The following is a 43,745-nucleotide window of genomic DNA, read 5'->3' as shown; positions in this document are numbered from 1 at the left end:
GCTCCCTCAACCCCGCAAGATCATCACGTCCAACGGCCACGGTCCTCGCAACTCCCACAGATCGCGGGTGTTGCGAGGACCGTTAGAACCCAAGCCCGGCGGGGCCCGCAACGCCCGGCAGGCCGCCGCGTACAAGGCGCCAGGCGCCCGCACCGCCCGGCAGGCCGCCGCGCACCACGCGGCAGGCACCCGCACAACGCGGCACAAGGCGGCAGGCACCCGCACCGCCCGGCAGGCCCCCGCACAACGCGGCAGGCGGCGGCTCACCGAGTGAACCGCCGCCTGCCTGACAGGACTTGCGACTTGCGACTTGTGACCGTGAGGGCTATCTCGTCGGCTTCCTGCCGGTCACCCCCAGGTGCACCAGCAGCGCCAGGTTCGGCCTCAGTTCGGCCTGCTTCACGCCCCAGGAGGAGAAGGCCTTCTGATGCGAGGCGACCGCGGCGAGCATGGCGACCAGGGAACCGGCGATCGCGGCCGGGTTCACGTCCTTGTCCACCCTCCCCTTGGACTGGAGTTCGGCGACCGCGTCCGCGAGGGAGTTGTTCACCGAGTTCAGGATCTTCATACGGAGCTTGTAGAAGCGCTTGTCGCCCTCGGCCGCCCCGAGGTCCACCACGCGCAGGATCGCGTCGTGCTTGCGCCAGAACTCCAGGAAGCCGTCCACGAGTTCCTGCGCGGTCTGCCAGCCCGCCTTGCCGGCCCACGACCGCCCCTCGAGCAGCTCGGCCAACCCCGCGCCCTCGGCGGCCATTTGCTCGGCGATCTCCAGGACGGCGCCCTCGACGTCCGGAAAGTACTGGTAGAAGGTGGCCGGCGAAGTTCCGGCCTTGCGGGCGACATCGATGACTTTGACGTCCCGGTAGGGTGACGAGCTGAGCATCTCGCTGAGGCAGTCGAGCAGCTTCTGCCGGGTCGCCTGCCCACGCCGGCCGGCCACGCGGCCGTCGACGGTACGCACTTGTCCTGTCATGCCGTCAGCTTACCGACGGGTGATCGGAGCGCGATTCGGCCGACTGCAAATGGGGTGCACGAGTGCGAAGAGGCTGGTGTGCCTGGTCTGCGGGCCGCACGGGGGACGGCTACTTTGACGTGCATGGCCGAAAACAGGGCATCCGCATACACAGAGGGCGTCCCGTGCTGGGTGGACGCGCAGCTCCCCGACGTGGAGGCGGGCAGGCGCTTCTACGGTGAGCTCTTCGGGTGGACCTTCGAGGAGAAGGAGGCGTACGGCGGCTTCGTACTGGCACGGCTGGACAGGAGCCCCGTGGCCGCGCTCGCGCCCAAGGCGGACGGCCGGATGCCCACCGTGTGGACCGTGTACTTCGCCACCCCGGACGTGCGCGCGCTGGCCGCCCGGATCACCGCGGCCGGCGGCCGCATGATCGGCGAACGCCGCCGGATCGCCGACTTCGGCACCGCCGCCCTCGCCGCCGACCCGCAGGGCGCCGTCTTCGGCCTGTGGCAGCCGGGCAGCCACCCCGGCTTCGGCCGGCGGCACGAGGTGGGCACCTTCGCCTGGGCCCAGCTCTACACCCGGGACACCGACGCCGCCAACGTCTTCTACGGCGGGCTCTTCCACGACGCCCTCTTCGGTCCGGACGCCGAACCCGACTTCGGCCGCGCGCCCGTCCGCGACGTCTTCCCGCCCGAGATGCCCCCGCACTTCCTCGTCCACTTCCGGGTGGCGGACGTCGGGGCCGCCATGGCCGAGGTGGTCCGGCTCGGCGGGCGGGTCCAGGTGCCACCTTTCGAGACGTCGTACGGAACGGTGGCCGTCGTCGTCGACAATCAGGGGGCGTCCTTCGCCGTACTGCACAGGTGAGAGCCGTCCGCCGCGCCGGGAGCGGTGGATTTGCGGCAGGACATCCCGATTCGTCGCCGGGTTCGCAACCAGTGGTCCGGACAGGAAGAATCGGGGTGCGTGCCGCCGCGGCGGTGCGGTGGTGAGACGCTGCACGGGGGCCGCGTACATAAGTGGGTGACGCGGCTCGTACGGGGAGGTGGCAGGCAAGTGGTGGATCAGCTGACGCAGCACGATCCGCGGCGGATCGGGCCGTTCGAGGTGCTGGGACGGCTGGGTGCCGGCGGCATGGGGCTGGTCTATCTGGCGCGCTCGGCGTCCGGCCGGCGGGTGGCGATCAAGACGGTCCGCACCGAGCTGGCCGAGGACCAGCTCTTCCGGGTCCGCTTCACGCGCGAGGTCGAGGCCGCGCGGGCGGTCTCCGGCTTCTACACGGCCGCGGTCGTCGACGCCGATCCGCGCGCCGCCGTGCCCTGGCTGGCCACCGCCTACGTCCCCGCCCCCTCCCTCGAGGAGATAGTGACCGAGTGCGGGCCGCTGCCGGTGCAGGCGGTGCGCTGGCTGGCGGCGGGCGTCGCGGAGGCGCTGCAGTCCATCCACGGCGCCGGGCTGGTCCACCGCGACCTGAAGCCGTCCAACGTCCTCGTCGTCGAGGACGGGCCCCGGGTGATCGACTTCGGTATCGCCTCCGGCGTTTCGAACACACGTCTGACGATGACGAACGTGGCGGTCGGCACGCCCGCCTACATGTCGCCCGAGCAGGCCAAGGACTCCCGCAGCGTCACCGGCGCCAGCGACGTCTTCTCGCTCGGCTCGATGCTGGTCTTCGCCGCCACCGGACACCCGCCCTTCCACGGCGCCAATCCCGTCGAGACCGTCTTCATGCTGCTGCGCGAGGGCCCCGACCTCGAGGGGCTGCCGGACGAGCTGCGCCCGCTGATCGAGTCCTGCATGCAGATGGAGGTCTCCGCCCGGCCCACCCCCGCCGACCTCCAGGCCCAGCTCGCCCCGCACCTGTTCGGCTCCGGCACCGACGACAGCGGCACCGCCTCGGCCTGGCTGCCCGAGCGGGCGGTGAGCCTGATCGAGTCCCGCCGCGGCGGGCGCCCGGCCGCGCAGCCCGCCGCGACCGGCCCCCGCAGCGGCGGCCGGCCCCAGCACGTGCCGCCCCCGCCCCCGCACGATCCGGTCGTACCGGCGCCCGGACCGGCGCCCGTCACCGCGCCGCCCGTGACCGTGCCGCCCGTGACCGCCCCGGCCGGCGCCCCCGACACCGGCCCGGTGCGGCTGGCCGGCGCCCAGGTCCCGATCGGGCCCGGGCCGCGCGTCGCCGACGTGCGCGCCGCCGCCGTCAAGGCGCCCCCGCCGGAGCACGGCCTCGCCGCCTCCTGGTCCAGCCCGCGCCCCGGCGTCAACGGCGCCGACCCCGCCGTACCGGCCGTGCCGGCCCCGCAGCCGGAGACCGCGGCCGGCTGGCGGCCCTGGCGCTTTCGCATGTCCAACGACGTCTGGGGCACCCCGGCCGTGGCCGGCGACCTCGTCTACGTCACCTCCTTCGAGGTGCACGCCCTGGACGTGGCCACCGGCCGCCGCCGCTTCAAGACCCGTGACGTGGCCTGGTCGATGGCGGTCGCCGACGGCAGGGTGCACGCCTCCGACGGGCCCACCCTGTTCGCCCTGGACGCCCGCGAGGGCGGCGACCTGTGGCGGGTGCAGACCGACGCGTGGGTGTACTCGCTCAAGGCCGACCGGGGCACGGTCGTCACCGGCACCCGCGGCGGCGGCGTGCAGGCCTGGGAGGCCGCCGGCGGCCAGAAGCTGTGGGAGATCACCGGCTGCCAGAGCGACTTCGAGTCCCCCGAGGCCGGTCCCGCCGTCCACGACGGCACGGTCTACGTGTGGCAGGACGCCCGGCTGCGCGCCCTGGACGCCCGCACGGGCGACGAGCGCTGGTCCTACCCCATCGGCGACGCGGCCTCCTGCGGCGGCGTGCCGGTGCGCCTCACCGCCGCCCCCGACGGCTGCGTCTACGTCGCGGCCGGCGCCCGCGTGCTCGCCCTGGACGTGGCGAGCGGGCAGGTGCGCTGGCACTTCGAGGCGCCCGCCGTCTTCCTGTGCCCGCCCGCCTTCGCGCCCGGTCCCGCGGTGACCGGCGGCGGCATCTACCTGGCCGACTACCTCGGCACCGTCTACGCGCTGGACGCCACCGACGGCCGCGACCGCTGGCGCATCGCCACCGAGTCGCGCGCCTCGATCGACCCGGTGCTGGTGGCGGCGGGCCATGTGCACGTCGGCAGCGGCAAGGGCCTGTACACGCTGGACGCGGTGACCGGCACGCCCAAGTGGCGTTTCCAGGCGGGCGGCGAGATCGTCGGCTCCCCGGCGGTCGCCGAGGGCCGTATCCACTTCGGCTCCACCGACCACCTGCTCTACACCCTCAAGGCCGACGACGGACGGCTGCGCTGGAAGCTGGCGACCGGCGGCGAGATCACCGGCTCCCCGGTGGTCCGGGACGGCGTGGTGTACGCGTGCAGCAAGGACCGCTGCGTGTACGCGCTCGACGCGGAGAAGGGGACGGGCACCGCCCGCACCGCCTGACCGGCCCCACGCACAGGTGGTGACGGCCGTCGCACGGTTGCACGGAAGGGCTCGGGCGACGGCCGTCGGTCCTGGTGAGCGGGGCTGTCGTCACCGCTCCCACTCGAGACGCTACTCCGCGTGAGGGCCCTCCGCCAGGCGAGCGAGCCCTCCGCTCCGTGCGCGAACCCTGCGCCGCGTGCGCGGCCCCTCCGCCGTGTGCGCAAGCCCTCCGTCACGGGAGCGGGCCCCACGCACGGGAACGGGCCCGCTCGCACGCGAGCGGGCCCGCACACACGCGAGCCGGCCGCGGCGGCTCCCCTCCTGCCGTCGCGGCCGGCTCGCGTGCCCGGGACGTCCCGTCAGGCGGTCTCGTCCGTGGCGTGGATGTTGTCCGTGCTCTCGCCGCCCGTCTCCCCGTCCGTCGCCGCGTCCGCCGTGAGCGGGTTGCCGGTGCCCAGCGGCTCGCTGGTGGCGTGGATGTTGTCGGTGTGGACGGTGCCGGGCTTGGTGCCGGTGGCGTGGATGTTGCCGTTGCCGTTGTCGTCGCTCATGTCCGTCGGTTCCCCGTTCGGTTGCTTGTCGGTGTCGAGCGCCCGCCCGGCGGCTCCCCCGCGGGTCTCCGGGCGGGCGCTCGGGGCCGTTCACCCTATGCCACGGCCCCCGCTCGTCCCGCCTGCCCCCCGACGCGACGGAACGACAGCTCAGAGACTGCCGGACGGCGATAAACGAACGATGAACGACCCCGTCCCGGGACGGGCGGGTACGAACGGTCGACGTTCCGTCAGACGGTCCTCGGCCGCCCCGAGTTGCTCCTACGCCACCGCCAGCGGGTCGAGGAGCGCCCGGACCGTGGCGGCCTCGGGGGCGTCCAGCGCCTCGTAGATCCCGAGCGCCTCGCGCCAGCACACATGCGCCCGGCCGGTCTGGCCCAGCGCGTCCAGGGCGCGGCCGAGGACCACCAGGACGTTGCCGCGGCGCCACTCGCCGCCGATGTCGCGCAGCACGCCCAGGGCCAGTTCGGCGTTGGCCGCGGCCTGCGCGGGCCGCTGGGCGGTGAGGTCCACCTCGGCCAGGCGGAACAGGGACATGCCCTCCCACAGCTGCTGGCGGCTGTCGCGGAACACCGCCAGCGCCTCCAGCAGCCGGGACGCGGCCTCGTCCGGCCGGCCGCTCTGGGTGAGCGCCAGGCCCAGCGCGTAGCGGCCGTTGGCGCCCTTGAGCGCGTGCCCCATGGCGTCGTACATGGCGGTGCCCTGCTCGGCCAGGGACACCGCGCTGTGGGTGCGCCCGGTCGCCAGGTGGATGCGTGAGAGGTTGCACAGCGCGCTCGCCTCGCCCGGACGGTCCAGGCAGGCCCGGAACCCCTCGATGGCCCGGGTGAGTTGGGCCTCGCCGTCCTCGTACCGGTTCTGGTAGAGCGCGATGACGCCGAGCGTGTTGTACGCCCAGCAGGCGGCCAGCGGATCGGTGCCGGCGCTCAGCTCCGCGGCCCGCTCCGCCGCGCGCACCGCCAGGTCGAAGCGCCCGGTGATGTGGTGGACGTAGGCCACCATGATCAGCGCGCGGGCCTCGGCGCGCGGGTCGCCCTGTGCGGCCGCCGCGTCCCGCAGCGCGGAGGCGACGCTCTCGTACGCCCGCGAGTTGGTGCCCGACTCGGCCAGGTCCACGCACGCCCACAGGGTGTCGACGGCCCGCCCGAGGAACGCCGGGCCGGTGGACTGGCGGGCGCAGGCGAGCAGCGACACCGCCTCGGAGTACAGCCAGTCCTGCGCCCGGTGCCGGTCCTGGAACGTCAGCCCCGGATGGCGGGCGGTGTGCAGGTGGTCCACCAGCCGGTCGCCCGGACGCTCGATCGCGTACACCCCGGCCGCCGTCGCCAGGTAGAAGTCCAGCAGCCGCGACAGGGCCGCCTGCCGCTCGCCGGCCGGGTGCTCGTCCCGTTCGGCGCAGGCACGCGCGTAGAGGCGGACCAGGTCGTGGAAGCGGTAGCGGCCGGGGGCCGCGGACTCCAGCAGGGAGGTGTCGACGAGGGACTCCAGCAGGTCCTCGGTGTCGTCGGCGGGCAGGTCCAGCGCGGCCGCCGCGGCCGCGAGGGAGATGTCGGGGCCGTCCGCCAGGCCGAGCAGCCGGAAGGCGCGGGCCTGCGCCGGCTCCAGCTGGCCGTACCCCAGCTCGAAGGTGGCCTTCACCGCCAGGTCGCCCGCCTGGAGCTCGTCCAGCCGCCGCCGTTCGTCGGCCAGCTTCGCCGCCAGCACCGCCACCGTCCAGGTGCGGCGCGCCGCCAGCCGGGAGGCGGCGATCCGGATGGCCAGCGGCAGGAAGCCGCAGGCCGCCACCACGTCGAGGGCGGCCTCGCGCTCGCTCGCCACCCGTTCCGCGCCGACGATCTTCGTGAACAGCGCCAGCGCCTCGTCGGGGGACATCACGTCCAGGTCCACCAGGTGCGCCCCGGCCAGGTCCACCATCCGCACCCGGGACGTCACCAGCGCCGCGCAGCCGTCCGTGCCCGGCAGCAGTGGTCTGACCTGGGCGGCGTCCCGGGCGTTGTCCAGCAGCACCAGCACCCGGCGGCCGTCGAGCACCGAGCGGTACAGCGCCGCCCGTTCCTGGAGGGAGTCCGGGATCGCCGAGTCCGCCGTGCCCAGGGCGCGCAGGAAGGAGCCGAGGACCGTCTCGGGGTCGGCCGCCCTCGGGCCCGCGCCCTGGAGGTCGACGTAGAGCTGCCCGTCGGGGAAGGCCGCCCGTGCCCGGTGGGCCACGTGCACGGCCAGCGTGGTCTTGCCCACGCCGCCGATCCCGGCCAGCGCCGACACCGCCATCACCCGGCCCTCCGCCGAGGCGAGCACCTCGCTCAGCTCCGCCACGAAGGCGGTACGGCCGGTGAAGTCCGGCACGGTGGCGGGCAGTTGGGCGGGCCGCACCGGGGCCGCCGGGGTCTCGGCGACCGGGGCCGACGGCTCGGCGAGCGCCGGGTCGGCGCGCAGGATCCGCTGCTGGAGCTCGCGCAGTTCCGCACGCGGGTCCACGCCCAGTTCGCCGGCCAGCAGCCGGCGGGTGTCGGCGTAGACGGCCAGCGCCTCCGCCTGCCGGCCGCTGCGGTACAGGGCCAGCATCAGCAGCTCGCGCAGCCGCTCGCGCAGCGGGTGCGCGGCCGTCAGCGCGGTGAGCTCGGAGACGGCCTCCGCGTGGCAGCCCTGCTCCAGGTCCAGCTCCAGCCGCAGCTCCAGCAGTTGCAGCCGCCACTCCTCCAGCCGCACCCGCTGTGCCTGCGCGTGCGGGCCGGGCACCCCGGCCAGCGGTTCGCCGTCCCACAGATCCAGCGCCCGCCCCAGCAGTTCGCGCGCCCGGCACAGGTCACCGGCCGCGCGGGCCTTGTCCGCGACGGCCGCCAGCTCCTGTGCCGCCGTCAGGTCCAGGGCGTCCTCGCCGAGCCCGCGCACCGCGTAGCCGCCGGACTCGCTGACCAGGACGCCCGCGCCGAGGACCTTGCGCAGCCGGGAGGCGTAGGTGCGCAGCGCCGCCAGCGCCTGGGACGGCGGCTCCTCGCCCCACAGGGCGTCGATCAGCTCGGCGGCGGTCGCCGTGCGGCCCTCGCGCAGCAGCAGCGCGGCCAGCAGCGCCCGCTGCTGGGGGGAGCCGGTGTTCAGCGGCTCCGCGCCGCGCCAGGCGCGCACCGGCCCGAGCACGCCGAAGCGCAGCCGGTCCGGCCCGGCCGGGGGGCCCGGGCGCCGTTGTTCCGGTACGCGCGGTCCACCGTGCGGGCCGCGCGGTGCGGCGCCGGGATCCCGCGGTGCACCGTCCATGCCGTCCCCCTAGACATTCCGACCAACACCCGCCAGTTTGCCTTGTTCACGGCGGATGCGTCAGCCGCCCGAGACGCCGATCACACGGCGGCGCACGGGAGTTCACAAGGCCCTCACATGTTCCGCGCGCCCGCCCGCCCGCACGGGCCCGGGTGCGGTCAACTCGACCCGAGAAATATCGGGTTGGTGAACGCCGCCATCACCCCGGGCAGCGGTCCCAGCGCCGTCTCGTGCCGGACCTCGGCCCGTACGTAGGCCGCGCGCGCCGGGGTCGTACGCCACTGAAGGGCGCCCGAGCCGGTGACCGGCAGCGGGCCGCCGGTCAGCACGACGCCCTGGTCGGTGACGAGGCGGATCGTGCAGCGGGGGACACCGGACGCCTCCAGGCGGACCGTGACCGGGGTGTCCTCGGCGGCCGGCAGCCGCTCGCCGATGCCCGCCTGCCGGTCCCGTCCCTCCGGGCCGCCGGCGCGGGCGGTGAAGGCCAGGGACACCGCGCTGGACTCGGCCACGTACGAGCGGCCCGCGCGCAGGCCGGCCAGGACCGCCTCGCGGGTCAGGTCGTCGGCCAGGACGACCGTCTGCGGGGCGCCGACCGCGTCCGGCGGGCGGTGGGCGTCGCTGTTGCCCATCGCCGGCAGCCGGCGGCCGCGGCCCTCGCGCGGCGAGGCCGCCAGCGTGCTGTCCCAGTGGGCCAGGGTCACCTCGTCGTCCGGGGTGAAGGGGCCGTTCCACACCTCCACCGCGTCCGCCTCGGCGAAGCCGAACCGCCAGCCGCAGCCCAGGCAGGTGGCGTGCGGATGGGCCGGGACGACCAGGCCGCCGGCCTCGTGGATCCGCCGGGCGGACCGCGCCCACTGGTCGTCCCCGGCCCGGTAGCGCCAGTCCACGAAGGTGCCGGGGTCGGTGCCCAGGGCCAGGACGTGACCGTTCCTGGTGGTGACCTCCTCGCCCAGCAGGATCAGCAGGTCGTCGCCCGCGTGGCCGGCCCAGTGCGCGTGGGAGGCGTGGGTGTTGTGGTCGGCGGTGGCGATGAAGTCCAGGCCCGCCGCCCGGGCGAGGGCCGCGATCCGGGCGGGGGTGCGGCGGCCGTCGGAGTGCCAGGAGTGGATGTGGCAGTCGCCCCGGTACCAGGCCCGGCCCCGGCCCGCGGCCCGCTCGGGCGGATACACCGGCTCCACGGCACGCCCCGGCGGGCCGTACGTCAGCGTGACCGTGAGCTCGTAGGGCAGCCCGTCCGGGGCCACCGTGTACGGGCCGAGCGCGACGTGCCAGGTTCCGGCGCCGACCGGGCCGGGCAGGTAGCCGGGCGTCGCCTCGTCCGCCCGTACGAAGAACTCCGAGCGGGCCCCGCCCGACCAGCCGCGGAACCCCCGGCCGCCGAGCCCGGTGCCGCGCTCGTCGAAGAGGCCGAGGTCGAGCGCGTTGCCGGGGGTGCCGGCCGGGACGGCGGGCCTGCCGTACGCGCAGGCGACCTCGATCTCCCGGACGCCGGGCGGGACGTCGACGGGTACGTAGACGTAGTCCGGCGAGCCGGGCGGCAGGGTGCCGCGGAGCACGCGGGTCTCCCGCCCCCCGTTCGCACCGGCGGCACCGCTCGGGGAGGTCACACCCCCCAACGTAGGCGCCACCCCGCCACCCGTCACGCCCGCATCGAGCCGCGGCGGCGCGGGGACCGTCCGGCCGCGCCCCGACCTTCGGCCATGACGGACCGGCGCGACATCACCCCGCGGGACCCGCGCACCGGATCCGAGGAGATCATGGACGCGGTCCAAGGCGGCCGGGCGTTCACCGTCACCCACGCCCGCGCCCGCACCCGCGTCGCGGTCGTCAGCGTCGGGCGTACGCCCCGGTGCCGGATCGCCGACCCGGTGATCCGGCGCTCGCCCTCGACGCCGACCCACTCCCCAGGTCCGAGGCGGTCACCGGGGCCCGCTCCACGACCGGTGAGCGGCCGGAGAGCCGCCCGTGAACCGTGCCGCGCGCCGCGCCACGCCCGGCTGCGCTGATCACTGGCGATCGTATGCTCGGAGGATGACGACTTCCGCGACCTCCGGAACCGGACCCACCGAGAACTCCCTGCGTCGCGCCCTCAGGCGGGCCCGGGACGGCGTCGCCCTCGACGTCTCCGAGGCGGCGGTGCTGCTCCAGGCCCGCGGCGAGCACCTCGACGACCTCGCCGCCTCCGCGGCCCGGGTGCGGGACGCCGGACTGGAGGCGGCCGGCCGGCCGGGCGTCATCACCTACTCGAAGAGCGTCTTCATCCCCCTCACCCGGCTGTGCCGGGACAAGTGCCACTACTGCACGTTCGTCACCGTGCCCGGCAAGCTGCGCCGGGCCGGCCACGGGATGTTCATGTCCCCCGACGAGGTGCTGGACATCGCCCGCCGCGGCGCCGAACTCGGCTGCAAGGAAGCCCTGATCACCCTCGGCGACAAGCCCGAGGACCGCTGGCCGGAGGCCCGCGAGTGGCTCGACGCGCACGGCTACGACGACACCATCGCCTACGTCCGCGCGATCTCCGTCCGCGTCCTGGAGGAGACCGGCCTGCTCCCGCACCTCAACCCGGGCGTGCTGAGCTGGACGGACTTCCAGCGCCTGAAGCCGGTCGCCCCGTCCATGGGCATGATGCTGGAGACCACGGCCGAGCGGCTGTGGTCCGAGCCGGGCGGCCCGCACTTCGGCTCCCCGGACAAGGAACCCGCCGTCCGGCTGCGGGTGCTGGAGGACGCCGGCCGCTCCTCCGTCCCCTTCACCTCCGGCATCCTCATCGGCATCGGGGAGACGTACGAGGAGCGCGCACAGTCCCTGTTCGCGCTGCGCCGGACCGCCCGCGCCTACCACGGCATCCAGGAGCTGATCATCCAGAACTTCCGCGCCAAGCCGGACACCGCCATGCGCGGCATGCCGGACGCGGAACTGGACGACCTCGTCGCCACGGTCGCCGTCGCCCGCCACATCATGGGCCCGGGCGCCTGCCTCCAGGCCCCGCCCAACCTGGTGGACAGCGAGTACGAGCGGCTCATCGGCGCCGGCATCGACGACTGGGGCGGGGTCTCGCCCCTCACCATCGACCACGTCAACCCCGAGCGCCCCTGGCCCGCCATCGACCGGCTCGCCGAGCGGTCGGCGGCGGCGGGCTTCCAGCTGCGGGAACGGCTGTGCGTCTACCCGGAGTTCGTCCGCCGCGGCGAGCCCTGGCTCGACCCGCGCCTGCTCCCGCACGTGCGCGCCCTGGCCGACCCGGAGACGGGCCTGGCCCGCGAGGGCGCCCTCGCCCGGGGGCTGCCCTGGCAGGAGCCGGAGGAGGCGTTCACGGCGTCCGGCCGCACCGACCTGCACACGTCCATCGACACCACCGGCCGCACCGGCGACCGCCGTGAGGACTTCGACGAGGTCTACGGCGACTGGGCCGCCCTGCGCGAGGCCGCGGCGCCCGGCATGACCCCCGAGCGCATCGACACCGACGTACGGCAGGCCCTGCGCACCGCCGCCGACGACCCGACGCGGCTCACCGACGCCGAGGCCCTGGCCCTGCTGCACGCCGACGGCCCGGCCCTGGACGCCCTGTGCCGCATCGCCGACGACGTCCGCAGGTCGGCGGTGGGCGACGACGTGACGTACATCGTCACCCGGAACATCAACTTCACCAACGTCTGCTACACCGGCTGCCGTTTCTGCGCCTTCGCCCAGCGCCGCACCGACGCGGACGCCTACACCCTGTCCCTGGAGCAGGTCGCCGACCGCGCCCAGCAGGCGTGGGACGTGGGCGCGGTGGAGGTCTGCATGCAGGGCGGCATCCACCCCGACCTGCCGGGCACGGCGTACTTCGACATCGCGCGGGCGGTCAAGGAGCGCGTCCCCGCGATGCACGTCCACGCCTTCTCCCCGATGGAGGTGGTCAACGGCGCGACCCGCACCGGCCTGTCCGTCCGCGAGTGGCTGACGGCGGCCCGGGAGGCGGGCCTCGACACGATCCCCGGCACGGCCGCCGAGATCCTCGACGACGAGGTCCGCTGGGTGCTGACGAAGGGCAAGCTGCCCACGGCCACCTGGATCGAGGTCGTCACGACCGCCCACGAACTGGGCATCCGGTCGAGCTCCACGATGATGTACGGCCACGTGGACCAGCCCCGCCACTGGCTCGGCCACCTGCGCACCCTCGCCCGCATCCAGCAGGAGACCGGCGGCTTCACGGAGTTCGTCACCCTGCCGTTCGTGCACACCAACGCCCCGGTCTACCTGGCCGGCATCGCCCGCCCCGGCCCCACCACCCGCGACAACCGGGCGGTCACGGCGATGGCCCGCCTGCTGCTGCACCCGCACATCCCCAACATCCAGACCAGCTGGGTGAAGCTGGGCACCGAGGGCGCGGCCGAGATGCTCCGCTCCGGCGCGAACGACCTCGGCGGCACGCTGATGGAGGAGACCATCTCGCGCATGGCCGGCTCGTCGTACGGGTCGTACAAGTCGGTCAAGGAGCTGGTCGCGGTGGCCCGGGCGGCGGGCCGCCCGGCCAGGCCGCGCACCACCCTCTACGGCGAGGTCCCGCCGGAGCGGCAGCGCGCCGCGGCGGCCTCGGACGGCCATCTGCCGGAACTGCTGCCCGTCCTGGACTGAACCGCGCGGGAGACGGCCCACAGTACGATGATCCGACCCCCCGACGGAGGGGCCAGGAGTAGCTGAGGAGATGCGTGCCCATGCCGGCCCGAATACCTTCGTGGGCCTGGGTCAGCGGCCTGACCGCGTCGGCGGTCGCGGCGGTGGCCGTACTGGCGGTACAGGCCGGTCAGGGACCGCGGCCCGCGGCCACGGCGGCCCACCCGAAGGCCTCCGCGCCGGCGGGCGCCCGCCACTCCGCCGCGCCGAAGCGGCCGGCCGCCCCGGCGGTCCCCGCCGCCTCGGGCACCGGCCGCCGGATCGTGTACGCGCTCGGCCAGAAACGCGTCTGGCTGGTCGACGCGAGCGACAAGCCCACCCGCACCTTCCCGGTCTGGCCGGGCACGGTCGGCCCCGACCCCGGCACGTACAAGGTCTCCCTGCGCCGCGAGTCCACGACCGGCTCGGACGGCGTCCGGATCGAGCACATCGTCTACTTCGCCGCCAAGTCCGGTCTGTCGGTCGCCTTCTCCAACGCGGTCGACGGCGGCTCGCCCGCCCCCGCCGCCCCGGGCAAGCAGACCGCGGGCATCCGCATGGCCAAGGCGGACGGCGCGGCCCTGTGGACCTTCGGCGCCACCGCCACCAAGGTCGTCGTCGTCAAGTGAGACCCCGCACCCCACGGCCGGCGCGCCCCGCGCCGGCCGCCGGGCGGGACCGTCCGGCCGGACACATCCGGCATCGCGCCCGTACCACCCCGCCCCTCTGAACACACCGTCCCCGTTCGATTACAGTGCTGGACGTCGTACGTGTGGACGGTGCCGTGAGGAGGTCATGGTGGGTACGACGTCCGGTGCCGTCTGGGGGCGTACCGAGCAGCAGGACTTCCGCAGCCGGGTGCGCGGCACCCTGCTCGGGGTCGCCGTGGGCGACGCGCTCGGGGCACCGGTCGACGCGCTGGACCTGGACGGCATCCGTCAGGCGCACGGCGCCGAGGGCCTCGCCGACCTCGCCTCCGCGTACGGACGGCGCGGCGCCGTCACGCATCTCACCCAGCTCACCCTGTTCTCCGTCGACGGGCTGATCCGCGCGCAGGTGCGCCGCGACACCGGCGCCTGGCACCCGCCCACCGATCTGCACCGGGCCTATCTGCGGTGGGCCGCCACCCAGCGGGACTGGGGCCCCGACGAGCGCCGCAAGGACGACGGGTGGCTGGCCCGGGAGGAGTGGCTGTACGCCCGCCGCGGCCCCACGCGCGCGCTGCTCGCCGGCCTGGGGGACGACCGCATGGGCACGCCGGAGGCGCCGAAGAACCCCGGCGAGCGGGGACCGGAGGCCGTCGCCCGGTCCGCGCCGTTCGGGCTGCTCGTCGGGTGGGAGCCGCAGCTCGTCGTGCAGCTCGCCGTGGAGTGCGCGGCGCAGACGCACGGCCACCCCACCGCCTGCCTCGCCGCCGGGGCGTACGCCGTCATCGTGCACGGCCTGGCCCGCGGGGAGGGCCTCGACGCCGCCGTGCAGCAGGCGCTCGCGCTGCTCGCCGCGCGCCCCGGGCACCAGCCCGTCTCCGACGCCCTCCAGCACGCGCTCGGCGCGGTCCGGCGGGGCCTGCCCGACCCGGCCCGGGTGGAGGAACTGGCCGGGGCGGCCACGGCCGAGTCACTGCTGGCCGTGGCCGTGTACTGCGCGCTCGTCGGCGAGGACGTACGGCACGGGCTGCGCCTGGCCGTGAACCAGAGCGGCCCCTCCGGCGCGGCGGGCGCGCTCACCGGCGGGCTGCTCGGCGCCCTGTACGGCGAGACGGCCCTCCCGCCGGCCTGGCTGGCCGAGCTGGAGGGCCGTCCCACGCTGCTGGTCCTGGCGGACGACTTCGCCATCGAGATGACCCAGGGCCCCGCCCTGCACGGGCCGGCCGCCTCCTCCCCGGGCTGGCTGGCCCGGTATCCCCGGGGGGAGTGACGGTTCTTCACGTACTCCGGGTGCTCCGGCGGGGAGGACGGGCGCAGCCGGGAGCGCGGTCGGTGAGGCGGGCGGGGGAGGGGTTGAGGCGGGCGGGGGAGGGGTTGAGGCGGGCGGGGGAGGGGTTGAGGCGGGCGGGGGAGGGGTTGAGGCGGAGCCCTCTCGGCAAGGACGGCGAGCTCGTCGAGAGGGCTCTCAGTGGTGCTTGGTGCGGTGGTCGGCCGAGGTGCGGCGGAGGATCGGGAAGACCCTCCCCTCACACCTTGATCGATGCCACGAAGGCGTTCCACGCGCCGGCGGGGAAGTCGAGCACCGGGCCCGCGGGGACCTTGGAGTCCCGCACCGACATGGCCGCGACCACCGGTGACTTGATCTCGACGCATGCGCCGTTGCCCGTGGAGTGCGAGGACTTGGTCCACGTCTCCGTGGCGCCCTGACGAATTGCCATTTCTGCTCCGGATTGCCTGTGGAGTGGTTGAGTTGCTGCACCGCACGACGTGTTGGGCCAGAACCCACAGCGCGGTTCACGCCAACGTTGTTGCTCGATGGCGTGATCGACGCTACTCGCCACTCTCGGAGTCCGAAGCGACTATTCACCCTTCCGGATGGCATATTCCAAAGGGGTCTTCCCTCTTCAGTTGGTCAAGGTGTAGTGTGCGGCGCTTTTGCGCAGGAGGGGGCTCTCCCGCGCATCGGGGGGCGCGCTCAGCGGGCGTACTCCTTGGCGATGTCCGCGATGAACTGGCGTGATTGCTCCACGTTCAGCGCCTGCGCCCGCAGGTGCTCGTACATCACGCTGTACTTCTGGACGTCGTTCGCCTTCTCCAGATACAGGTCGCTGGTGACGCCCTCGATGTAGACCACGCTGGAATCGGCCGCGTCGGGGAACTCCAGGATCGCGTACTGGCCGTTGAGGCCCGGGTGCGCGCCCATGTCGAAGGGGATCACCTGCACGGTGACGTGCGGCAGCTGCGACTGCTCCACCAGGTACTCCAACTGCTCCCGCATCAGGGACCGGTTGCCGACCACGCGGCGCAGCGCGGCCTCGTCCAGCACCGTCCACAGGCGCAGCGGGTTCTCGGCCGCGGAGATTCGTTCCTGCCGGCGCATGCGCACCTGGACGCGCTTCTCGATGTCCGCCGGCGCCGTCTCCGGGAGGGCGCCCGCGATCAGCGACTCCGCGTACTGACGGGTCTGCAGAAGCCCGGGGACGACCTGCGGATCGTAGACTCTCAGGCTCGCCGCGTCGGTCTCCAGGCCGATGTAGACGCTGTACGGGATGTCGCCGAAGGAGTGCCACCAGCCCTGCTGGCGCGAGTCCTTGGCCATCTGCATCAGCGAGTCGACGATGCGGTGGTCCTCCACCTCGTAGACCCCGCACAGGTCGCGCACGTCGCGCTGGCTGATACTGCGCCGGCCGTTCTCCAGCCGGCTGATCTTCGACTGCGACACCAGCAGCCGCTCGGCCACTTCCTCGGCGGTCATGCCCTTGAGCTCACGGAGCCTTCGCAGCTCCTGGCCCAGTCGGCGCCGCCTTACGGTGGGATTGACATTGGACGCCACGGGACGCGCACCTCCGGCTGCATGGCTCTACTTTGCGTATCTGCTGTTGAGCAGACTGCCACCAAGGTGCTTTCCACCGCTCGGAAACGCCGGATATGCGGGATTGGAAGGCCCGGTGGATTGTGCTGAGCCCTTCGGGTCCGCTTGGATGCGGCGGCCCGCCTGCCCGGTGGCCGGAATGCCGTCCTGGCCCCGCGGCCGCGCAGTGGCCGTCCGTGCCCTGCCCGGCGGGCCGTTGACGCGCGCCGGCCCTGAGCGCGCGCCGGGCCGGGGGCGCGGGCAGGGCCGGTGCCCGCGGGTGCCGCAAGGCGGTTTCGAGACGGTTCCGGAGCGGTGAGCGGTTCCGGGGCGCGCTCGTGCCGGTGCCGGCTGGGGCTCTTCGTGCCTTCATGCCGGTACCGGGAGGGAGTTCGCGCTCGGCACCGCGTGCGCGTCCGCCCTCCCGGCAGCGGTTCGAATCCTGTCGCGGCCGCGGCCGCGGAGGCCGGGACCGGGGATACGGTTCGGTGAGCCGGTCAGTGGGCCGCTCAGTGGGCCGCCAGACGGGCCATGGAGCCCCGGCGCGGCTGCGTGGGAATGCCGCGCGCCGTCTCCGCCGCGGTCCTGACGCCCGGGCCCGGCTGCCGGCCGCCGGCCGGGGACGGAGCGCGGCGCGGCTGGGCCGCCGCACCGTTCTGGACGTCCATCACGGCGTGCGCCACCAGACCGCCCATCGGGTCGTGCCTGATGAGATCCCGCAGCCGGGAACGGGACGAACGGCCCTCGTTGCCCGGGTACAGGTGCTTGCCGAGGCCGACCGCGTGCGCCAGCGCGGCGAGCGCCGCCGTCCGCGGGTCCGGCGGCACGCCGGTGCGGATCGCGGAGTCCAGCCGGGCCCTGATCTCCCGGCTGATCGCGGTGTCCGTCGCCTGGTAGCGAGTGGTCGGCAGCACCCCGCACATCTGACCCGGCACGGCGGCCACCATGCCGCACCGCTCCAGATGCGAGAGGTAGGTCTGGCGCAGCCCGAGACGGGGCCCGCCGATCCAGTGGACGGCCCGCACCGGAGCGCCGCGCCTTCGCAGCAACTCCAACGCGCAGTCCAGAGTCGGATCTCCTGTCGGCCGTGGCACCACCACGGCGATACGATCCCCGTCCGGGGCTATCCGTCCGGCCAGCGCCAGCTCCACTAGCTGCGCTCCGGCCAGACCCAGGTCGAGCGACTGCGGCTGCGCAGTGGTACCCGTCGTCGGGTCCAGTGCCAGCAGCAGAAGCTCCTCCGGAAGTGTTCTGCGGCTCCTGCCCATCCATGCCTCCCCGCGTGGATGAATGACAGGGTGACCCCTCTCACATTGGTCTGTCGAGGGTGCGTGACCGGTTCGTGAGGGAACCGGTAGGTATGTCGTTCTCGTCTACCGCTTCGGTTTGGCCCGCAGACAGGACACTGGTACATGGTTCGGACAGCGGTGCGACCGGGGGGTGCAGGCCCGGTGGTGCGGCTGCTTCGTCCGGGTGGCGGTCCAGGCGGCGGTTGACGGTTCGGTAGCGGCATGCGAGGCGTGCCGCGCATGGAGGAGGCATCGGTGGCGGGCGAGTCCCCCGACAGGTCGAAGCAGCGCGCGTCGTCGGCAGAACCGACGTCGGGGAGCGCGAATCCGGTTCCCGGCACCGGGGACGGGTCGCCCGAGGTGCGCGACCCCCGCCTCGCGCTGTCGGGGCGGTCCGGGTCCCCCGCGGACTCCGGGGGACGCGGGGGCGTGGACACCGCCACCCGGGTGCTCTCGGTGCGGGACGTGAAGACCGAGGACGACGCGCGGACCGAGGCCGGCGAGGACGCGCTGTCCGCCGGCGCCGACACCGAGGACGCCTCGGACGCGTCCGGCACCTCGGACGCCCGGGACTCCGAGGGCGCCGGCACTCCCGCGGGCGCGGGTGACGCCGATCGGGCCGATCGGGTGGAGGAGGCCGGCCGCTCCCGCGAGGGCGCGACGGCCGCGAGCGACGCGGAGGACTCCGAGGGCGAGGAGGACTCCGATGGCGCGAAGGACGGGGAGGCCGGCGACGACTCCGCTTCCGGTTCCGGTTCCGACTCGGGGTCGGGTTCCGGCGACGCCGACGGCTCCGACTCCGCGGGCGACGCGCGTCTGCGGGCGGCCGTGGCCGCCTGGGTGGGTTCCGCGGGTGAGAAGAAGGGCTCCGAGGAGCCCGTGGGCGCCGGTGCCTCCGAGAAGGCCGCGGAAGGCCCTGAGGAGGCCGAGGACGGCCCCGGGGGCCCTGCCGAGCCCCAGGACGCCACCGGCCCCCGGAACGACGCCCAGAACGCCCAGGACGCCGAGGACGCCGAGGGCGCAGAAGGCACCAGGGACGCAGAAGGCGCCAAGGCCACCGAGGGCGACGACGACGAACCGCAGGACGCCCCGGCAGACGAGCCCTCGGCCGACGAGCCCCCGGCCGCCGAGGACACCCGCGCCGCCGACGACGCCGGGACCGACGGCGGGACCGGCGTCGACCCCCGGCCGCCCGTCGACCAGCCCACCACCATGCTGAAGCTGGGCGACGCCAAGCCCCGGGTGGATCAGCCGACCACCATGCTCAAGCTCGGCGGGAACCGGAAGCCGGAGCCCGGCCCCCAGTCCGACGCCGAGCGGACCAGCAAGTTCGTCGCGCTCAAGCCGCTGGACGCCCCGGAGACCCGTAAGCCGCAGCCGAAGGCCGAACCGCGGCCGGACGCCCAGCCGCAGCCGCAGCCCCGGCCGAAGGCGGAACCGCGCCCGAAGACCGAGCCGCAGCCGAAGACCGGACCCGCCGGACCGGCCCAGCCGACCGGACCGGCCCAGCCGGCCGGCCCCGCCGTTCCCGCCGACGCCACCCGGCCCGTGCCCCGGTTGGGGCCCGAGCGCACCACCCAGCAGCCGCTGCCGCCCAAGCCGCCGCTGGACCTGCTGGCCGAGCTGACCAACACCCCGCCGCCGCCGGAGACCCCGCTGCGCACCCTCGTGCGCCGCGTCAAGATCTGGACCCCGCTGGTCGTGCTGCTGGCGATCGTCTTTGCGATCGTGCAGGCCGTACGTCCGCTGCCCGCGCCCACACTGGCGCTCACCGCCGAGGACAGCTACACCTTCGACGGCAGCAGGCCCGCCCTGCCCTGGCCGGCCGAGGGGCAGGGGTGGATGGACGTCAACGGCATCGGCACGATGGGGAACTTCGGCAAGCAGACGCCGGTCGCCATCGGCTCGGTCGCCAAGACCATGACGGCGTACATCGTGCTGCGCGACCACCCGCTGAAGCCGGGCGAGGAGGGCCCGAAGATCCAGGTGGACGCGACCGCCGAGAAGGAGGGCGGTTACGACAAGGACGGCGAGTCCACGCTCAACACGGTCAAGGCCGGCGACGTCCTGACCGAGAAGCAGGCGCTGTCCGCCATCATGGTGCCCTCCGCCAACAACATCGCGCGGCTGCTGGCCCGCTGGGACGCGGGCTCCGAGGCGGCGTTCGTCAAGAAGATGAACGCCACCGCCAGGGAACTGGGGATGACCGGCACCACGTACACGGACCCCTCCGGCCTGAAGGAGACCACCGTCTCCACCGCCCACGACCAGGTGAAGCTGGGCAACGCGGTGGTGCGGATGCCCGCCCTGGTGGCCATCACCAGCGCGCCGAGCTGGACGGACCCCTCGGGCCACAAGTGGTCGAACTACAACCGCCTGGTCCCCTACAACGGCGCCATCGGCATCAAGACCGGCACCACCACCGCGGCCGGCGGCAACCTCCTGTTCGCCGCGCACAAGCAGGTCGGCGGCCAGACGGTCACCGTCGTCGGCGCGATCCTCGGGCAGCACAGGCCGCCGATCATCGACACGGTCAACGCCGTCAGCAAGACCGCCATGCTCGCCGCGCAGGAGGCGATGACCTCCGCGAAGATCCTCAAGAAGGGCCACGTCGTCGGATACGTCGACGACCGGCTCGGCGGGCACACCCCGGTCGTCGTCACCCAGGACGTCTCCGCGGTCGGCTGGGCCGGCCTGAGGGTGAAGCTGTCCTTCGCCGCCGACGACGTGCCGCACACCGCCAAGGCCGGCACCAGGGTGGGCACGCTCACCGTCGGCGACGGCTCGGGCGGCGCGGTGCGGGTGCCGGTGGCGCTGCAGAAGGACCTCGCCGAGCCGGGCTTCGGGGCCAAGCTGACCCGCGTCGGCTGAGCCGGGCGTCGCGCACCCCGTCGGGCAGCCCACCCGGGGGCTCCCCGTCGGGGTGCGTGCTAGCGTCACGAAACGGGCACGTCGCCGCTCGAGGGACGCGGCCGAACAGAGGACAGGACACGGGGAGTGCCTTCAGGTGGCCACTGCGGAGCCGACACGCGCCGACGACGCCGATCCCGGTCCGGGAGCCGGACCGCGAATAGCACCGTCCGCCGCCCCCGGCGCCGGTAGGGACGGCAGCGACAGCCGGGCCGACAGGGACAGCCGGGACGACGTCGACAACCGGGACGACGGGGACGGTACGTCCCGTGCCCGGGCCGGCGGCGACAGCCGGGACGACGGGGCCGGCGCGTCCCGTGCCCGGGCCGCGGTCCTCACCCTGCGGGAGCGGATGCTGCGGCACCCCGCGCTGTCCCTCACCGCCGTGTCCGGGCTGCTGCACATCGTCTGGTTCTTCGCGTTCGCCAACAGCGGCGGCGACCTCGCGGCGCAGGACGCGTGGGCCGAGTTCGTCGGCCGGCACCCCGACTCGGCGTACAACCTCGCCTGGTACGGCGGCATGCACCCGGTGTCGTACAGCGTGGTGTCGCCGTACCTGATGTCCGTGCTCGGCGTGCGGACGACGATGATGATCGCCGGCACGGTGTCCGCGGGGCTCCTCACGCTGGTCCTGATCCGCAGCCGCTCGGTGCGCAACCCGCTGTGGGCGGCGCTGGCCGGTCTGTTCGGGCTGCTGTGCAACGCGGTGTCGGGCCGGGTGACGTTCGGCCTGGGCACCATGTTCGCGCTGGGCGCGGTCGCCGCCGTCTTCTGCTGGCCGTACCGCTGGCGCCGCAAACGCTGGGCGAAGGCCCTGGTGGCCGCCCCGCTGGCGGCCCTGGCCACCATGTCCTCGCCCGTGGCGGGCCTGTTCGTGGGTCTGGTCGCGGTCGCGCTGTTCCTGCAGAAGCGCCGCCCGGGCGCCTGGGCGCTCGGCCTGGCCCCGAGCGCCGTGGTGGCCGTCTCGGCCTGGCTGTTCCCCTTCTCGGGCACCCAGCCCATGACGGTCTTCTCGGTGATCCTGCCGCTGCTGTACGCGATCTTCGCCTTCGTCCTCGTCCCCCGGGAGTGGCGGACGGTCAGGATCACCGCCGGCGTCTACGGCCTGTCGGTGGTCCTGGTCTGGCTGATCAGCTCCCAGATCGGCTCCAACATCACCCGGCTGCCCATGCTGTTCGCCGGCGTGGTGCTGGTGGCCGCGCTGCCCTTCACGGTGCCGCGCTCGCGCAAGTGGTACACGGCCGTGGTGGCGCTCCTCGGCTTCGGCGTCTGGCTCGGCGTGAAGACCGTCGACGACATCGTGCACACCACCCCGGCCGCCTCCTGGGCGCGCGAGCTGGCCCCCCTGGTCAACGAACTCCAGGAGGTCGGCGCGGAGAAGGGCCGCGTCGAGGTGGTCCCGGCCCGCTCGCACCGCGAGGCCTCCGCGCTCGCGCCGTACGTCAACCTGGCCCGCGGCTGGAACCGCCAGGCCGACATGGAGCGCAACCCGCTCTTCTACGACGACACCCTCAACTCCGCGAACTACCACGAGTGGCTCCAGCGCTGGGCCGTCCACTACGTGGTGCTGCCCAAGGACGAGCCCGACGGCGACGGCGGCGAACGCGAACGCGCCCTCGTGCAGCGCGGGATGCCCTATCTCAAGCAGGTCTGGGGCGACGCCAACTGGCAGCTGTTCGCGGTGACCGACCCGGCCCCGCTCGCCGAGCCCGACGCGGTCGTCGACCGCGCCGAGCAGGGCGAGCTGACCATCGAGGTCCGCAAGGCGGGCCGCATCCTCATCCGCATCCCCTACTCGCCCTGGCTCAGCCTGGTCGACGACAAGGGCGAGAGCCTCAAGCCCCCGCAGGAGACCGAGGCCTCCAAGCACCGCCCCAAGGGCACGCCGAAGACGTACGACAACGTCAACGGCTGCCTGACGGAGACGGAACAGGACGCCAAGGGCGACCGTTGGACGCTGCTGGTCGCCCCCCGGGCAGGCACCTACCGACTGGCGGCGCCCTACCAGCTGCCTCGCGGCACACCGTGCCCCGACGAACTGAGGTGACCCCGGACCGGGGCGACCGGGCGGCGGCCCCGCGGCAGGGCGACCCGGTCGCCGGTCCCGTTAGGACAGCTGTGCCTCGACGGCGGCGAGCACCTCGGGGGCCTCGGGCTCGGTCTGGGGCGAGAACCGGGCGACGACCCGGCCGTCCCGCCCGATCAGGAACTTCTCGAAGTTCCAGCGGATGTCGCCGCTGTGCCCCCCGGCGTCGGCGAATCCCACCAGACGCTCGTAGAGCGGGTGCCGGCCCTCGCCGTTGACGTCGACCTTCTCGGTCATCGGGAAGGTGACGCCGTACGTGGCCGAGCAGAACTCGGCGATCTCCTCGGAGCTGCCCGGCTCCTGCCCCATGAACTGGTTGCACGGCACGCCGAGCACGGTGAAGCCCTTCCCGGCGTACCGCTCGTGCAGCCGTTCGAGCCCGGCGTACTGCGGGGTGAGCCCGCACTTGGACGCCACGTTCACGACGAGCACGGCCCGTCCCGCGTACTGCCCGAGCTGCGCGGAGCCTCCCTGGAGGCTGCCGATCTCCACGCCGAGGGGAGTGAGGTTGTCGTTGTCGTTGTCCGCAGTGGTCATGCCCGGATGTAATCACGCCGGGCGAGCGGGAGGAACGCGGCCCAGCTGCGAGGCGTGACGGAAAGCACCGCCGCGGGCGCGCCACCGGCACCGCCCGCCTTGGAATCCCGCACGTGAACGGCGCACGAGCCGAACGCGACCTCCAGACAGGCGCCGCCCTGTTCGCTGCTGTAGCTGGACTTGAACCACTGAAGTGCGGTGCTCATTGCTCTCCTAGTCGCCGGTCCAGCAGGCCGGTGCTCTCCCTGGGATTGAGGGCCTGCGTTCGCAGCATCGCATACTTGCGCTCCAGAACGGACACCTCGTCGGGATCGGCGATCATCCAGCCCCGGCGCTGCCCCTCGACGTACGCGATGCGCTGGTGATCGGGCGTCTCGACGAGGATGAACGGACCGGACAGGCCCGCGTGGAAGTCGCGTCCGACCGGCATGACCTGGAAGGTGACGCCGGGCAGTTCCGCCCACTCGCGCAGGCGCCGCAACTGCTCGTAGTAGACCTCGTCCCCGCCCAGCCGGTCCATCAGCGTCACTTCGGAGACGACGAAACTGACGCTCGGCGGTTCGCGGCGGTGCAGGATCTCCTGCCGGTCGATGCGGGCGGCGACCCGGTGCTCGATCTCGTCCTCGGTGAGCGCCGGGACCTCGTTCCTGAACACGGCGCCGGCATAGGCCCGGGTCTGGAGCAGGCCCGGCAGCACTTGGTTGTCGTACCAGGAGAGCGCGAGCGCCTCCCGCTCGAGATCGATGTACTCCTCGGCCCACCGGGGAAACAGGTCCACTTCCGGCATGTTGGCGACTGCCACGGACAGGGCACCCTTGGTGTCCAGCAACTCGTCGAGGGCGGCCGCCAGATCCCTCCTTCAGCGGGCGCCTGCCCTGCTCGATCGAGGCGATCGTCTCCTCGTCCACGACAAGCCGCTCGGCAAGCGAACGCTGGGTGTGGCCGGCCGTCTTCCGGAAGGTGCAGAGAATCTTGCCGACCATCTTCATGGCGGAGGCGTTCTTCCTCCGCCCCGCGTTGCTGCTGCCGGTTCCCATACGGTCGCAACCCTCCGTCCCGAGGCGTACGTTCACCAGGGCGAACCCGTACGGAAGATCGGTACGGGACCACCCACTGCCCCACTATGGGCACCCTCCGTCACCCTCGCCCCATGAACGACGAAACCCCACCCGTACGTGAACGCTTCTACCGGCGCGAACGCCAATCCGTCCCGGCGGCGCGGACGTTCACGCGGCAGGCGCTCGCGGACTGGGCGGTGCCCGCCGGGGCGCGGGACGACATCCTGCTGTGCGTCAGCGAACTGACCACCAACGCACTGGTGCACGGCGTCCCGCCGGGCCGCGGCTTCCAGCTGCGCCTGCTCCCCGGCCGGGACACCCTCCGGGTCGAGGTGCACGACAGCGGCGACGGCACCCCACGGCAGACCGCCCCGCGCGACGAGTCGGGCCGGGGCCTGCTCCTGGTGTCGGCCCTGGCGGCCAAGTGGGGCGTCGGACAACGGGACCCGGGGAAGGTCGTGTGGTGCGAGTTCACGTACTGAGTTCACGTACCGATCCCGCCACTTACGGGACGCGTGGGTATTACAGTCATCCACGGTCTTCCGTGTGCGCCACGTCACCATGCGTCGCCGGAAGGCCGCCCGGGTGGGGTGCCCGGGTGCCCGGAATGCTGTATGTGGGGGGATGTATGCGTGAGCTGGTCAAGGGCGCGAACGTGGCCCTGGCGGACCTGAGCGAGGACGCGGGCTCGGTGGTCGTCAGCCTGGGCTGGGTCAGCCCGAGCGGCGAGGGCGACGCGGATGTGTCGGTGCTGCTGGTCGACGAGAACGGCAAAGTGCGCGGTGACGCCGACTTCTACTTCTACAACAACCCGGTGGCCGCCGACGGCAGCGTGCAGCTGCTGGGCAAGACGCCCACCGACGGCGGCAACGAGGACCGGATCGGGTTCGACCTGACGGCGGTCCCGGCGGGGGTGGACCGCATCGTCGTCGCGGCCAGCCGGTACGCCGAAGCCCGTTTCGGTGAACTGGAGGATCTGCGGCTGACGTTGGCCGACGGGAGCGGCGAGGACCTGCTCCGGTTCGCCATCGACGATCCCGGCCCGGTGAGCGCGATCATCTTCGGCGAGCTGTACCGGCGCGGCGACGGCTGGAAGTTCCGGGCGGTGGGGCAGGGATACGACACCGGCCTGGCGGGCCTCGCGACGGACTTCGGCGTCGACATCGAGGACGACGCGGCCGTCGAGGAGGCCGCCGCGAAGGAGGCGGTGGCGGCCGAGGAGGGCGACGGCGCGCCGGACGCCGGCCCCGGCACCGAGCACCGGGCGCAGGCGACGGCTCCCGCTCCGGCGGCGGGTGGCCGGGGCACGCTCGACGCCCTGCCGGCCCCGCGCCGCCCGGACGCCGCGGAGGGGACGAGGAAGCCGGCCGGCCGCCCGCGCACCGCCAGGCAGAAGGTCACGCTCCCGAAGGTGGCGAAGAAGTCGCTGGCGGAGAACGAGTCCTGGCGCGGTGCCCGGCTGTTCCCGGTGTCGGCCCTCAAGAGCGACCGCGACCGCGAGACGCGCGCCACGTCGGTCCTGCTGTCGGTGATGGCGCAGGTGCCCGAGTTCGGCAGGCGCCTGACCGCCGGGTTCGGCGCACCGGCGGGCCGCATGGAGACCTTCACCGAGGTCTCGCTGCCGCACGGTGACACCCCCCGGCGGCCCGACGGGGTGATCCGGGTCGAGCGGGCGGGCAAGCTGTGGACCGCGCTGGTGGAGACGAAGACCAACGGCAACTCCCTCAGGTCCGAGCAGGTGCAGGCGTACATGGACATCGCCGCCCGCCGCGGCTACGAGGCGGTCATCACCCTCTCCAACGACGTGGCGCTGGAGGGCAGTCCGCTGGTGGAGGTGAAGATCGACGGGCGGCGCAAGCACAAGGTCGCCCTGCGCCACCTGTCGTGGGCGGAAGTGGCGCACCAGGCGCAGATGCTGATCCGGCACGAGGGCGTGGGCAACGCGGCGCACGCCTGGCTGCTCCAGGAGCTGCTGTACTACCTCCAGCACGAGAACTCCGGCTGCCACGGCTTCCAGAACATGGGCCCCGCCTGGGTGCCCGTCCGCAACGGCATCGACGACGAGACCCTGTGCCAGGGCGACTCGCGCGCCCTGGAGGTGGTGGAGAGCTGGGAGCGGCTGATCCGCCAGGTCTGCCTCGGACTGGGCGGCGAGCTCGGCCAGAAGGTGCTGCCCGTCCAGCGGACGCGGCGGGGCGCCGACCCGCGGGCACGCCGCAGCCAGGCGGCCGACCGGCTCTGCCTGGAGGGCAGGCTCGAGGCGGAACTGCGCATCGAGGGCACGCCGGGCGTCATCGGCGTCGTCGCGGATCTGCGCACGGCCAGGCTGCGCACCACGGTGGAGGTGCCGGCTCCCACCCAGGGGTACCCGCTGAGCTGGGCGAAGCGACTCATCCGGCAGCTGGCCGAGGCACCGGCGGACCTGCACATCGAAACGCTGGTCGAGGGGCAGAACGGCGGCCCGCGGGGCACGCTGGAGAAGCTGCGCCCCGAGCCCGGGGACCTGCTGCCCAAAAACTCCTCCGACGTCATCACCGGCTTCCGGCTGTCCCTGTTCAAGGGCATGGGCAGCGGCCGGGGCAACGCCCAGACGGGCTTCATCCGCAGCGTCGACGACGCGGTCCACCGCTTCCACCGGACGGTCGTGGTGCACCTGGACCGCCCGTCCCCCCGTCCCGCGGCGCCGAAGGAGGCCCCGGCGGCGGGATGACCCCGCACGCGGGTGCCCCGGTTCGTCACTCGTCGTCCGGGGCGCCCGGAAGGCCGGGGGAGTCCGGGGAGTCCGGGGCGCCCGGGGTTTCCGGGGTGGTGGCCTCCAGGAGGCGTTCGCCGATGTCGTCGGCCCACTCCTGGGCCCAGCGGCGCAGGGCGGCGATGGCGTGGTCGTCGAGGCCGCAGGCGGTGAACTCGCGGTCGTCGAGCCACTCGGCGCCGACCAGACGGGTCTGCAGGTCGGCCAGGTCGAAGGCGTCGCCGGCGTGCCGGCGGCCGAGCTCCTCCAGTTCGGGGCGGGTCCAGCGGCCGGCCGCCGCGTGGACGTCGACCAGGTCGGGGGCGAGCCCCTGACCGGCCAGCGCCCGCACCCGGGTGCCCACGGTGTCCTCCAGGGAGAGCACCGGACCCGGCTCGCCGGGCTCCGGGGGCCGCCAGAGCACTTCCTTGAGGACCTGCACCTCGTACTCCTCGCCGGTCGCCGGGTCGGTCACGACGAGACGCGCGCCGAGCGGTTCGGTGCCCGCGGCCCCCGCCCGCCAGCCGCGCTCCTCCAGCCCGCGCCGCACCGCGGCGACGATGTCCGCCGTGGGGACCGCGCTCTCGGTGGCGACCTCGACGGTCCGGCCGGCCCGGTCCACCAGACCGTGCACCCGCATCGCGTCCCCGCCGCCCAGCGCGAGCCCGTACGGCGCGCCCACCGCGAGCAGGTCCCCCAGCAGCCGCCGCACCTCACCGACCCTCACCAGCCGATTATCGCCCGAAGCCCTCGCCTGCGCGGCGACGGCGGACCGGCCGGGGTCGTCGGTGCGGCTGGGGCCGTAGGCCCGGCCGGGGTCGTCGTGCGGCCATCCAGTGCCGAGTCCCGCCTCGCCGGGCGCAGCTGCCCCGGTCGGGCCGGGCGGGACCGCATCCTGGGCGCATGGCAGTCGGCGTGGCGGTGATCGCGGCACTGGCGGCCGCCTGCTCGTACGCCGTCGCGGCGGTCATGCAGCAGGCCGCCGCGGCCGCCGTACCCGAGAGCGAGTCCCTGCGTCCCCGCCTCGTGCTGGACCTGCTGCGCAGACCGCTGTGGCTGCTGGGCGCCGCCCTGTCGGTCCTGTCCTACGTCATGCAGGGCGTCGCCCTGGCGTTCGGCCCGCTGGTGCTCGTGCTGCCGCTGGCGGCCATGGACCTCGTGTTCGCCCTGCCGCTGGTCGCCCGGCGGCGCGGCCGGCCCGTGACCCGCACCGAGGCCGTCGGCGCGCTCTGCACGGCGGGAGGCGTGGCCGCCTTCCTGGCGGTGCTGCCGCCGTCCGCCGGACTCGTGGCGCCCGGCCTGGGGGAATGGCTCCCCCTGCTCGCCCTCGCGGCCGCGTGCCTGTGCGTGCTCGTACCGGTCGGGTGGCGCCGGCCGGGCCGGGTGCGCACCGCCCTGTACGCGGCCGGCGCCGGAGTGATGTTCGCCCTCCTCGACAGCCTCACCAAGAGCGCGGCCGGCCTCTTCCGCTGGCACGGCACCGGCGCGCTCGCGCACTGGGAGCCGTATGCGCTGCTGCTGGCCGGAGGCACCGGCATGCTGCTGGCGCAGAGCTCCTTCCAGGCCGGGCCGCTGACGATCAGCCTGCCGGTCATCGACACCCTCGAACCGATCGGCGGTGTCCTGATGGGCGCCGTGGTCTTCCAGGAACGCCTGGGGACGTCCTGGACGCTGGCCGTCCAGGTGATCGGAGCGCTGGCGGCCGTGGTGGGCATCGTCGTCCTCGGCCGGACACAGCGGTGACCATCCTCGGCCGGACACAGCGGTGACCAGGGGACGCGGGGGACCGCCTCGCCCCAACGGCCGGTCAGTGCCCGCCGTCCGGCCCCGGGACCGGGATCTCCGCCCAGATGGTCTTGCCGCCGGCGTGGTGCCGCGTGCCCCAGCGCTCGGCGAACTGGGCCACCAGCAGCAGGCCGCGCCCGCCCTCGTCGTAGGTGCGGGCCCGCCGCAGGTGCGGCGCGGTGCTGCTGCCGTCGGACACCTCGCAGATCAGGGCCGTGTCGCGGATCAGCCGCAGCTGGATCGGCGGCTGCCCGTAGCGGATCGCGTTGGTGACGAGTTCGCTGACCACCAGCTCCGCGGTGAAGGCCAGCCCGTCCAGCCGCCACCGCGCCAGCCGCTCCGCGACCCCCGCCCGGGCGTCGGCCACCGCCGCCGGGTCGCGGGGCAGATCCCAGGTGGCGACCTGCTGCGCGTCCATGGCGCGGGTACGGGCGACCAGCAGGGCGGCGTCGTCGTGCGGCTGGGCGGGCAGCAGCCTCGCGGTCAGGTCGTCGCACAGGTCCTCGAGCGACTCGAGCGACCCGGCGGGCCGCGCGAGGCACCGCAACAGCAGATCCAGGCCGTGCGTCACGTCGTGGTCGGTCCCCTCGACGAGACCGTCGGTGTAGAGCACGAGCAGGCTGCCCGGGGGCAGTTCCCGCTCGACGGCCTCGAACGGCAGCCCTCCCACGCCGAGCGGCGGACCCGGCGAGACCTCGACGAACTCGGCGGTCCCTTCCGGTGTGACGACGGCGGGCGGCGGATGTCCCGCGCTGACGGCGGTGCAGCGGCGCGTGATCGGGTCGTACACGACGAACAGGCAGGTGGCGATCAGGTCACGGGAGACGTCGAGCTCGAGGCCGGGTTCACGCCCGTGCCCGCGCCCCGGCTCGGGCTCGGGACCGGGCACGGGATCGGGCACTCGATCGGGCATGGGCTCGGCGTCGGCGTCGGCGCTCGCGAGGGGGCAGACGGTCGTGTCCTCCTCGGCCGCCAGATGGGTGACCAGGTCGTCCAGATGGACGAGGAGCTCGTCCGGGGGAAGGTCGACGTCGGCGAGGGTGCGCACCGCCGTCCGCACGCGTCCCATGGTGGCGGTGGCGCGCAGACCGTGGCCCGCCACGTCTCCCACGACCAGCGCCACCCGCGCGCCCGACAGCGGGATCACGTCGAACCAGTCGCCGCCCAGTCCCGCCCGGGTGCGTGCCGGAAGGTAGCGAATGGCCACCTCGGCCGCCTCCTGTTCGGCGAGACGGCGCGGGAGCAGGCTGCGCTGGAGGGCCAGGGCGGTGGTCCGTTCGAGGGTGTACCGGCGGGCGTTGTCCACGGCCACCGCGGCCCGCGCGCCGATCTCCTCGGCGAGCAGCAGGTCGTCCTCCTCGAAGGCTTCCGTGCGTTGGTGGCGGACGAGGACCGCGACGCCGAGGGTGATCCCGCGTGCGAGCAGCGGGATCACCATGATCGAGTGGATGCCGAACTCGTCGACCACCGCGGCCCGCCCGGGATCGGCCCGCTCCCACTCCCTGACGGCCGGGTCCAGGGTGCGGTGCAGCGAGGCGCTGCCGCTGGTCAGGCACCGTACGGGCGGTGTGTACGTCGGGTAGTGGTCCACGTCCCCCGGCCGGGTCACCGACTCGGGCACGCCGGGCAGCACCGACTGCTGGGCGGCGCGGCGCAGCGCGACGGTTCCGGAGACGGACGGCGCCGGCTCGGCCCCGCGGAACAGGGAGTCCAGCAGGTCGACGGTGACGAAGTCGGCGAGCCGCCGCTCCACCACCACGTCGGCCATCTCCTGGGCCGTGCGCATCACGTCCAGCGAGCTGCCCACCCGGGCGCTGACCTCGCTGAGCAGCGCGAGCCGCTCGCGGGCCATGTACTGGTCGGTGACGTCGAGCGCGGAGAGCTGGAGGTGCCCGACCCGGCCCGCCGAGGTGGTGAGCGGGGAGACGGTGATGGACCAGACCCGCTCGCGGGCCCCGGGCCGGGCCCTGCCCCGCACCTGGAACTGCTCCGGCTCCGCGGTCATGAAGACCCGGCTCATGCCGTCCTCGACCGTGCGGCACACGTGCGGCGGCAGGATTTCGGTGACCCGCCGGCCCCGCATCTCCTCCTCGCTCATCCCGAGCTCACGGACGGCCCCCGCGCTCGCCCGCAGGGCGCACAGCGAGGAGTCGAACACCATCACGGGCAGGTGGCACTGGGTGAACGCCTGATCCGTCGTGACGGGGTCGGCCGGCAGCGGCCCGGGGGACGGCGGGCCGGCCACCGGAGGCGGTGAGGGTGCCGGCGGCGGCTGTGGCTCCGGTGGTTGGGGTGCTGATGGCTGAGGTGCCGGTTGCTGGGGCGTGGGCGGCTCGTGCGTCGGCGGTGGCTGGGGTGCCGGTGGCTGCCGCGTTGGTGGCTCCTGCGTTGGTGGCTCCTGCGTTGATGGCTCCTGCGTCGGCGGTGGCTGCTGGGCCGGCGGTGGCTGCTGGGCCGGCGGTGGCCGGCCGGACGGCGTGGCCACGAGGATGCGCTGCTCCCTGCCCTCGCCGTCGTACGAGACGTACACCCGCAGCCCCACCTCCACGCACCCGCCGTCGCGGTGCCGCAGCAGGGCCGTCGCACCCCGGCCCGGGGCCGGCGCGGGCAGGTCCGCCGGGCCCGTCCCGGCGTCCCCGTCGGCGGGGAACAGACGTACGGCGGGCCGCCCGACGACCTCCTGGCGCGGATAGCCGAGCAGCCGCTCGGCCCCCGCGCTCCACCCCGTCACGAGCCCGCGCTCGTCGACGACCACGGTGGCCGGATCCGCCGGGCCGGCGAGCGCGCCGGAGCGGTCACCGAGTGGTGTGGCACCGTGCATCGCGTTCACCGCCCGTCCTGCCTCGATCCCGGGCCCGGGCCCGGCCCGCGTACCCCGCCGGGGTCGCGCGCCGCCCGCGATGGGCCTTTCCTCGCCCGCGCCCGGCCGGGTCCGTCCCCTCACTTCTACCGCCCTCCGCATCCGCCCGCGCGTCGTGGCGTCCACCACCCGCCTGGCGCTGCCGCCGGTCGGTGCCGCCGCCGGTGCCGGTGCTGGTGCCGGTGTGGGTACCGGTGGCTGCCGGAGGGCGGCGCGGGGCCGCCCGGCCCCATGCGCCCGCGGGCACATCGCGGGAGCCTGGAACCGAGGGAAGCGCGGACACCCCGAGCCGGACGAGCCGGACGAGCCGGACGAGCCGGAGGAGCCGGACGGCAGACGTCCACTCGCGCAGGCCGTACGACAGGGAGGCCCGGCATGGCGAAACCGGTCGTGGTGGGAGTCGACGGCTCACCGCCCAGCCTCGATGCGGTCGAGGTGGCGGCACACGAGGCCGCACTGTGCGGGACCGGTCTGCGGCTGGTGCACGCCTTCGGCCGGCCGTCGGTCCCGCTGCCGCCCGGCTGCCCGCCCTGGAATCCGGCCGCGGCGGGGGTGCGCGAGCTGGTGGACGGCACGCTGGCCGAGGCGGAGGCACGGGCCCGCCGGGCCGCGCCGCACGTGGAGATCACCCGCGAGGTCAACCTCGGCGAGCCGCTGATGGTGCTGGAGATCGAGTCGCGCACCGCGTCACTCGTCGTTCTGGGCTGCCGCGGACTGGGCGCGTTCGCCGGCCTGCTGCTCGGTTCCACCGCCGTGCACCTGGCCGCCCACGGCCACTGCCCGGTGCTGGTGGTCCGCGGCAGGCCGGACCCGGCCGGTCCGGTGCTGCTGGCGGTGGACGGCTCACCGGCGGGCGAGCGGGCCGTCGAGTTCGCCTTCGCCGAGGCGTCCGTGCGCGGTGCGGACCTGCTGGCCCTGCACGTCTGGAACACCTGGAGCGAACGCGCGCACGAGGGCCCGGGGGACCCGCTGACCGTGGTGGTCGACGTCGAACGGCTCCGCGAGGAGGAGCAGCGGCTGCTGGACGGCACCCTGTCCCCCTGGGAGGCGCGCTACCCCGGGGTCACGGTGGAACGGCGCCTGGTGCGCGCCAGGGTCCGCCCCGCCCTGATCGAGGCGAGCGGCGAGGCCCAGCTGGTCGTGGCCGGCACACGGGGCCGCGGCGGCTTCACCGGCCTCCTCCTCGGCTCCACCAGCCAGGCCCTGCTGCACCACGCCCACTGCCCGGTGGCCGTGGTCCGCGGCCCGGAGCACCGGGAACACCGGGAACACCGGGAGCACCGGGGGCACCGGGGGCACCGGGAAGGACGGCGGGAATGACGGCGGGAATGACGGCGGGAATGACGGCGGGAATGACGGCGGGAATGACGGCGGGAATGACGGCGGGAATGACGGCGGGAATGACGTACGTCCGGCCGGCCGGCGGCGCGGGCGGAAACCCGGTCGCGGAAAACCCGGGTGCGCCCGCGTGCGGGCTCCCGCTACGGTTGCGGTGTTCAGGTGCGCAGGCTGCGGCTACTTCGCCTCTCAAGCGGGTGACGCGGGTTCGAATCCCGCCGCCGGCGCCGTGCCGGTGTCGTCCAGCGGCCCAGGATGCCTACAGTGCGCCGCCGCCGACCTCGATCTCTGAACACCTCAAGGGCCGACGGGCACCCACTGACGCTCGTCGTGGTCGTTCCGGCCGTACCAGTAGCGCGGCATGCCCTTGGTGCCGCTGGTGCGGAACGGGCGGCCGTGGTCGTCGATCCGGGCCGTACCGGTACGGCCCTGGGAGGACCAGTCGAGTTCCAGGTACCAGGCGCAGTCGTGGGTCTCGGTGGTCGCGGTGACCAGCAGCACCTCGGGGTCCTCGGCGGAGACGCGGTAGGGCAGCTCCGCGGCGGGTACGGCCCTTCCGGCGTCGCTGCCCGGGCGGGCGCGGACGATCGGGCGGTCGACGTCCAGGTCCACCGAGAAGTGACGGGGCGTCTGGTCGCCGCCGCAGCCGTGGGCCATGGAGTACGCGACCCCGTCGACCGGGGCGCCGCGGCTTACGACGCGCACCCGCAGGCCCTCCAGGATCACGGCCGCGGACGACTTCCCCTGCACCGAGATCCGTACCGTCGTCTCCCGCCCGTGCACCGCCTTCTGCGTCGCCGCCCACACCGCGGCGTCCTGCTGCACCGGCGGCGGGGGCACCTGGTCCGGCCGCTTGGCGATGACGTAGTCGTGGTCGCAACCGCCCTCCCAGACCTGCGAGTCGGCGGCCCAGGTGAGCGGCGCACCGGCCGGCACGGGGGCGCCGCTCCTGCCGTCCGCCGGCTGCCCGCCCGCCGGCTGCCCGTCCTCCGCGCCGGGAGTCCCCGGAGCCCTCGCGCCCGCGGAGGGGGAGCCCGGCGAGCTGCCGGGGGAGGGGGTGACGACCGTGGCCGCGGGCGGCCGTGACGGACCACTCCCTGTTGTACGGGCCGGACCGGAGGCCCCGGCCGCGTCGTGGCGGGAGCCGTCGGCCGACAGCGCCGACAGCGCCGACAGACTCCCCACCGTCACCAGCAGCACGGTCGCCACGGCGGCGCCGACGACGGTACGGCGACGGCGGTACCAGGGCCGCCCGGCCGAACCGGCCGATCCGGCTGAACCGGCCGATCCGGCTGAACCGGCCGATCCGGCCGATCCGGCCGAACCGACCGCACCGGCCGCACCCCGCCGGACCGCAGGCATACGACCGGCGGGCCGGGAGGCGTTGGTGGTGGCGGGCCGCCCGGCGGCGGACACGCGCGCGCCGGAGCCCGGTGGTACGCCGATCGCGCCTTCCTCGGCACCCCTGGCGCCGTCCGCGGCGTCACCCGCTCCTCCCGCCGTGCGGCCGTCATCCGGATCCGGGTCCCGCCCGTCCTCCGCCGGTTCCGGCACTCCGTCGGCCGGCACCGGCTGCGGCTCCCCATCGGCCTCTGCCGGTCGTGGCGCTCCGTCCGCTACTGCCGGTTGCGGCTCCCCGTCCGCTCCTGACGACTGCGGCGCTCCGTCCGCTCCCGCTGGGGGCGGTGCCCCGTCCGCCCTCGCCGGCCGTTCCGGCCCCTCGCCCGCCCTCGGCCGCTGCCGTGCCGTCAGCGCCAGCAGCCACAGGCGGTGCAGTTCGAGGCGTTCCTCCGGTGTCGCCCCGCAGAAGGCGGCCAGCCGTTCCACCGGGGCGTAGTCCTGCGGGACCGCCTCGCCCGCGCAATAGCGGTGCAGCGTGGAGGTGTTCATGCTCAGGCGCCGGGCCAGAGAGCCGTAGCTCCGGTCTGTGCGGTCCTTCAGCCGGCGCAGCAGAGCCGCGAACCGCTCGACGTCGTCCCCGGTCGGCACCGTTTTCCGTCCTCCCAGCCATTCCACCCGTCCCAGGCGGTCCCTATGACTGCACGTCGGACGGGCCGGGATGGTTCCACCGCCGCCGGGAGCGCGTCCCGCGTTGCGCCGGGCCGCCGGGCCGCCCGATGCTCCTGGTGCCGCCCCGGCCAGGCCCGTACCGGTCAGGCCCGTAACGACCGGGGCCGTACCGACCGGGGCCGTACCGACCGGGCCGTACCGACCGGGGCGTACGGGTCAGGGCCGACCGACCGCCACGACCGGCGGCGGGCGACCCACGACACCCGTCCACCCGTTCACCGTCCACTCCTTCACGGGGGGACCCCTGCCCAGGCGCACACGGGCAGGCACGCCTTCCGCACCCGAAACAGGGGGAACACACATGATGAGCAAGACCCGCACCCGCACGGTTCTGGCCGCCGGCGTCCTCGCCGTCGCCCTCGGCCTCGGCGCCACCGCCCAGGCCTCCGCAGGCGCCCCGCGCGTCGTCAGCGGCAAGCCGTCCGACGACATCACCCGCGTCGCCGACTTCTACGGCACCTACATCGACGCCGTGCTCGACGAGGACCGCGGCGGCCTCGGCCGGGCTCTGCGCAGCCACTACCTCACACCCGCGTTCCAGAAGGAGCTGGCGGCCTGGGAGGACCGGGAGGGCGCCGACGGCGTCCTGCGCGCCCAGAACGTCCCGGTCGCCTGGAAGGTCACCGCCAACGGCACCACCGGCACGTACACGGAGGCCGTCGTGACCCTCACCTGGGGCGGAGGCACCACCACCCGGCTGGTCGTCGACATGACCCGCGACGACCACAGGATCTTCCACATCGGCGAGAAGGGTGTGGGACGCAAGTAGCCGCGTCCGCCGCCTCACCGCGTCCGCCGCGTCCGCCGTGTGCGCCGCACCCGCCCCGGCCGGGGCGGGAGGGCCCTGCCGAGGGTTCCTGCCGAGGGCCCCTGCTGAGGGCCCCTGCCGGGGGCCCAGGAAGCCAAGGGAGGGTCAGGGTCAGGGCCGGTCCAGTGCCCAGGTCTGCAGGGCGAAGGGCCGGCCCTTCTCCTCACCGGTGATCAGCGGCACGTCCAGCAGCCGGAAGCCCGCCTTGGTGGCCACGGCGACGCTGGCGGTGTTCTCGGCCTCCAGCTCGAGGATCACCTGCCGCGCCCCCAACTGCTCGAAGGCGTACGCGGCCAGCACGCGTACCGCCCGCACGGCCAGCCCCTGGCCGCGGTGCGCGGGGCCGATCGCGTAGCCCAGCTCGATGCCCTCGGGGGCGCGCCGCAGCATCGCCTCGCCGAGCGGTGCGCCGCCGTCGACGGTGACGGCAAGCAGGATGGCCGTGCCGTCCGCCCGCAGCTGCCGGTCCCGGTCCAGCCGCACCCGAGCGGCCGCCTCGTCGAAGGGAGAGTCGATCGGCGTCCAGTACGCGATGTCGGGGTCGTCGAACAGCGCCGGCATCGCGGCCAGGTCCGCCTCCGTCCAGTCGCGCAGGACCAGACCCTCCCCGGAGAGTTCGATCCGCTCGGGAAAGGACGAGCCGGTGCTGCTCATACTGGGGGACCTCCTGGCCTGTTCGGGACGAGGCAGGATAACCGGGCGCGGGGCACGGGCTCATGGTGTTTTCCCGGCCGCGGAGGCGGCTCCCGGCGCCCGCCCGGTACGCCCCGCCGATCAGCGGGGCCGCTACCGCTAGATCCCTACCGCTAGATCCCTACCGCTAGATCCCTGCCGGTAGATCCCTACCGGTAGATCCCTACCGGCAGACTTCTACCGGTCGAACCGCACCCCGCCGTTCGAGCCGAGCGCGTCGAGTTCCCGTACGCCGCCGCCTGAGGACACCTCCGTACAACCGTTCGTCTCCGTGAGCGGTCTTCTGGATGAACTTGAACTCTGATCGGAGCGGCGGCGTCCACGGATCGGCGTGGAACGAAAGGGCGGATTCATGCGCGGAGTTCGAAGACTGGCCGTGCTGGCCACCGTCACAGCGGTGTCGATGGGCGCGATCGTCCTGAGCGCCGGCTCCCCCGCCGGTGCCGTATCGGCGTCCCGGGCGTCGGCGGCCGGCAAGCCGGCCGACTTCAACGGGGACGGCTACGGCGACCTGGCGGTCTCGGCGAAGGACCACGTCGCGGTGATGTACGGATCCAAGTCGGGCCTCAGCGGCTCCCGGCACCAAGTCCTGTCCGGCAGACCGGACTCCATCACCCACTTCGTCGTCACGATGGCGACGGGGGACCTCGACGGCGACGGCTACGACGACCTGCTGGTGAGCGACGACGGCCCGGGTCCGACGACGTCGGTCTTCTGGGGCGGCCCCAAGGCACTGTCCGGCCGCACCTTCCTCTCCTTCCCCGTCGGCCCGATGATCGTGGGCGACTTCGACGGCGACGGCAGGAACGACCTCGTCGCCGCGCGAACCGTCGACGGCACGGCGTCGACCACACTGTTCCGGGGTCCCTTCCGCCGGAACGGCACGAGTGCCTCGGCCGGCGTCGTCGACACCGGCGGGATCTCCCCCGGCAGACTGGCGGCCGGGGACGTCAACGGCGACCACGTGCTCGACCTGCTCGCCGTGGGAAGACACAACGACGCCGCCGACGCATCCCTGGTGCTCGGCTCGAAGCACGGCTTCGGTCCCGCCAAGGACTTCTCCACCAAGGTCAACTCGGGCAGCCTCGCGGACGTCGACGGCGACGGCTACGCGGACGTCGTCCTCGGCGCGGGACTGGAGGGCTACCAGCCCAAGGGCGTGGTGGGCGGTTCCATCGTGGTCCACTACGGCAGCGCGAAAGGCGTGAGCAGCACCCGCAAGCCGGTGCGCATCAGCCAGGACACCGCCGGTGTCCCCGGCGCCGGCGAGACCTACGACCGGTTCGGCTACGACCTCGACACCGGCGACGTCAACGGCGACGGTTACGCCGACGTCGCGATCGGAGTGATGCAGGAAAGCATGTCCGGGGTCAGCACGACCGGCGCGGTGACCGTGCTGCGCGGGTCGTCCAAGGGACTGACCGGAACCGGTTCCGTGTCCTGGCACCAGAACACGGCCGGCGTGCCGGGAGTCAACGAGCGGTACGACATGTTCGGCTCGCAGGTCTCCCTCCTCGACATGAACGGCGACCGGCGCAGCGATCTCGTCGCCGGCACGGATCACGAGAACGGCACCGAGGGCAACCTCTGGTACTTCAGGTCCAACAGCAAGGGCCTGACCACGACCCAGGTCGTCCCCGTCGGCCCCAAAACCGTCGGGCTGACGGCCAAGTACCGTTACTTCGCCCGCTGGCTGACGAAGTAACCCCGCACCCGCACCGGCCCGCGACGACGTGCACGAGGGCCGCGGCGCTCAGGCGGTCATGCGGTCATGCGGTCAGGCGGTCGTGGCAGGGCGCGGCTCGCCGTGGAAGACCTGACGGGCGTGCCAGTCGCGGTGAGCCGCGGCCACCGGGCGCGTGCCGGGCTGCGGGCCGACGAGCGGACGGCCCGCGAGCACCATGACGTGCTCGCGGGCGGCCGCGCTGTGGCCCACGAAGCGCTGCGAGACCAGGATGCGGTGGCCGTCTCCCACCCCGAGCACGCCCTTGTCGAACAGCTTGTGATGCAGCGAGCACAGACACAGTCCGTTCTCGACGTCGTCGGGACCGCCGAACGCCCACCAGCGCACATGGGCGGCCTCCAGCCCGACCGGCACCGCACCGATCCTGCCGTCGTAGCCGCAGAACGCGCACCGGTACTCGTAGGCGGTCAGCACCAGCTCCCGCATCCTCGGGTCCCGCTGCCGGCGTGCCGTCACGAGCCGCCCGGCCTGAGCCGGCTCCAGTCCCAGGCCGACGGCTTCGCACAGCTCGCCGTGGAGGGAGGGCGGGAAGTGCAGTTCGAGCAGCAATTGCGCGATGCGGCCGAGCAGTTGCGGGTCGCGTCGCAGCGCCGCCCTGAAGTCCGGCGCGAGTCGTCCGGTGGCGCCCGTCTCCCGGAGGTCCCGGACCCCGCTCCCGGGGCTGCCGGGCCCGCGGTCGGTGCGCACTTCCCATACGCCGTCGCTGACGAGGTGGTGAAAGGGGTAGGCGGGCGTGGTCCTGTGGGGCAGGCCGTACTCGGCCAGCAGACGCTGCAGGTCCCGCTCCACGACGGTGTACCGCAGATCGCCGTCGGCGTCCTCCTGGAACCGGCCGAGCGCGTACAGGAGCAGCAGCGGCTTGTGCGGAGCGCGGGTCCCGCTCCTGCTCCACTGCCTCAGTCGCGCGATCCGCTCCAGCCAGTCCACGGCGGACGATCGTAGCCGGGCCTCCCCAGCCACCGCTGCTCCAGGGGCCCAAGCCCTGCTCACGTCCCTTACGCTTCTGATCCGCTTCTGATCCGCTTCCGATCCGCTTCCGAAGCGCCCCGAGCCGCGAACCGAAGCCCGGTACGAACGACCCCCGCCGCACCACGACTTCGGAGGAACCCGTGACCGCACTGCCGCCCAGCGTGGACCTCGACATCCTCGATCACCGCATCGTGTCCGCGATCGCGGCGATCCGCGAAACGCTGGGCTGCACGCTTCACGAGGCCATCGACGTGTTCGCGGCACGGTACGAGGAACTGCGCCGCGACCGCCCGGACGACTTCACCGTCGGGCCCGAGGAGTACGGCCGGGGCTTCCACTCCTGACCGGCACAGCAGCCGCAGAGCAGTACGTCAAGCTGCCACGGCGCAACATGCGCACCCAAGCCGTGACCATCTCGGCGGCGCACGCGTCAGAGCGCTCTTCCCCCACTGGTCTCGGGCCACCGGTGTTGTTCCGCTGCGACGGTCGTCTCCTGAGGGGGCGCGGCGTTCCGGGCGAGAAACGCGCCGGCGGCGGCCGCGGCTTCCTCGCTGGAACCGTACGTGACATTCTCGGGAGCCTCGTCGCCCTGCCCGCTTGCCGCGGTCGCGATCCACCACCAACTCCCCTCCTCCGGGCGCCAGGTGATGAGGGCCTCTCCGCCGAATGCCTTGAAGTAGCTGGGCCTCGCGATCGCCCCGTCGACGGTCACCGCTCCGGGCCGGCGCTCGCGGGCGGCCTGGCGGGAGATCCTCCACGCGGCTCCCAGGTCGGCGTAGCTCGCGCCGTTGGCTCCCGCGCTCCGCGCGGACTTCGCGGCAAGGCGCTCGACCGCATCGGATGCGGCCCGCCAGGCGGCCAGTGTCGCGAGCGGAGCCGCCACGGACGTGTCGTCCCACGGTGTGTCGCCCTGGGTGTCGCTGGTCATTCGCTCGCAGATGGCCTGGGCCAGCGGCTGAACGGCGCCGCTCAGCGCTTCCATCAACGCGACCAACTCGGCTTCGGTCGGCTCCGGCATCTCCACGGGCCCAACCCGAGCCGTCGGCCTGCGACGGCTCGGCCCGCGAGGACTTGGCCGGAGACGAGTCGGCCGGAGACGAGTCGGCCGGAGACGAGTCGGCCGGAGACGAGTCCGCCGACGACGACTCGTGCACGGCGAAGACGGTGTCGCACCGGTCACGGACGCGGAACCGGGACCTGATGTCCCGCGTCTGACAAGCGTGGACAGTCGCCGGACGAAAGCCGTGGTCGGCGCCCTGCTAGCAGCCCTGCTCACCGTCACGGCGTGCGGCGCATCGCACGGGGTGACCGACGAGCAGAAGCCGGGGCAGGCCGATCCGGCCACCCCCTGGTCCCCTCCGAAGGGGCCGGGCGGGGCCGGCGGTCTGCTGGTGGGGGCGCGCTGGACGGCACAGTGGATCACCGTCGGCGGACGGACCACCACGGCCCCCGCACACGCCGCCGCCTGGATCGACTTCGGCTACCACGGCACGGCCACCGGCAGCTACGGATGCACCCCGTTCCGCCGGACCACCCATGTCACCGCCGGCACGCTCACCGTCGACGCCCCGGCGGCCCAGCCGACGACCGGAAACCGGTGCGCGCCGGAGAACCGCGCCTTCGAGAAGGGATTCCGCACACTCTTCAACGGCCAACTGAAGATCGCGCGACGAGTCGACGACCTCACCATCGATCTCAAGAACGCACGGGGCGACCGCCTCGCCCTGAAACTCCTCTGGCCCAAGGGTCTGTTCGGCAGACGCTGGCAGGTGGACCACCTGGCCGTGGCGGACACGACCTACCCCCTTGCGGCCGGCAAGGCGGTCTACTTCGTCTTCCACCGCGACGGTACGGTCACCGGCAACCTGGGCTGCAACGACTTCACCAGCCGCGCCACCTTCTCGGGCGACACCTTCACGCTGTACCGGCCGACCCTGACGACGCACCGCACCTGCTCGAAGGACATCATGCGCGACGAGCAGATCATGCGGTCGCCCACGAAGAATCCCCGTACGACCCGCTTCTCGGCCCTGACCGACAGCTGGGAAACCGACCACGACCCCACCCAGGGCTTCCCCGAATTCGGATACGGCTTCAAGGCCCTCGACCGCTGACACCCGCCGCAAGTGACGTGGGCGGATGTAGAGTTGCGCGATCATCGCACTTGACGGACCAATGGGGGGCCTTGGTGGTCGCGCTCTGTGAATTCATCGCTGAGCTCAGCCGTCGGTGCCGGCCCATGACAGCGGCGCTGAGCACACACGGGCACCAAAGACGAGCGGCACCACGACCGGACGCAGTGGACCGAAGGTCAGATATGAACGTGGCCGGCACCCCGGCATCCTCGGAGCGGGAAACCACCTCGAGAGGCCGGGTGACCATGGGCCTGATCGTGGGGTTGGTACCGCTCGCCGGGCTGCTGCTCCTGTTCAGTTTCACAGCCACGGCGGAGATCGACTCTCCGGATGCGTTCCCCGGGTGGCGGGACAACCTCAGCAGCCTTGCGCTGTTTCCGCTCGTGTTCGGCGTCGCCACGCTCCTCGGGGCGCTGGCGGCCACCTTGCGGGCGTCCCGGCGCGTGCGGCCGTTCGGGGCCGTGGTGTGCGGCCTCCTGCTCGTCGCGGCCTGCTACAGGGCGTACACCCTTGCGCCGATGCTGAAGTGCTGGGGCCACGATTCCATCGCGCGGCACGCGGACGGCTCGTACGCCTGCGCCGACCGCTGACGCGTCCACGGCCCGATCGCGGCCGATCCGTCACAGAGCCACACGTCACCGCCGCCCACTCCCACGGTCAGAGGCGGATTTCGCCACGTGCCCCAACGCCATGAGACCGAGTCCGATGACGGACAACGACGGATGATGAAGCCCGCTCAACGCCACAAGCACAGCACCGGCTCCCCAGACTCTGGGTTGCCGGACATGACGTCGCAGTCACCGGCCCGGCAGACGCCCAAGAATCAGGGCGTGCACTCCCAGCACCGCGCAAGCGAGCCAGACGGCGGCCTCCGAACACCAACGGCAACAACATGGCCGCGAACGACGTACTCATGGCATCCCCCGTCTTGTTGCCCTTGCCGCGTCACCAGGACTCGGCCTGCAGGAACAAGGTGATCACCTCTGCGAAGAACCAGATGGAGAACACCAGACACGCAAGCCACAGCCCCCACAGGACCCAGCGAGCCTCTCGTCGTATGCGCATGAGCGGATCATGCCCGGTCGCGTCCCACGCTGTCACCGGCCCAGTCCCCCTGTCCCACCACTCCCCCCGACTCCCCTCCCGTCCACCGTCGGCCCACACACCGTGAAGCGGGCGTGGCGCGGACAGACTTCGGGGCCGCGGCTGGTTCATCAGCACATGGCCGACAACGGCCGTGACCGTGAGATCGCCGATCGGCTCGGTTCGGTGATCCGTAAGGCTCGGGGTGATCTGAACTCTCAGTGGACTTTGTGGCACGGCCGTGATCACGGCAAAGGGCCAGTTCGGGGGGATCATGCCCCTGAACTGGCCCTTGGTGCGGTGCCCCCGGCAGGATCCGAACCTGCGACACCCGCTTTTAGTGGCACGCGTGTGGCACGACCCCGGGACACGACGAAGGGCCAGCCTGGGAGGAAACCCTCCTGAGCTGGCCCTTTTCCTGTGCCCCAGGCAGGATTCGAACCTGCGACACCCGCTTTAGGAGTTCGATCGCTCGTCGGCACTGTCGGGGAACCACCCGGTCACACTGGCCGTATCGAACCGCCTGGGAGTGCTGGCGTCCGGCTTCGTTGATGTCACTCATGGATGTCAGAGCGGAGTAACCCCCGCGCCTTCGACGGCACGATGGTCCCGTGGTTGACCTGGAGCGCATCAAAGCAGAGACCGTGGCGTACTTCCGAGCACTCGATGAGAACGCCACCCTGCGGCGCCACTTCCACTACGCAGACGAGGAGGGCGGTCTGTGGTATATCGAGGCCGTACCCGACCGCGGCGAGTTGATCGTCATCAAACAAGCCGAGCCGACTTCAGCCGGCCAGCTCCATCGGTACAGCCTTGAGCGCCTGGAGGACGAGCACGGCGGCCTGACAGACCGAGCCATCGACCCTGAAGAGGATCCGATGGAGGCCCTCCCGGCCGACGAGTTCCAGCGGATGTGGACTCGGTGAGCGAGCTGGACAACCACTTCAGGAGAGAAGGTGGGGCGTCGGGCCACCCCGCTGGTTCATAGGCGCTTTGCTTCGAACGCTTCCACTCGGCTTCACCCCTCCGTGCCAGTACCGACGCCCGCGGGCGGGTCTCGTCCCCGTACGGCTCCCGGAGCACGGTCGCCACCCGGTGGAGGGCCGCCCCGGTCGGCGCCGCCCCCGGGGACCGGCACTCCGGTTCACCGGCCCGCACACCCAACGTCCCCGAATCGCACGGGAGTTTGATTTGATTTTCCACCTCCCCCATGGCGAACATGGCGGGGGCCGAGCGTGTCTGAAAGATCGTGTAAGTCCGTGATGTGACAGGCTGGCCGAGGCCCGACCTCGGGCCCTGGTCAGCCGGGACGGACGGACCATGACG

General features: G+C 73.5%; 32 protein-coding genes and 2 pseudogenes. 18 read left to right on the top strand and 16 right to left on the bottom strand.

What is annotated here, in order from left to right:
* A pseudogene (locus ACI2LW_RS32080) lies at positions 1-274 on the top strand (hypothetical protein); the annotation flags it as partial.
* Between the two features lie 51 nt (positions 275-325).
* Here ACI2LW_RS32080 and ACI2LW_RS32075 read toward each other — a convergent pair.
* On the bottom strand, positions 326-961 hold the full coding sequence (locus ACI2LW_RS32075; RefSeq protein ID WP_404734781.1) for a TetR family transcriptional regulator: 636 nt from the start codon (positions 959-961) through the stop codon (positions 326-328).
* 135 nt (positions 962-1,096) lie between these two features.
* On the opposite strand from ACI2LW_RS32075, the gene ACI2LW_RS32070 reads away from it, so the two are divergent.
* Positions 1,097-1,825, top strand: a complete 729-nt coding sequence (locus ACI2LW_RS32070) for a VOC family protein (RefSeq protein ID WP_404734778.1) — start codon at positions 1,097-1,099, stop codon at positions 1,823-1,825.
* Positions 1,826-2,014: 189 nt separating this feature from the next.
* A complete protein-coding gene (locus ACI2LW_RS32065) occupies positions 2,015-4,402 on the top strand; it encodes a PQQ-binding-like beta-propeller repeat protein (protein WP_404734777.1) in 2,388 nt (795 codons plus the stop codon).
* A gap of 341 nt (positions 4,403-4,743) precedes the next feature.
* On the opposite strand, the gene ACI2LW_RS32060 is transcribed toward ACI2LW_RS32065, so the two are convergent.
* The 3 genes from ACI2LW_RS32060 to ACI2LW_RS32050 form a co-directional block, all read right to left on the bottom strand.
* Positions 4,744-4,935 (bottom strand): hypothetical protein, encoded by a 192-nt coding sequence (locus ACI2LW_RS32060; protein ID WP_404734776.1) that lies wholly within the window; start codon positions 4,933-4,935, stop codon positions 4,744-4,746.
* Positions 4,936-5,196: 261 nt separating this feature from the next.
* On the bottom strand, positions 5,197-8,187 hold the full coding sequence (locus tag ACI2LW_RS32055; protein WP_404734775.1) for a BTAD domain-containing putative transcriptional regulator: 2,991 nt from the start codon (positions 8,185-8,187) through the stop codon (positions 5,197-5,199).
* Positions 8,188-8,345: 158 nt separating this feature from the next.
* On the bottom strand, positions 8,346-9,833 hold the full coding sequence (locus ACI2LW_RS32050) for a CehA/McbA family metallohydrolase (protein ID WP_404734774.1): 1,488 nt from the start codon (positions 9,831-9,833) through the stop codon (positions 8,346-8,348).
* Positions 9,834-10,221: 388 nt separating this feature from the next.
* On the opposite strand from ACI2LW_RS32050, the gene ACI2LW_RS32045 reads away from it, so the two are divergent.
* The 3 genes from ACI2LW_RS32045 to ACI2LW_RS32035 all read left to right on the top strand — a co-directional run bounded on the left by ACI2LW_RS32045 (position 10,222) and on the right by ACI2LW_RS32035 (position 14,742).
* Complete coding sequence (locus ACI2LW_RS32045; protein WP_404734773.1) at positions 10,222-12,807, top strand: bifunctional FO biosynthesis protein CofGH; 2,586 nt, start codon at positions 10,222-10,224, stop codon at positions 12,805-12,807.
* An 80-nt stretch (positions 12,808-12,887) separates the two neighbouring features.
* A complete protein-coding gene (locus tag ACI2LW_RS32040; protein WP_404734772.1) occupies positions 12,888-13,454 on the top strand; it encodes a hypothetical protein in 567 nt (188 codons plus the stop codon).
* A gap of 169 nt (positions 13,455-13,623) precedes the next feature.
* Positions 13,624-14,742 carry an ADP-ribosylglycohydrolase family protein gene (locus ACI2LW_RS32035; protein WP_404734780.1) on the top strand — a complete coding sequence of 373 codons (1,119 nt, stop codon included), beginning with the start codon at positions 13,624-13,626 and terminating at the stop codon, positions 14,740-14,742.
* A gap of 256 nt (positions 14,743-14,998) precedes the next feature.
* Here the strand turns inward: ACI2LW_RS32035 and ACI2LW_RS32030 are convergent, their stop codons facing one another.
* The 3 genes from ACI2LW_RS32030 to ACI2LW_RS32020 form a co-directional block, all read right to left on the bottom strand.
* On the bottom strand, positions 14,999-15,190 hold the full coding sequence (locus ACI2LW_RS32030) for a DUF397 domain-containing protein (protein ID WP_404734771.1): 192 nt from the start codon (positions 15,188-15,190) through the stop codon (positions 14,999-15,001).
* A 257-nt stretch (positions 15,191-15,447) separates the two neighbouring features.
* Positions 15,448-16,305, bottom strand: a complete 858-nt coding sequence (locus ACI2LW_RS32025) for a helix-turn-helix domain-containing protein (protein WP_404734770.1) — start codon at positions 16,303-16,305, stop codon at positions 15,448-15,450.
* 527 nt (positions 16,306-16,832) lie between these two features.
* Entirely contained in the window at positions 16,833-17,591 is a 759-nt protein-coding gene (locus ACI2LW_RS32020) for a GPP34 family phosphoprotein (protein WP_404734769.1), read from the bottom strand.
* A gap of 243 nt (positions 17,592-17,834) precedes the next feature.
* Between ACI2LW_RS32020 and ACI2LW_RS32015 the strand changes: the two genes are divergently transcribed.
* Positions 17,835-20,483 (top strand): D-alanyl-D-alanine carboxypeptidase, encoded by a 2,649-nt coding sequence (locus tag ACI2LW_RS32015; RefSeq protein ID WP_404734768.1) that lies wholly within the window; start codon positions 17,835-17,837, stop codon positions 20,481-20,483.
* Between the two features lie 136 nt (positions 20,484-20,619).
* The gene (locus ACI2LW_RS32010) at positions 20,620-22,569 is read left to right on the top strand and encodes an MFS transporter (protein ID WP_404734767.1); all 1,950 of its coding nucleotides are present in this window, start codon (positions 20,620-20,622) and stop codon (positions 22,567-22,569) included.
* A gap of 60 nt (positions 22,570-22,629) precedes the next feature.
* Here the strand turns inward: ACI2LW_RS32010 and ACI2LW_RS32005 are convergent, their stop codons facing one another.
* The 3 genes and pseudogenes from ACI2LW_RS32005 to ACI2LW_RS31995 form a co-directional block, all read right to left on the bottom strand.
* On the bottom strand, positions 22,630-23,145 hold the full coding sequence (locus tag ACI2LW_RS32005; protein WP_404734766.1) for a glutathione peroxidase: 516 nt from the start codon (positions 23,143-23,145) through the stop codon (positions 22,630-22,632).
* The gene (locus ACI2LW_RS32000) at positions 23,142-23,351 is read right to left on the bottom strand and encodes a DUF397 domain-containing protein (RefSeq protein WP_404734765.1); all 210 of its coding nucleotides are present in this window, start codon (positions 23,349-23,351) and stop codon (positions 23,142-23,144) included. Before ACI2LW_RS32000 ends, ACI2LW_RS32005 begins: the two co-directional genes overlap by 4 nt.
* A pseudogene (locus ACI2LW_RS31995) lies at positions 23,348-24,134 on the bottom strand (Scr1 family TA system antitoxin-like transcriptional regulator). Before ACI2LW_RS31995 ends, ACI2LW_RS32000 begins: the two are co-directional and overlap by 4 nt.
* A 161-nt stretch (positions 24,135-24,295) precedes the next feature.
* Between ACI2LW_RS31995 and ACI2LW_RS31990 the strand changes: the two are divergent.
* Positions 24,296-24,685 carry an ATP-binding protein gene (locus ACI2LW_RS31990; RefSeq protein ID WP_404734764.1) on the top strand — a complete coding sequence of 130 codons (390 nt, stop codon included), beginning with the start codon at positions 24,296-24,298 and terminating at the stop codon, positions 24,683-24,685.
* 146 nt (positions 24,686-24,831) lie between these two features.
* Positions 24,832-26,913 (top strand): TerD family protein, encoded by a 2,082-nt coding sequence (locus ACI2LW_RS31985; protein WP_404734763.1) that lies wholly within the window; start codon positions 24,832-24,834, stop codon positions 26,911-26,913.
* Between the two features lie 25 nt (positions 26,914-26,938).
* Here ACI2LW_RS31985 and ACI2LW_RS31980 read toward each other — a convergent pair whose 3' ends face one another.
* On the bottom strand, positions 26,939-27,661 hold the full coding sequence (locus tag ACI2LW_RS31980) for a hypothetical protein (RefSeq protein WP_404734762.1): 723 nt from the start codon (positions 27,659-27,661) through the stop codon (positions 26,939-26,941).
* Between the two features lie 176 nt (positions 27,662-27,837).
* On the opposite strand from ACI2LW_RS31980, the gene ACI2LW_RS31975 reads away from it, so the two are divergent.
* On the top strand, positions 27,838-28,677 hold the full coding sequence (locus ACI2LW_RS31975) for a DMT family transporter (RefSeq protein ID WP_404734761.1): 840 nt from the start codon (positions 27,838-27,840) through the stop codon (positions 28,675-28,677).
* A gap of 64 nt (positions 28,678-28,741) precedes the next feature.
* On the opposite strand, the gene ACI2LW_RS31970 is transcribed toward ACI2LW_RS31975, so the two are convergent.
* Positions 28,742-31,540: a SpoIIE family protein phosphatase gene (locus ACI2LW_RS31970; RefSeq protein WP_404734779.1), complete on the bottom strand. Its 2,799-nt coding sequence runs from the start codon at positions 31,538-31,540 to the stop codon at positions 28,742-28,744.
* Positions 31,541-31,954: 414 nt separating this feature from the next.
* On the opposite strand from ACI2LW_RS31970, the gene ACI2LW_RS31965 reads away from it, so the two are divergent.
* Positions 31,955-32,899, top strand: coding sequence for a universal stress protein (locus ACI2LW_RS31965; RefSeq protein WP_404734760.1), 945 nt, complete (start codon positions 31,955-31,957; stop codon positions 32,897-32,899).
* Between the two features lie 315 nt (positions 32,900-33,214).
* Here the strand turns inward: ACI2LW_RS31965 and ACI2LW_RS31960 are convergent, their stop codons facing one another.
* Complete coding sequence (locus tag ACI2LW_RS31960) at positions 33,215-34,906, bottom strand: helix-turn-helix domain-containing protein (RefSeq protein WP_404734759.1); 1,692 nt, start codon at positions 34,904-34,906, stop codon at positions 33,215-33,217.
* Positions 34,907-35,288: 382 nt separating this feature from the next.
* On the opposite strand from ACI2LW_RS31960, the gene ACI2LW_RS31955 reads away from it, so the two are divergent.
* Complete coding sequence (locus ACI2LW_RS31955) at positions 35,289-35,756, top strand: hypothetical protein (protein ID WP_404734758.1); 468 nt, start codon at positions 35,289-35,291, stop codon at positions 35,754-35,756.
* A gap of 150 nt (positions 35,757-35,906) precedes the next feature.
* Here ACI2LW_RS31955 and ACI2LW_RS31950 read toward each other — a convergent pair whose 3' ends face one another.
* Complete coding sequence (locus ACI2LW_RS31950; RefSeq protein WP_404734757.1) at positions 35,907-36,449, bottom strand: GNAT family N-acetyltransferase; 543 nt, start codon at positions 36,447-36,449, stop codon at positions 35,907-35,909.
* A 391-nt stretch (positions 36,450-36,840) separates the two neighbouring features.
* Here ACI2LW_RS31950 and ACI2LW_RS31945 point away from each other — a divergent pair, with 391 nt between their 5' ends.
* On the top strand, positions 36,841-38,193 hold the full coding sequence (locus ACI2LW_RS31945; protein WP_404734756.1) for an FG-GAP and VCBS repeat-containing protein: 1,353 nt from the start codon (positions 36,841-36,843) through the stop codon (positions 38,191-38,193).
* A 72-nt stretch (positions 38,194-38,265) separates the two neighbouring features.
* Here ACI2LW_RS31945 and ACI2LW_RS31940 read toward each other — a convergent pair whose 3' ends face one another.
* A complete protein-coding gene (locus ACI2LW_RS31940) occupies positions 38,266-39,159 on the bottom strand; it encodes a phosphorothioated DNA-binding restriction endonuclease (RefSeq protein ID WP_404734755.1) in 894 nt (297 codons plus the stop codon).
* A 182-nt stretch (positions 39,160-39,341) separates the two neighbouring features.
* Between ACI2LW_RS31940 and ACI2LW_RS31935 the strand changes: the two genes are divergently transcribed.
* Positions 39,342-39,545 (top strand): hypothetical protein, encoded by a 204-nt coding sequence (locus ACI2LW_RS31935; protein ID WP_404734754.1) that lies wholly within the window; start codon positions 39,342-39,344, stop codon positions 39,543-39,545.
* A gap of 86 nt (positions 39,546-39,631) precedes the next feature.
* On the opposite strand, the gene ACI2LW_RS31930 is transcribed toward ACI2LW_RS31935, so the two are convergent.
* A complete protein-coding gene (locus ACI2LW_RS31930) occupies positions 39,632-40,225 on the bottom strand; it encodes a hypothetical protein (RefSeq protein WP_404734753.1) in 594 nt (197 codons plus the stop codon).
* A 196-nt stretch (positions 40,226-40,421) separates the two neighbouring features.
* On the opposite strand from ACI2LW_RS31930, the gene ACI2LW_RS31925 reads away from it, so the two are divergent.
* From ACI2LW_RS31925 to ACI2LW_RS31915, 3 genes are all read left to right on the top strand, one after another.
* On the top strand, positions 40,422-41,315 hold the full coding sequence (locus tag ACI2LW_RS31925) for an META domain-containing protein (protein WP_404734752.1): 894 nt from the start codon (positions 40,422-40,424) through the stop codon (positions 41,313-41,315).
* Positions 41,316-41,518: 203 nt separating this feature from the next.
* Positions 41,519-41,926: a hypothetical protein gene (locus tag ACI2LW_RS31920; RefSeq protein ID WP_404734751.1), complete on the top strand. Its 408-nt coding sequence runs from the start codon at positions 41,519-41,521 to the stop codon at positions 41,924-41,926.
* A gap of 1,104 nt (positions 41,927-43,030) precedes the next feature.
* Positions 43,031-43,345: a hypothetical protein gene (locus tag ACI2LW_RS31915; RefSeq protein ID WP_404734750.1), complete on the top strand. Its 315-nt coding sequence runs from the start codon at positions 43,031-43,033 to the stop codon at positions 43,343-43,345.
* The last annotated feature ends 400 nt before the right edge of the window (positions 43,346-43,745 follow it).

This window comes from Streptomyces sp. NPDC004065, assembly GCF_044903565.1.
Taxonomy (GTDB): domain Bacteria; phylum Actinomycetota; class Actinomycetes; order Streptomycetales; family Streptomycetaceae; genus Streptomyces.
Note: the sequence above shows the minus strand (reverse complement) of the source record. Positions and strands in the feature narration are given on the sequence as shown.

Excerpts from the sequence above, each read along its gene's own strand:
- ACI2LW_RS31965 (WP_404734760.1), top strand. The coding sequence starts at position 31,955 with ATGGCGAAACCGGTCGTGGTGGGAGTCGACGGCTCACCGCCCAGCCTC.
- ACI2LW_RS32020 (WP_404734769.1), bottom strand. The coding sequence starts at position 17,591 with ATGGGCAGGAGCCGCAGAACACTTCCGGAGGAGCTTCTGCTGCTGGCA.
- ACI2LW_RS32055 (WP_404734775.1), bottom strand. The coding sequence starts at position 8,187 with ATGGACGGTGCACCGCGGGATCCCGGCGCCGCACCGCGCGGCCCGCAC.
- ACI2LW_RS31945 (WP_404734756.1), top strand. The coding sequence starts at position 36,841 with ATGCGCGGAGTTCGAAGACTGGCCGTGCTGGCCACCGTCACAGCGGTG.
- ACI2LW_RS31950 (WP_404734757.1), bottom strand. The coding sequence starts at position 36,449 with ATGAGCAGCACCGGCTCGTCCTTTCCCGAGCGGATCGAACTCTCCGGG.
- ACI2LW_RS31985 (WP_404734763.1), top strand. The coding sequence starts at position 24,832 with ATGCGTGAGCTGGTCAAGGGCGCGAACGTGGCCCTGGCGGACCTGAGC.
- ACI2LW_RS32000 (WP_404734765.1), bottom strand. The coding sequence starts at position 23,351 with ATGAGCACCGCACTTCAGTGGTTCAAGTCCAGCTACAGCAGCGAACAG.
- ACI2LW_RS32045 (WP_404734773.1), top strand. The coding sequence starts at position 10,222 with ATGACGACTTCCGCGACCTCCGGAACCGGACCCACCGAGAACTCCCTG.
- ACI2LW_RS32070 (WP_404734778.1), top strand. The coding sequence starts at position 1,097 with ATGGCCGAAAACAGGGCATCCGCATACACAGAGGGCGTCCCGTGCTGG.
- ACI2LW_RS31920 (WP_404734751.1), top strand. The coding sequence starts at position 41,519 with ATGAACGTGGCCGGCACCCCGGCATCCTCGGAGCGGGAAACCACCTCG.
- ACI2LW_RS32060 (WP_404734776.1), bottom strand. The coding sequence starts at position 4,935 with ATGAGCGACGACAACGGCAACGGCAACATCCACGCCACCGGCACCAAG.
- ACI2LW_RS32015 (WP_404734768.1), top strand. The coding sequence starts at position 17,835 with ATGCGAGGCGTGCCGCGCATGGAGGAGGCATCGGTGGCGGGCGAGTCC.
- ACI2LW_RS31975 (WP_404734761.1), top strand. The coding sequence starts at position 27,838 with ATGGCAGTCGGCGTGGCGGTGATCGCGGCACTGGCGGCCGCCTGCTCG.
- ACI2LW_RS31970 (WP_404734779.1), bottom strand. The coding sequence starts at position 31,540 with ATGCACGGTGCCACACCACTCGGTGACCGCTCCGGCGCGCTCGCCGGC.
- ACI2LW_RS32005 (WP_404734766.1), bottom strand. The coding sequence starts at position 23,145 with ATGACCACTGCGGACAACGACAACGACAACCTCACTCCCCTCGGCGTG.
- ACI2LW_RS32030 (WP_404734771.1), bottom strand. The coding sequence starts at position 15,190 with ATGGCAATTCGTCAGGGCGCCACGGAGACGTGGACCAAGTCCTCGCAC.
- ACI2LW_RS32040 (WP_404734772.1), top strand. The coding sequence starts at position 12,888 with ATGCCGGCCCGAATACCTTCGTGGGCCTGGGTCAGCGGCCTGACCGCG.
- ACI2LW_RS31955 (WP_404734758.1), top strand. The coding sequence starts at position 35,289 with ATGATGAGCAAGACCCGCACCCGCACGGTTCTGGCCGCCGGCGTCCTC.
- ACI2LW_RS31990 (WP_404734764.1), top strand. The coding sequence starts at position 24,296 with ATGAACGACGAAACCCCACCCGTACGTGAACGCTTCTACCGGCGCGAA.